Source organism: Vibrio genomosp. F10 str. ZF-129 (assembly GCF_000287055.2).
GTDB lineage: Bacteria > Pseudomonadota > Gammaproteobacteria > Enterobacterales > Vibrionaceae > Vibrio.
In genome coordinates this window covers 115,343-173,013 of the sequence record NZ_AJYQ02000089.1, presented here as the reverse complement: position 1 = coordinate 173,013, position 57,671 = coordinate 115,343, and the positions used below count along the sequence as shown (strand labels likewise).

Sequence of the window (57,671 nt, the reverse complement as noted above, 5' to 3'; positions counted from 1 at the left end):
ATGAGCAGAGGTGGTCCCCAAATAAAATGGTCGATAGTTTGTAATACAGATTGAAGATTGTTCATGATTTCCCCTTAAAAAAACAAAATATAAGGAGAAGAGGGAAAGGGTGTGACGATTGAATAAGCATCACACAGCATCTATTCTTTTGTTATGAATAGATGTTGGTCGATTGTGTCTTTCCACTCCTCTGTCCTTTTGCCTGAGAGTTTCACCTTGCATACACAAAGCTTGCTCCTTCGGCGACCGCTTTCTACAACAAAGTAGTACGGTTCTCTCCAGAGGTTCCTCCAACTACAGTCCACGCTTTTCTAATTTTCACTAGTACAAAGCACCTGAAAGATTTACTTCTTCGGTGGGTAACACTAACCAATTGTTAATAATTGGTTAAATACCGCTCTCCTGCAGTCTTCATCGGAACAATTACCTGATAATGGTAATTTGCGCTGGGAATTCTACGGAAAAGGAAAAGAGATGTCACGAGCAAAATAAATGAACTAAACACATATTCTTCAGTTAAATGTCATAAAGCCTATTCTTATCTTATTCAGCCAGACTAAATAGTATAAAATAGAAGAACATGCTAACTGTCTGCGTCGCTTAGGCTCAGTCACAAGGCAATGACGAAGGTACGCGATGTAAGAGGGAAATGGGATGACAAGGTTAATTGCGATTGTATTTATTTCTGCACTGGCGTTTGTTTTGATTCGGTATCGCACCAATGAAAAAATCCAAAAAGGCATCATCGTGACTCTGGTTGTGAGCTTTCTAGTTTACGCAGGATCAGTCATGATTGCCGAGCTAACACGATAACGGTTTCTAGGAGAGAAAGTTGAACAAGCAAAATGAGACTGAAGAATTTGATGGTGACGATGTTGTTGTGGTCGAAGAACGTGATAAGAGAACCTACACCTATATTGTTATTGCTTGTTTACTGGGGTTAGCAGCAGGTGGGCTAATTGGCTCTGCGACGACCGCGAAAAAATGGGAACAGACATACCATAAGTTAGAAGATCAATATCAAATACTGCTTCAAGATAAAAAGCAGCTGGTAGTTCAAGTGGAAAAAAAGGTTGCTATGGTCGATGAGCAATTGGCTGAGCAACTGAGCTTAGAGCTAACAAAGCAACAAGAACAGTATCAATCGGATGTTGAGAAACTCGAACAACTCGTCACCGAACTAGAAAAAGCGAACTTATCACTGAATGCACAGCTAGCGAATCAAGCGGTTCAGCTATCTGATGCCGACACGCAAAATAACCAGCTTAATCGACAAGCGGATATACAAGCAACGATGTTCGAACGATCTAGAGAGCTTTTCCAAAAAGAACTGCGTATTAAGCAAGAAGTGGAAGGTTTAGAGACAGAACGTGAAAAATTACTGCCCGTGATTGACTCGCTAAAAGCGCAATGTGACATCTATTTAGAAGGCACATCATGGGATGCGACATCGGATTCTTGTGATAAACAAGATGAAGCGAATTCTCGCCTTAGCCAGGTGGATCAAATGCTGCAAGTCCACAGAATGGATCTTGAACAAATTAAAGCGCTATCTGATGATCTAGGCTTATAGTGACCAATGATAGAGAATTTAGGACAGTCTCAATTGTGTGACTTTCCTCAGAGCCTCAATATTAGGGGCTCTTACTTTACAATAATGTGTATTGCCTCTAACTTTCTCATTTAATTATTGATTATCCTCATTGATACGAAAAATCTACCTATACTTTAGTTAGCACTTCAGCCATGACAGTTTTCAATATCAGTATGTATTGACGAGATAAATGGTTTCACTATATTAAGAGGCGGTAATTTGCGCAAATTGGCTCATGTTTTGTCACAGGTTTTTAATATTCATCGACTTGTTCAAGTTGTCTTTGTTCTTTCTGTACTGCTTATCACCTATACACTTGTCACGGAGCACCAAATAGCTCATTGGTTATACCTCCTTTATCCTGCCTTGATGCTTCTTGCGTACTTTTCAAAAAATGACAACATAAAAATCATTGCGGCCAATAGCTCGCTATTATTGATCTTTGTTGGTGGCTATATTGAACCGTTAGAATTAGATGCCATCGAAGAAAGCTTCATACTCTTGCCCATCTGCTACATTATTATCTTTCCTGGATCTCTCTGGCCAATTGCAACCGCGTTGTTATTAGTTTTGAGTTATTTTGTTCACCTTCCAAGCAGTGATTTCGATGAGTTTATTGAAGACGCTATTGAGGTGCTCCTGATTACGTCGTTTGCTACTGTGATGACCTATTACCAGATCAAACTTCGTGATCAAATGTTGCGTTACAAGCGTGACAGCATGATGGATCTGCTCACAGGGTTACCAAACAGGAATTCATTTTTTACGGCGTTAAAAAGCATAGAAGAAGATGAAGAATATGATTATGCGTTATTCCATATTGATTTAGATGGATTCAAATCGGTTAATGATAGTTTGGGCCATACACAGGGTGACAAACTGTTAACCGCATTTGCCAAAAGATTAGACTCGCTTCTGTTTGACTACACAAAACTCTACCGGTTAGGGGGCGATGAGTTTGCTATCGTCATTAAAGGTCAAGGCGACCTTGGTGATAATATCAGTAATGTTGAATATCAGATCAAACATGTGTATCAGCCAGTCTTTCCTATTGGCAACGTCCCATATAAATTGGGCTATAGCATCGGTGTAGCATTGCTTGACGATACCCAACGAGATACCGAGTTGTGGTGTAAGAATGCCGACATAGCGGTAAATAAAGCTAAGCTGAAAGGCAAAAATGTTATTCAGTGGTATGACGCCGAGCTGCTTGATGAAACAATCCGAGAGCATCAGATTGAAAGAGAGCTGAATCAGGCGTTAAATAGTGATCAGTTTTGTTTAGCGTACCAGCCTAAAGTGAGTTGCGGCGAGAATAAAATTGTCGGTGCTGAAGCTCTTATACGTTGGATACATCCAGAATTAGGAATGATCCCACCGAACACTTTTATCTCTATTGCTGAGAAAAGTACTCAAATTATTCCCATTGGTCGATGGGTGATAGAAACAGCATGTATACAAGCGAAAAAGTGGCTTAATGACGGACACAACCTGTGCATTTCAGTCAACGTCTCAACGGTTCAGTTTGTTCATGATGATATTTACAATGTGGTTTCGTCTGCGTTGGCATCAAACCAGTTGCCTCCTGAATTATTGGAAATAGAAATAACGGAAACAACGTTAATGACTCAGCCAGAACAAGTGATATCTACGTGTGAAAAGTTACGAAAACTTGGCGTTAAGGTCGCCATTGATGATTTTGGCGTGGCGTATTCTTCGTTGAACTATTTGAAAAAGCTACCAATCGACATCTTAAAAATCGATAAGTCATTTATCGACGAATGCGTCACTTTACACACCGACCATATGTTAGTAAAAACGATCATCCAAATGGGTCATAACTTAGGGAAAGTTGTGGTTGCTGAAGGAGTAGAAACACAAGATCAGCTAGATCTGCTGAAAAATGAGCACTGCAATAAATATCAGGGCTATCTCTTCTCAAAACCTTTGTATGCTAAGGATTTTGAAAAGCAGTTTTTATAGTTTCTGTGAGTTCAAATTTTCGTTGTGGCAATGTCTAATAAAAAGAAATGTCTAATAAAAAGAAATACCTAATAAAGCGCCAGGTCTAATAAAAAGCAAGCAGCCAATGAAAGAGTAAACATCAATAAGTTCTTATCGTTCATTTCTGATCGCAGACAGGCGTTGCTCGTCGCTAGTTGTCGTTCCTTTTTTTATCTTCCTCATTATCAGTCGGCTCTAATAGAATATCAGGGAGATACTTGCACAAGACATTGAGCAGTTGATCGGGCGTGACGGGTTTAGAAACGAAGTCATTCATTCCGGAATCGAAACATTTTTGTCGACCTTCACTAATGACATTGGCAGTGAGAGCAATGATGGCGATATTCTGACTCCAAGGGCATTGAGAGCGAATTTCTTTTGTTGCCTCGTAGCCATCCATTTCCGGCATGTGACAATCCATCAGAATCAGGTCATATTCTTGAGTCTTACACATATTGAGCGCTTCCAATCCATTGTTCGCAATATCGACATTCAAGCCTATGTTCATCAGCATGATTTTAACCACTTGCTGATTAATGAAAGTATCCTCCGCAAATAGCACACGTTTATTTGAGAGTACTTTTTTAGAGTAGTGCCCAGTAGTGAGTTGCTCTTCAGTGGGGAGTTCAGGGGTCGATGAGGAAGGAAAATCACAGATATTGGATGATGTTAACGTTTTACTGGATGTTTGCTGATCCGATATCTTGAGAGAAAGTTCAAAGAAAAAATGACTCCCTAACTCAGGTTCACTGATGACCTTGAGTTGACTCCCCATCAGCGCGACGATTTTTTTGCTGATGGCTAACCCTAATCCAGTTCCACCGAACTTACGTGTAGTACTTCCATCGGCTTGTTGAAATTGCTCAAAAATATCGTTTAGTCTGTTTTTAGCAATGCCTATTCCTGTGTCCTTAATGGAAAAACAAATCGTCGCGTATTCTATGTCACGCTCTATGAGTTGCACATTAATATGAACAGAGCCTTTAGGCGTAAACTTAGTCGCGTTGCTGAGTAGATTATTGAGCACCTGGGTAAGCCGCACTGGATCACCCACCAACACATCGGGAATCGCAATGTCTATATGGCATTCAAACATTAACCCAGCTTGTTTTGCTTTTAGGCTAAAGACATCTGCTTGTTGTTGGATTAGTGAGTGAACATCAAAAGGGACGTACTCAATATCAAAATGGCCCGCTTCGATTTTAGAAACATCCAGAATATCATTAATAATATTGAGCAAGTTCTGTGATGAAGTATCGAGAACATTCAGGTATTCGATTTGTTGGGGAGTGTCAGGAAGATCTTTCAATAGTGCCGCAATACCAATAATACCATTCATTGGGGTGCGTATTTCATGGCTCATATTGGCTAGAAATTCACTTTTCCTCTGATTCGCAATTTCAGCTTTTTCTCTTGCCTCAACCAGTTCCTGATAATTATGCGCGAGGTGATTAATACATGCATTGTAGTTGTTAGAAAGATCTTGAACTTCATCTTGGAATACCCGTGGTGGTAATGTCATCTTACTAGGCAGTGGGCCGTTGTTAAAATCGGCCATGGCTTGACTGATTGTTTTGAGCGGGCGTACCACCAGTTTTAAAGTAATCAGTAAAATCGCGGTGACAATGAGTAATGACTCAATGGCTTTCATTATGAGCAATAGTAAGAAATTACGGGCTAATTGTTCATAGGTAGGGGAAAGTGACGTTTGAACATAAAGATCTCCGAGGTGGTATTCTTTTGCTCCTTTCTGATGTGTCAAGCTCCACTTCGTTTCGATGAAGTCTCCTTCTACAGGCTTGCCTAGCTCAATAACGGGCTCTTTAGAGTTTTGGGAGTCTGTCTTGTTGCTCGCTGTACTCTGGGTGATATTAATATAATCAACATGAGGGTAACGCAAAAGCCCGGTCGCGACTATCGATAGCTGCTCTCTATCTTCAAACCACAGACTCGAACTCAGGCTAGGTAAGCTGGTTTCTTTGAGTAACTGGATATCTTCTGTCAGTAATTGAAGTTTATTTTTATAACTTAGGTAAGAATGGATAGAGGTGTTGATGAGTGCCAAAATAACGCTCACTAAAACGGTATATAAAACGAGCTGCTTATCAATGCCTAGACGTCGTTGCCTCAAAAACCACCTCTGTATCTCTATGAGATTTACTATTGTAGAAATCACTCTGATAACACGCAGCCTGACAACATTCAGTCTTTCAATAACCGCGTTTTAATACCAGCACTTTAGGGCATGAGAGCGTGAAAGTATCGCTGGCAGAAACTGGAGTGCTAATGTTAAAGATAGCTTGTATTGATGAATAGTAAACTCTTCTCAATCGCATCGAGGCTAAACTAAGAGGCTAGACAAAAAGGGGGGAGGGAGAGTAGAGATAAAAATCCGACCACTGATGGCCGGATTTTGCATGATTAGGCGGTTAAATAGTGCTTCATGAACTTGGTGATGTTAACCAGATCTTCAATAGCAATATACTCTTCCGTGGTATGCACTTTTGCCATACCCGTGGAAAGGTTAACGGTTGTCAGGCCTTTTTCATTGAAATTATTCGCGTCACTGCCGCCACCTGTCGGCTGTGTTTGTGGTTCCAAGCCTAGAGCCTCGAAAGAGTGTTTGACGGAAACAAGATGCGGGTGGTCTTCAGCAATGACGTAAGCTTCATAAGCGCGCTGAGACTCCAGTTCAATGTCAGCGCCATGCTTGTCTGCCGCTGCTTTAAACGTTGCTACCATGTGCTCCACCTGGTTGGCTAACTTATCTGCATTCAGTGAGCGTGCTTCCGCGACGATACGCAGTTCTGGCATGACGATATTAGTGGCTTGTCCACCTTCCACAATACCGATGTTTGCCGTGGTTTCTTCATCAATACGCAAAAGGTTCATATTGGTAATGGCTTCTGCTGCAACGCCAATGGCACTGATCCCTTCTTCTGGAGCTAAACCAGCGTGTGCAGGGCGACCTTTGATGGTGAATGTCATGGATTGTTGACCTGGCGCACGGTTGATGATGGTGCCTATAGGGCCGCCAGAATCTAGCACAACGGCCTTATCGGACTGAATGAACGACATATCAAAGTGTTTAGATCCTTGCAGCCCACCTTCTTCATGGACAGTAAAAGCAAGCTCAATCGTTTTATGAGCGATATTTTCAGATCGAATACAGCGAACCGCTTCCATAATGGCCGCAATACCTGATTTATCATCGCCGCCTAAAATAGTGTCGCCTTTAGAACGAATAATGCCTTCTTCAATAATGGGTTCGATATTGTTACCTGGCGCCACTGTATCCATGTGACAACTCAGTACCACGCTGTCATCTAACTCTCCGTCTAAACGAGCATAAATATTGAAGCCATTGGAAATTTCCTCGGCGACTGGCAATTTATGAACAGAAAAACCGAGCTCCCCCAGCTGTTCGGCCAATGTTTTCGATATGTCGAGTTCGTAGCGAGATTCGCTGTCGATTTTGATCAATTGGCAAAAGTGTTCAACCAGTCTTTCTTGGTTTATTTGAGTCATTGTACTACCTCGTTGGAAACAGGAAGGGATACCTTATCTTTGAAGCACGTCATATTACCCTGCGATAAATCAATGAATTGTTTTCTTGCCCAGTAACTGAGCAGTAAAAGGAAGGGTTTGGTTAGTGTCTTTTCATAATTACACGAAATGTAAACATTATGTTGCACTTTGTGAGGGCTGTAACTTGAGTTTTAACACTTGGTCGTAGATTGGTTATTGAATGAATTCATTTTTTATTATTGATTTATATTGTCTTTATTTGTTCCTAGTGCTGGCGTGATAAAGGTGGTTATCACTTTATGTAACATTTTGATTACATCTTTAGGTGAGGCCATTGGGGTTAAGTATTTTGGCCATAAAGTTCAAATGCAACGGGCTTTTGACTTAAGTTAGTGAACAAGCGCTCAGTTGCTAAACAAGCAGATAAGCTAATGCACAGGCATCTAAGTGAGTACCAATCATCTGGAGCAAAACAGCCAATAAAAGGAATGACCATGTTGGATAAAAGTAACCCGCTAGGAACCGATGGATTTGAGTTTGTTGAATACACAGCAGTCAGTAGCAAAGGGATCGATGATCTAAAGCAGTTATTCAGTTCATTAGGGTTTGCTGAAGTAGCCAAGCACCGTTCAAAACAGGCGTGGCTGTATCGTCAGGGAGATGTGAACTTCATCGTGAATGCCGAGCCTAATAGCCCAGCAGAAGCCTTTGCTAAACTTCATGGGCCATCAGTGTGTGGTATGGCGTTTCGAGTGAAGGACGCATCACAAGCCATGGCGCACGCTCTTAAAAATGGAGGAGAGGAATATAAAACTGAAATCGGCCCGATGGAACTCAGTATTCCAGCTATCTATGGTATTGGCAAAAGCCTGCTCTATTTTGTGGATCGCTATGGTAGCCAGAGTATCTATGACGTTGACTTCAACTTTTACCCAGATATGGAAGAAAGACTGGCTCAAAAAGATGTCGGCCTTTTTGAGATTGATCACCTGACCCATAACGTGATGCAAGGTCAAATGGATGTTTGGTCAAGCTTCTATGAAGGCATTGGAAACTTCAAAGAGATTCGATACTTCGACATTGAAGGAAAACTCACTGGTTTAACCAGCAGAGCCATGACCGCGCCCTGCGGGAAAATTCGAATTCCCATTAACCAATCATCCGACGATAAATCACAGATTGAAGAGTATCTCAAAGAATATAACGGTGAAGGTATTCAGCACATTGCCCTGAGCACAGAAGATATCTACGAAACGGTGCGGACTTTGCGTTCACGAGGAATGGATTTCATGCCCACCCTCGATACCTATTACGATAAAGTCAACCAACGTGTTTCAGGCCATAGTGAAGATCTAGAGCAACTTAAAGAGTTGAGAATACTGATAGACGGCGCACCGGAAAAAGACGGTATTTTATTGCAGATCTTTACTCAAACGGTCATAGGCCCAGTCTTTTTTGAAATCATTCAACGTAAAGGCAACGAAGGATTTGGTGAAGGTAATTTTAAGGCGTTGTTTGAATCGATTGAAGAAGACCAAATTCGTCGAGGCGTGCTTAACAAAGAAGATGTGAAATCATAGGGGTTACTATGAATAAATGGATTACGTTTCCTCATAAAGAAGGCATCAGCTCTAAGCAGGCACACGCTGATTTCCCCGAACAAGGCATCTATGAACGAGAAGCGGGCCGCAGTGGTTTTTTTGGCCCCGCGACGCACTTTCATCACCAACATGCCCCAACCGATTGGCAGGAGTGGCAAGGTGATCTTAAACCCAGAGCTTTCGATTTAACGCAGTTAACTTCAGCGGTTCAAGATAGCCCTTGGTCTGTGCCCAATGTCCTTCACAATGATCAGTGTAAAATTCGAGTGTGGCAACTAGAGCAATCAATGTCTGAGTTAGTCCGAAACGCAGATGGGGATGAGCTCTTGTTTGTCCACGGCGGCAAAGGGAAGTTCTATTGTGATTATGGCCACCTAGACATTGCTGAAGGGGATTATGTCATGATTCCTCGCTCGACAATGTGGCGAATTGAAGTCGAGGAGCCATTGTTTTTTTTGATGATTGAAAACAGTGATGGGGCGTATTCTTTTCCAGAAAAAGGGATTGTAGGAAACCACGCTTTGTTTGATCCTGCGGTTTTGCAAATCCCCTCAATCGATGAGGCATTTAAAGCACAATATTCCGAGGAAACCACGAAAGTTGTCGTAAAAAGGCACGATAGCCTGAGTGTGATCACGTATCCATTCAATCCGCTTGATGCTATTGGTTGGCATGGTGATCTTAGCGTAGTTAAGCTTAACTGGCGCGATATTCGGCCTTTGATGTCACACCGTTATCATCTTCCACCCTCGGCTCATACTACGTTTGTTGGTGAGGGTTTTGTTGTTTGTACCTTTGTGCCAAGGCCAATCGAAAGTGATCCGGGTGCATTGAAAGTGCCTTTTTATCATAACAATGATGATTACGATGAAGTGCTGTTCTATCACCAAGGGGATTTCTTTAGCCGCGATAATATAGAAGCGGGCATGATGACCTTCCATCCCGCTGGATTTACTCACGGACCGCACCCCAAAGCGTTTAAAGCAGGGTTAGAGCATAAGAAGACATTTACTGATGAAGTGGCGGTCATGATTGATACGCGCCATGCTTTACACTTTACATCAGCGGTGGATGGCGTTGAAAACAAGGACTACGTGTACAGCTGGCGCACAACTTAATAAACGCCGGTTAAGTACCTTCTAAGATAAGAAGAACCAACAAGAAACAACAAGAAACCATAGCAAGAAGATCGGTAAGAATATCAGGGTGCTTGAAATCCACACGACAGCAATAAGAAAAACCAGCAGGGATGAGGGAAAACATAATGAAGTTAGCCACACTAAGAAATGGAATGAGAGATGGGACATTAGTTGTCGTGAGTAAAGATCTTACTCAATGTGTTTCTGTTCCCGATATCGCGCCGACTTTGCAAAGTGCCTTAGATAATTGGCAAAATGTCGTGACGCCTTTAAAAGCGAGATACGACTTGCTAAACCAAGGGGAAGCGACAGACACAATAGCCTTTGATTCCAAACAATGTGAATCGCCATTGCCTCGTGCTTATCATTGGGCGGACGGATCGGCGTACGTCAACCACGTTGAATTGGTTCGCCAAGCAAGGGGGGCGGAGATCCCAGATAGCTTTTGGAGTGATCCATTGATGTATCAAGGGGGATCCGATGCGTTCTTAGGACCAAGGGACGATATTCCTGTAGAAAGTGAAGCGTGGGGGATTGATTTTGAAGCGGAAGTCGCAGTCATTACGACAGATGTTCCTATGGGTATGAATGCGAAGCAAGCGGCGAACTCAATTTGTTTATTAATGTTGGTCAATGACGTCTCTTTACGAGGGTTAATCCCAGCTGAATTAGGCAAAGGATTTGGTTTCTATCAGTCTAAGCCATCTTCCGCATTTTCTCCGGTTGCCGTCACACCTGATGAGTTGGACGCCGAGTGGGAAGGCGCGAAAGTCCATTTGCCTCTTGAATCTCACTACAATAACGCGCTTTTTGGTTGTCCGAATGCTGGTGTTGATATGACATTTGATTTTGGGCAGCTTATCGCTCATGCGGCAAAAACACGGCCTCTTTGCTCTGGAACGATCATAGGTTCTGGGACGGTCTCGAATAAACAAGGAACCGATCACGGCAGTGCAATTACTGAAGGTGGAGTGGGGTACTCCTGTATTGCTGAAGTTAGAATGATTGAAACGATCCGCGACGGTCAGCCCACTACTTCCTTTATGAAGTTTCAAGACACGATAAAAATAGAAATGAAAAACCGACAAGGCGCCAGCATATTTGGAGCAATCGAACAAAAAGTGGTGCCTTATAAGGCGCCCTGACTCTAACTATATAACGCACCTAATTATATAACGAACCTAACTGTCTAAACCCCCAAATTATTTGAGACAGTTTAATTCCGTAAAGCATTCCGGTTGATAATGAAATGAATGAAAAGGAAAGGCCGATGGCTCCCATGACTTTGTACGGATACTGGCGTTCATCAGCTGCGTATCGTGTTCGTATTGCTTTGAACCTAAAACAGTTAATGTATCAGCATCAATCGATCCATCTACTTAACCAAGGTGGAGAGCAACATCAGCCTGAGTTTCGGTCGCTAAACGCTAGTGAATTGGTCCCGGTACTCAAGGACGGAGAAGTGATTTTGTCACAATCACTCACCATTATTGACTACCTTGATAACTGTTATTCAGGCCCTAAGCTTGTGCCTAGTGCAGGAATCGAGCGTTATCAAGTGATGGCATTGGCTCAAGATATTGCTATGGATATTCATCCGATCAACAACTTACGAGTTTTGCAATATTTAGAGCGCGAGTTGGGCGCCGATGCAGAACAAAAAAAGCATTGGTATCGCCACTGGGTGAGCGTTGGCTTTTCTGCGTTTGAGCAAAAATTGAAGAAAAGTGCTAAAGAATATTGTGTTGGCAATACCATCAGCTTGGCGGACGTATGCTTGGTTCCTCAAGTCTATAACGCGCGTCGGTTTGATGTGGACATGGCGGAGTTTCCGAAAATCAGTGCCATCGATAAAGCATTGTCTGATCACCCTGCTTTCATCGCATCATTGCCTGAAAATCAACCAGATGCTCAAGGCTAAATGAGTTTTCCTTGCTATTTCTTTCACTTCTATTTCTATTTTCATCCTTCACTTTTTCTTCTGTACTGTTTCGGGTGTTTAGCTTGAATGCTCTATCATCCTTATCTCATAAGCTATTTGATTTTCTCCTGACAGTGGATTCTTCTGCTAAGATTTGGTTAGTTTCAGTCTAGAGATAAAAACTAGTGTTTAATTCTGTAATGTTCGCAAGCGTTGAAATAAAAATAGCGTTTATGGCAGGGGTATTAGTAGACTATTGACAGTGATAAAACTCTTTCTCAAGGAATGAACATGAAAATCGGCGTGATAGGTGCTGGCTCAGTGGGTGTTGGAATTTGTAATTATTTACTCACACTGGGAAGCGTGAGTGAACTCGTGGTACTTGATCAGAACCTAGAACGAGCAGAAGGCGAAGTGCTGGACTTTCGCCACACAGCAGCATTAACCTTTTCTAAAAATACCCATATTTTGGCCAGCGACGACTATTTGTCTCTTATTGGTGCAGATATCGTTGTTATTACCGCAGGGGCGCAAATTAAGCAGGGACAAACACGGATGGATTTGGCAGAAATTAATGCCAAAATTGGTGTTGATATCGCTTTAAAAGTCAGTCGAGTCGCGCCCAAAGCAACCCTAATTGTTGTCAGTAACCCATGTGACATTGTCACACATTGTATTGTTAAAAATACCGATTTCCCAGCCCATAAGGTCATCAGCAGTGGTTGTGTTATTGATACAGCGAGATTGATGTCTATCGTCGCAAATCGAGTTAACTTAGACCCAAAGAATGTATTTGGCTATGTACTTGGCGAGCACGGCAGCAATTGTTTTACGCCAAAAAGCTTGATTAGCATTGCGGGGCAACCTGCGGATTATTACTGTGACACCAATAATCTTGCTCGTATTGATGCCGATGAGTTACTCGACTCGGTAAAGCAAGCCGGTTATGAGATCTTTAAGCGAAAGCAAAACACCACTCACGGCATTGCTGCGAGTGTGTTTCGAATCATTCAAGCGATTAAAATTGATGAGCGTTCGGTACTACCCATTGCGACGTTAATTAACGGTGAATATGGGTTGAAAGATGTCGTCATGAGTCTGCCTACCATCGTGGGTAAAAATGGCGCGGAGTCTATTTTGATTCACCCTTTCACCAAATCAGAGCTTGAAGAGTTACACAGTATTGCTGCTAACATCTCGAACGATGTGGCTGCTGTGGCAAAAGCGACGGGTTTGAAGCATTAACGGCGGCGGGTTTGATTGTACCGTTTGCAAATACATGGCTTAACGGAAGAATAGAATAGGGGCCAGTTTGGTCCCTTTTATTTTTATACTGTAGAAAACACGTCACCCAGTTTGTTAGTACGTTTGTTCAAAGGGAAAAACGAGCTGTTCCGTACTAAATCCCGCTTTTTTGGCAATGCGTAAATACTTGTTCATTTTGTACTCAGGTAACTCGTTGGTTCTCGACAATAACCAGAATTCATTTGCGCCACTGGCTACCATTGCCGTTGAGTAGTCGTCTTCAAGATAGAAGACCACATAGCTACCATAAAATGGGCCAGAGAAAGAAATGTGCAGATGACCGGTGTTGTCGTCAGCCAGTTTAGCCTTGCCGATCGCTTCTTTCCATTGGTGATCTTCTTCGCTCCAGCCACTGTTGACCACTTTGATGCTTCCATCATCATCAATCGTATATTGCGTTCGGCTGTGGGTTAATCCCTGATCAAAGCGGTGATCTAATCTGGCAACTTCGTACCATGTCCCTAAATAAGCGGCAATATCGAATTCTTCTACTGGCAATAAATACCGAGTAATACTGCCGCATCCAACGAGTAAAGTGCTTGATATACCGATGATTAGAACAATTATTTGACGTTTCATAACCCGTTCCTCGCCTGCCTGATAGTGCGTATATCAATGTTTATGCATTATTAGCGCCAGTACGGTGAGCCAGTCCTTTAAGGGCGTAATTGGGATTTGAACACATTAAAGACATAGATACCGACTATGTGGAAGGATATTACAGATCTGTAATTAAGTTAGGCATTGTGCATCACTAACACTGACTCGGTAGGGTGTAGCGTGTTAGGGGACAAGCAGCTGAAAGATCAATAATACAAGAAGATGCAAATCAGTTGACGAGCTGTACGTTTACCGACCTGACTTTCTACCCCTTTAGGGTTGTTTAAGTTCGTAATTGATTTACATCATGTGTTAATTATTTTTCATATTTCAAAATGCAGCCAGTTAAGCAAATTGATTGCTAAGAAATATAATTGTTGGGAATATCTATGAGTAAGATGAAGCTAGTCATTATCGGTAACGGCATGGTCGGTCATCGCTATATCGAAGATTTGGTCGAAAAGACAGAGGTGTCAAAAATGGACATCACCGTCTTCTGTGAAGAACCCCGCGTTGCGTATGATCGTGTCCACCTTTCTTCTTACTTTTCACATCACACTGCAGACGAACTTTCTTTAGTTAAAGAAGGTTTCTACGAGAAACACGGCATTAACATGCTGATCGGTGAACGTGCTATTAACGTTAACCGTGAAAAGAAAACCGTTTACTCAAGCACTGGTCGAGAAATTCAATACGACAAACTTGTTCTTGCTACTGGTTCTTTCCCATTCGTACCGCCAATCAAAGGCAACGAAGGTAAAGACTGTTTTGTTTATCGCACAATCGAAGATCTAAAAGCTATCGAAGCGACGGCAAAGAATTCTAAATCTGGTGTTGTTGTTGGTGGTGGTCTACTTGGCCTTGAAGCAGCAGGCGCACTTAAAGCACTCGGTGTCACGACGCACGTTGTAGAGTTTGCTCCAAAGCTTATGGCAGAGCAGCTTGATCTTGCAGGTGGTAATCAGCTTCGTCAAAAGATCGAACGTATGGGTGTAAACGTCCATACAAGCAAGAACACGCTTGAAATTGCTCCTGAAGGTACTGAAGCTCGTAACGTAATGCGTTTTGCAGACGGCACTGAGCTAGAAACTGATTTCATCGTATTCTCTGCTGGTATTCGCCCACAAGACAAACTGGCTCGTCAAATGGGTCTAGGTATTGCGCCTCGCGGTGGTATCGAGATTAACGATCACTGTCAGACGACAGACCAAGATATCTACGCTATCGGTGAATGTGCGTCTTGGAACCAAACGTTCTATGGGCTAGTGGCTCCTGGTTACAAGATGGCGACAGTAGCGGTTGACCACGTTGTCGGTAACGAAAGCACATTTGAAGGTGCTGACATGTCTGCGAAGCTTAAGCTTCTGGGAGTGAAAGTAGGGTCAATCGGTGATGCAAATGGTCGTACTCCTGGTTGTAAAAGCTACGTTTACCAAAACGAAGAGCAAGAAGTTTATAAACGTCTCATCGTTTCTGAAGATAACAAGAAGCTGCTTGGTGCGGTAATGGTCGGTGACACATCCGACTATGGCGACCTTCTTCAACTGATGCTCAATGAAATTGACCTGCCAGAGCACCCAGATGCGTTGATTCTTCCTGCGCACGCTGGTGCTGAAAAGCCAACACTTGGCGCAGACTCACTTCCTGAATCTGCCGTTATCTGTTCTTGTTTTGATGTGACTAAGGGCAAGATCGCTCAAGCGGTTGCTGAAGGTCACCAGACCATTGGTGATATCAAAGCAGTAACGGGTGCAGGTACTGGCTGTGGTGGTTGTATTCCATTAGTAACTTCAGTACTAAACGCTGAGCTTGCTAAAGCGGGTGTTGAAGTGAAGAACGACGTATGTGAGCACTTTGCTTACTCTCGCCAAGAGCTTTTCCACCTAATTCGCATCGAAGAAATCAAAACATTCGATGAATTACTAGAGAAGTACGGTAAAGGTTACGGCTGTGAAGTGTGTAAACCTCTTGCTGGCTCTATCCTTGCGTCATGCTGGGGTGAGCACATCCTTAAACCTGAGCTCGTTAAGCTTCATGATACCAATGACAACTTTCTCGGTAACATTCAAAAAGACGGAACATACTCGGTCATTCCTAGGATGGCTGGTGGCGAAGTCACACCTAAAGCTTTGTCTGTTCTTGCTGAGGTCGCTGCTGAATACAACTTGTACACCAAGATAACAGGCGCACAACGTATTGGTCTGTTCGGTGCTCAAAAAGATGACTTACCAGTAATCTGGAAGAAGTTAATCGCAGCAGGCTACGAAACGGGCCAAGCGTATGCGAAAGCCCTGCGTATGGCGAAAACATGTGTCGGTTCAACTTGGTGTCGCTATGGCGTTCAAGACTCTGTCGGACTAGGTGTGATGATCGAGAACCGTTACAAAGGCATCCGCACTCCTCATAAGATGAAGTTTGGTGTGTCTGGCTGTACTCGTGAGTGTGCAGAAGCTCAAGGTAAAGACTTAGGTATTATCGCAACTGACGCAGGTTGGAACATGTATGTGTGTGGCAACGGTGGCATGAAGCCTCGTCACGCAGACTTACTGGCAAGCGACCTAGACCAAGAAACGCTGATCAAATACATCGACCGATTCATGATGTTCTACATCCGCACGGCTGCGCCACTACAACGTACTTCGGTATGGATGGACAACCTGGAGGGGGGAGTTGATTACTTACGCGATGTTATTGTCGACAATAAGCTCGGCATCAATGATCAATTGGAAGCAGATGTAGCATCTTTAGTCGGAAATTTCCGCTGTGAGTGGACCGGTACCATCAATGACAAGTCTCAGTTAAAACGTTTTTCTCACTTTATCAATTCGGATTTACGTGATGATAACGTTGTGTTTGTTGAAGCGCGTGAGCAGCACCGTCCTGCAACATTTACCGAGAAGTATCCAGAAGTAAAAGGCGACATCTTACATGTAGCACTGACTGAAACCATAGCGGAGAAATAATCATGGCGATCAACAAAGCAACATTTCAAAAAGTGTGTGAGATTACCGATATCATTCCTGGAACGGGTGTGTGTGCCTTATTTAACGGCGAGCAGGTCGCTATCTTTAGACCTACTGACGCTTTAAATGTCCTGGCAATCAGTAACCACGACCCTTTTGCCTGTGCCAATGTCTTGTCGCGCGGCCTAATTTGTCAGCATCAAGATGAGTTGTGGGTAGCAAGCCCATTGAAAAAACAGCGTTTCAACCTAACAACAGGCGTTTGCTTGGAAGACGAAAGCTTCAATGTGAAAGCGTACAAAGCCCGAGTAGACAATGGCGCAGTAGAGCTTTCATTATAAAGGTTTACTTTGTGGAGCTAGGTTTTCCAACATAGAAATTTGATAGTTCAAGGGCTTCAGGCTAGTGACTGAATGTACGGATCTGAAGCCTTTTCCTATCCAATTTTTACTTTAATTTAATATTTAGGGACATAAACATGAATGATCTAAAACCAGCTGAATTCGTTCAAACCATGATCGATGTTGGCGAGGCCAAGGTTAAAACGAGCACTCGTGATCTGATTTTACGCGGTGTCATGGCCGGCATTATACTTTCGCTGGCAGTGGTGGTAGCAATCACAACCATCACTCAGACAGGTATTGGTATTGTTGGGGCTCTCGTATTCCCAGTAGGATTTTGTATTCTTAGCTTAATGGGCTACGACCTTGTAACTGGTGTATTTGGTCTAGCACCGTTGGCTAAGTTTGAGAAACGCCCAGGTATTACATGGGGACGAGTGTTACGCTGTTGGGGGCTTGTTGGCTTTGGTAATTTGATGGGCTCTTTGCTCGTTGCCTTTCTCATTGCTTTATCATTTACGATGAACTTCAGCGTTGAACCTGGCGCAGTAGGGCAAACATTTATTAAAGCGGCTACTGCTCGAACCGTGGGCTTTGAAGACCTTGGCGTGAACGGTTGGATTACCTGTTTTGTACGCGGTATTCTTTGTAACCTAATGGTGTGTCTGGGTGTCATTGGCAACATGACAGCGCGTACTGTTGCTGGCAAAATTGCTGCAATGTGGCTACCCATCTTTATCTTTTTCGCCCTTGTTTTTGAACACGCGGTTGTCAACATGTTCTTGTTCCCATTGGGTATGATGCTAGGAGCGGATTTTGGTATTGCAACTTGGCTCAATTACAACCTAATCCCGACTATTCTTGGTAACCTTGTGGGTGGATTATTGTTTACCTGTATTCCTCTGTATCTAACGCATGCTAAGACAGCACCAGCGCTAAGTACATCGTCAGATAGCGCACAAGCAGACTTAACAACGGCCAAGACTGCATAAATCTTGGTTTGTATAGCTTTCTGTTTGTATAGCTTTCGGCTTACACGGCTTTCGGCTTGTATAGTTTTCAGAATGTTTAGCGTTGAGTTGGTATACGCTATGTGTTGAAAAAAAGTCAACGATATTAAGCCTCATGTTTCGGGTCATTAAGATCAGAGCGAGAGGCTATTTTATATCAATACGAGCTTGTATATTGTTTCTATATGCGATTTAGTTCTATCTATTTCATCTTTAGCAGTGAGAAATTGCTATGACACCTGATAGTCTTATTCACATAAGTTGTAGGGACTTAAGGAACAAAGTCTCATATTAATAAAAGCGATTCGACGAGACGGATCGAAGATCGGAGCACAGCATGTCAGAAGTATCTCAACCGAGCGAACCATTACTCGAGCCTACCCCAAAAAATACCCAGTCACATGATGTCGGTTTTGTTTCATTAGTAGGGGCAGGGCCTGGTGATCCAGACCTGTTAACAGTAAAAGGGCACCGCGCCATCGCTCAGGCTCAAGTGGTTGTGTATGACCGTTTGGTGTCACCTGAAATACTCGCTATCGCCAAAGACGACGCGGAAATGATCTATGTTGGTAAAAAAGTCGATTTTCATTATGTCCCTCAAGATCAAATTAATCAGATATTGGTTGATAAAGCGCGAGAAGGTAAGCACGTTGTTCGGCTAAAGGGCGGTGATTCATTTATTTTTGGTCGAGGTGGCGAGGAGCTTGAAAAGCTGGCTGACAATGATGTGCAATTCGAGGTCATTCCGGGTATTACGGCAGCAGCTGGCGCGACGGCCTATGCTGGCATTCCGCTAACCCACAGAGATCACGCTCAAAGCGTTCAATTTATTACGGGTCATATTCAAAAAGACGGTACAGAGATTCATTGGCCGTCACTTGCTCAAACCAATAATACCTTGGTGTTTTATATGGGCTTAAAACAGTGCCCTCATATTGCAAAGAATCTTATGGAACATGGATTACAGACAGATACACCTTGCGCGATCATTGAGAATGGTACACGTAAAGAGCAAAAAGTACTGACTGGAACACTGGGCGAGCTCGCTGACCTATCAAAGCACGCAAAGAGTCCAGCATTAATTGTCGTCGGTAGCGTGACTCAATTGCATGAAAAACTGCGTTGGTTTCAACAATAGCACTCGCACACGGTTTTGAGTCGCTAAGTGAGTACGCATGGCAGTGAGTGATTTTCTGATGTATCTGAGCGTCAAACTTCTTAGGCGGCCTTTAGGTTTCCACGCACGACGCCGCGGATGATGTGCTGGGGACTCGCTCCCCACCAAAATTAGTTCTTTAGAGAATGGTTATCGTGCCAGTTGTTTTAATGAACTAGGGACAATGAGTTTATGGACAGGGGCAACAAAGAACATGTAGACCTTGCCAAAAGCGTTATTGATGTGCACGACAGTCGTTGCATGGACAACGGCTTCATCACTATTTTTCCCATTACCATCGGGATCAATTAAGAAGGAAATACGGACATCTAGGTGCTTGTCACAGTCTTCTAATACGACCTCATAGTCGCTGTTAGAAACCAACTTGAAAATACCGATCATATCGCCAACTTTATAGTGGTCACTGGGAGTGCTATGGTCAAATTCGTCCATACTTCCGAGATGCTTTAATCCCAATTTAGAGACGATTTGATTGCGTAAAGACATCAGTTTAGCCACCCAGGTTGGGGTGTTTTTGGCAACGGTTAAATACACTTCTAACGCTGTTTGCCCTTCATATTTCACTTTGGTTGAATGAGTATCCCAAAAATAGGCTGTTTCCAAGGATTCACTAAGTATTGTGTTGCTAGGGTAATTCATGAAGACATCCTATTTAATGAGCGTTATCAGGCGCGAGCAGTGGGAGATGTTTGACTTTTTGATAAGTCAGCGCCAATTTTAGACAGTGTTTGATTTGAGTCTCAGGTAAAGAGTCCTCAATGTATAATTCTTTGATCGCGATTACCATGGCTCTATTGCCTTGAAATTGCAACACACCGTCATATAACTCGCGAAACGTATCAACCAACTTTGTTTGGCAATGGAAATACACATAACAATGGTGAGGCGTTTTCAACGTCCAGTCTAGGCGAATCGGACTACCTGATGTGACGCTATAGCTGAGTTCATTCCATTTCAATGTTTCTTCAACCGTACCTAAGTCTTCTTCTTTAGCGACTTGTAGAATGAGCTCTCTGAGACGGCAAATAACAGGGGCTATATTGGCTGGGTAACTGTCCCACTTATCTTTGATGTTTTTATCCATAATGCCTCGTTAATTGCGGTTACATGTTCATTACTGGTACTCGTCCATTGTTACCATATATGGGTAGGCATAGGCGCATCGACGTTTAGACGAGTATAAAACTGAAAAAGCCAGCAGTATATTGCTGGCTTTATGGAAACCGGTGGCTTATCTATGATTAAACAAGCTTCATTTCTTGGATAATATCTGACGCTATTTCAGGCTTGGTGCTGGTTGGTTTTTCGTGTAGATCCGCTTTCAGTTGCCCTTTACGATTACGCAGCCCAGTCTCGAGTTTTTTTAAGGTCGCAGAGATAGCAGGGTACATGACGTCGTTTGTGGATTTAGCTGAAATTCTTACACCCTCATAATTGGTGAAAATCTCGACTTCGTGCGTACCGTGCTCTTTAGTGATGATGATGTCACAGCTTATCAGGTGAGGAAAGTGAGCTGTTATCTTATCGAATTTACTTTCAATTTCTTTACGTGAGTCTTCATTAATGGATACATGATGTGTTTGAACATTTACTTTCATATATTTATACCTTTCCAATCACTATGTTCTTTAAACCTAGCAAATTCTGAGCAGATAAGCCAAGCGTATATTGATACATGTGTGATGGGCTTCTGTGTTCTCAACTAATCTAATAGATAGACCTTGAATATTGATTCAATGAAAGGGGGTATTAAAACTCAGTAAAACCAGTGCCTTATTCTATATTTTGATGTTGCCGGAAGTGATAAGAACGGTTCTCCCTTTTCTGATTGAACGATTAATAATCTTTCAACTTTGTCGAAATTACTCATATGATAATAATTGTCATTCGCATAGTTGTGAGTATAATGCGCAATCGTTAGATGATTGTTTCACTACAGCAAGCGCTGTATCCTTAGCCTTACCAATAATGTGCTTTTATACATGTATTAAGAAAGAGTCTAGGCTGGTTAGTTTTTTCCGCTAGATGTTTATAAGCTTTATATAATCAGTGGCTTATGATTTCTTCTAGCAGCTGGCCGTCCGTTCTCATTAGACAGCCAGTGAGTAAGATACTGATAGGGGGCGTAGTGAAAACGACAACGAAGAAACAACTCAGATGGAACAAAGTGAATTAGGTTATGAAATTTCTTAAAGTGTGTACATGTACAGTGACATTACTGTTGTCATCCTCAGCCTTTGCGACAGGTTTGTCTGATGCAAAAGCCATTCAAAACCAGACCCATCAACATTTGAGCGATAGCCAAACGGTCATTGATAAAAGTTACGCATCTTCGCAGGCTTTAAAAGCAGACATCGCAATCCTACAAAAAGAGTTCGAAAACCTAAGAGTATATCGAAATCACCTATCTAGCATGGTCGACAATCAGCAGAAAGAAGCGGCCAGCCTTGAAGCTCAAATTGAACAAATACAAGATACTCGACAAGGTGTCATCCCGCTAATGTATCAAATGTTAGACGGCCTCAATCAGATCGTTGAAGAGGATATCCCGCTTCGACAAAATGCGAGACTTGAGCGCGTGGCATCGCTGACATCAATGATGAGCGAGTCCAATGTCAGCGACGCTGAAAAATATCGCCGGATTCTAGAGGCCTATCAAATTGAGCTTGACTATGGCACAAAGCTTGGCGTTTATCGTGATCAAATATCGATTTCCGATACGCAGCGTATCGAAGCTGAACTGCTTTATTTGGGTCGAATATCGCTCATAGCCAGGAATCGTTCCGGATCTGAATATTGGTCATGGAATCGATCAACAAATCGCTGGCATGCACTTGATACGTCAAACAACGCCCGATTTGATGAAGCGTATCGAGTAGCGAACAATCAATCACCGCCGAGTCTTTTATCATTGCCATTCACTTTTGATACTACGGGTCTTAAAAATGTGGCGTTAAAACCGTCATCGGCAATATATTCATCTACAACATATTCATCTGGAACACATTCACCGGCCGACAAACCACAAGCAGATGAGGTGGCCCAATGAAAACGCTCGTTCTAACGATTTCACTCGCCCTAGGGTTGTCATTTGCTTTTATGCCAGCATCCGCCAAGGCTACACCACAATTGGTGGAGCAAGCGAAGGCTGATAACTTGAAGCAAAAGCGCGAAGAAGAAGCGCGTCAGCGTCAATTTATTCAAACAGAAGCGAAGTTAGTAGCGTCAAAAAAAGATCTGGAAGCCAAGATAGCGGACATACAAAAGCTAACCGATGAGCTTACGCTGACGTTTAGCCGCAACGAAGAGACACTTTCTCGTTTAGAAGAAAAACTCCGTTTAGAAGCAGGAAGCTTAGGTGAATTATTTGGTGTTGTACGTCAGGTAACAAAGCAAGTGGAACCGGAGATTAATCACTCAGTGACGGCTATTGATGCTAACCAGTATTCACTAGCGATTGATGCGATTATTGATGCACAAGCGTTACCATCAATGGCTGAGCTAAGAGGCTTGTGGCTAAGTATGGATGAACAAATTCGTGCGAGCGCTCAACTTACCAAGGTCACAGTGCCTGTATTGACAATTGAAGGGCAGGTGAATACAGAAGATGCGTACAGAATGGGATCCTTTGCGCTTGTCGGTGAACAAGGGTATTTGAACTGGAACAGTGCCCGCCAGCATGCTTCCTATTATTCCAACCAGCCCAAATCAATACCAAGCGTTTTGGCTCTTGAGAGCTTTGTTCAGAACGATGTGGGCACTAAGAATATTGAGAGTGGTGGTGGCATCTGGTCGATAGATCCTTCACGGGGTATTATTTTGGCCCAGAAGGAGCTAGAACCATCATTGCAAGATCGTATTGAAGCGGGTGGTGTGGTTGGTAAAATCATTCTAGGGCTTCTATCGATTGGCCTTGTGATAGCTCTCTATCGCGGAGTTGTCCTAGCGAGCACACAGTACAAAATACGTAAGCAGCTACGAAACCCAAATCAAATCAGTAATAACCCTTTAGGGCGGGTTCTTTCTGTGTATCAAAAAGACAGCAACCGAACAGTTGAAGCCCTAGAGTTGCGTTTACTGGAGGCCGTTGTCGATGAGCAAACTCACCTCGAAAAGGGCCTTTCCACCTTAAAGTTATTTGCTGCGTTGGCCCCGATGTTGGGTTTATTAGGTACGGTCACTGGGATGATTGAAACGTTCCAGGTCATTACACACTTTGGGAACAGTGATCCGAAAGTTATGGCGGGTGGGATCTCGATGGCACTCGTAACCACAGTTCTAGGACTTGTCGCGGCTATGCCCTTGCTACTTGCCCACAATATCTTGAGTACTCAAGCGGAAAATATCCGTAACATTCTGGAGAAACAAGGCATTGGACTTGTGGCTGGGCAGGCCGAACAAGATGGCGGTTGCGTGAACCTAGTGGCTAAGAGTGCAGCATGATGACAGGTCTGCTCGCGACGTTGGATCTTGATTCTATTTTGGACTTTATGAACCGAGGGGGGCAGGTCCTTTGGTGGCTTGCTGTTGTCGTTGTTCTAACCTGGCTATTTGTCGTTGAACGGTTTTATTTTTTGTTGTGGGTATTTCCCAAAGAAAAACAGAAATGGATACAAGCTTGGCAACAGCGAAATGATCACGCTTCCTGGTATGCATTGGCGATGCGTGACGGTTGGATCTCTCAAGCGAGAATATCGCTGTTTAAGTACATCAATTTTATTAAAGTACTGGTTGCGATATGCCCAATGCTAGGGTTGTTAGGCACGGTCACGGGAATGATTTCGGTGTTTGATGTCATGGCTAATCAAGGCAGTAGCGACCCCAAACTGATGGCGTCTGGTATTTCTCTTGCGACCTTACCGACGATGGCAGGAATGGTCGCCGCTCTCGCCGGGGTATTCATACATTCTCGTTTAACGAAAAGAAGTCACTATGCGTTGCTTAAATTGGAAAAGTCATTAAGGAGTTATCGATGAGGATCTATCAATGAGATTAGGCAGACGCCATGCAAAACAAGAGGATGCCCATATCGATATGACATCGATGCTAGATATTGTTTTCATCATGTTAATTTTCTTTATCGTAACCAGTTCATTTGTTCGAGAATCTGGTGTTGAGGTGAATCGTCCTCAAGCGTCTAGTGCGGTGAGCCAGAATAACGCGGGTGTGTTCATTGCGATTACATCAGCCAATGATATTTTCATCGACAAACGCCTTGTCGATATCGAGCGTGTACAGGCGACTTTAGAGCATCTTCTGATTGATAAGCACGACGCGTCATTGGTTATCCAAGCTGACGAGAGAGCCTACAACGGCACCGTTGTTAAAGTGATGGATGCGGCTAAAGGTGCTGGAATTCAAAGCATCGCACTGGCAGCTGAGAAACATTAATGGATTACGTTAATGGATAGATGTTGATGGAGAAACGTTAATGTTACGTCTTATCATGGCGACCCCGATTGCGTTGGTCGCGACTGTTGGGCTATTCAGTTTTATGGCGTGGATTGTTGCCCCAAAACATGCACCAGATACTCATCAAGTTTCCCCATTACGTTTTGATATGATCATGGTGGAGAGTGAATCAATCACAGAGCGAAGAAAGAGAACTGTACCGAAACCACCGGAGCCTATAGAGCCACCCCCTGCAACGGCTTTATCCAAACCCGTTACGCAGGCGGCCGCGGTATCTTCACTAGAAGCAACCAGCCTCTCGATTGAGATGCCCTCGATCGATTTGGCATCATCGGTTAAAGGCATTGAAATATCACTTCCTGCTCCCACGGCGGGGGAGTCAACGATGGATCAAAAGGCTATGCCGCTGCACCGGGTTGAACCAAACTATCCATCAAGAGCATTGCGAAGAGGCGTGGAAGGGCACGTCATCATGAACTTTTCGATAGATGAATTAGGGAAACCCTTTGATATTGTCGTGGTTGAGGGTAAGCCTCCAAGGCAATTTGAACGAGAAGCGGTTCAGGCGCTCAAGCGTTGGAAGTATCAACCGAAAATAGTGAACCAGGCGAGTGTTGTTCAGCATGGACAATCCGTCAAATTGGAATTTAGGCTTTCTCAATAATGCGTAAGATTAAGATAACCAGACGAATAACCCAAGTACTGGTGCGCTTTGTTATGCTGGTTGGGCTCGCAACCATCCAGCCAGCTTTTGCCAATCAATTAAGTCAGTACACAGCGCAGCGCGTGCAGCAGGCGCATGCCGATTCCCTAAATGGGAAGCTTGATGAAGCCATTTCACGTTTGGAATCTATCTCAACGTCACAAGAGTACGACCAAGCGTTCGTTGCGCGTATGTTGGGGGCTTTTTATTGGCAGAATGACCAGCCAGATAATGCGATTAATGCACTGAAATTTTCTGTAGACAGTGGCGTGCTCAGTAAAGCGCAACACGCAAGTGGCGTTCGAATGTTGGCTGACTTGTATTTGTCTGAGGGGCAATACAAGAAAGCAATCCATTACTACCATACTCTCGTGGAGACAGAGCAGACGAACCAACCAGAACGAGCGCTGATTTGGCTTCGTATAAGCCAATCTTATTACCAGTTAGAGCAGTGGGAAGACGTGCTGTCTTCTGTTGAAAGGTATCAGCGAAGCGGTGGAATTCTCGATGTTGCAGCTCTGTCTCTTCGCTTAGGTGCTCAATTGCAACGTGAGCGTTGGGATAACGCTTCAGAAACCTTAGAAAGGTTAGTAGAATTAGACCCTAACAATAGTCGCTGGTGGCAGCAGTGGGTAAGTGTCGAACTGCGAAAAGAGCGGGTCGATAATGCGTTAACGATTCTAACGCTGTCTAAGCTACAGGGTATTGAAACCAATTCACAACAGTTAACGCTACTTGCTCAACTTTACGCTAATCAAAACATGCCGGCTAAAGCGGCTGAAAGCCTTGCGCTTTTGGATGATGCTTTAACGAATGTGGATCACATTGTTAGACAAGCACAGTTTTTACAGCAAGCGAAACATTGGGAAGAATCCGTTCGGTATTGGCAATTAGCCGCAGAAATTGAAAAGCAGTACCATTGGCAAAAGAAGTACCATTGGAATGCCGCGCAATTGTTATTGAGCCAACGAGAATTTCAACGAGTACTCGATGAGATGAGTAATATTCCAAACGCTGATCTCAGTGTATCGATGCTGTCGGCAATGACTCAATCGGCATATCAATTATCGGAATTTGATCTAGCATTGACGTTTGCTATTCAAGCCGAGAAACAAGAGCCAACAGAAGAGCATAGTCAGTGGGTGAACTATCTTAACAATCGAATACACCAAAAGCCCAATTAGAAAAACAAAGGCCTTCCCCAAGAAGAGGAAGGCCTGCTTAAGTAGAGATCCAGTCACCAATGGAAATCAATAATAGAAATTGGTATGTCGATCATTTCATGGCGTGACAGCTAAACTCCGCTCTCCATAGCAGCTCTTTAGATTCCCTCATCGTACTCAGAACTTCCTCACCTGATAGTTGAGGATAAGCTTGCATTACTTTTACATCCCTGTTTTGTTCTAGCGATTGATACGCTCTAACATGGGTAAAAGTGGTATTTAAATTATTTGACAGCATGGATTTTGAAAGACAAATCCCAAAAACATCCTTTTTCATCACTCTTTCCTCTGAACTTATCCTAGCCGGATAACGTTTGTGCCATCGAAAGCAGAGTAAGAGTTATTGTAAGCTTTCGATGTCATGGTCACATTGTTCTTTTTGGGTTAATCGTACTTTTTCAGGTTAATCGCATCGAGTAAACCTCAATCAATTATACTCGCACTAATTGGTTTGTACAAAAAATAACCTAAATGTGGTTTGATTTAGATCAAAATTTTAAATGCATTTAGTTTTATATATATTGATACCCATGATTGAGTATTGTTTCTTTAGCTCAGAGGCTCACTTTCTCGCTTTGGTCAATCAATAGTTTTTCTAGCCGCTATCTTCACATATCTAGAGAGTATTCCATTACTATTGTTAAGTTAGTGTTATTTTTATCGATAATAGAAGGGAGTACCATCATGCAGTGGAGCAGAATTAGTTTTCGAAAAAGAATGCTAATTATCATGACATTATCGGGGTTGCTGGAGCTCCTTATTCTTGTTGCCGCGGGGTTTGTTTATATAAAGCATTCCCAAGAAGAGGAGATGGGGCTAAAAGCATTGGGTGTAGCCTCGTTTTTGGCTCAGTCTCCTTATGTCATTGAGGTTATCTCTGAACAAGGCATTGATAATCAATCTCGATTTCGTGACCTTACTACCATGATAGGTGCGGCGTTCATCGTCATTGGCGATAGAAATGGCATTCGATTGGTTCACCCGGTAGACGAGCGCATTGGTTTACCTATGAAAGGGGGAGACAACGATCGAGCTTTACAAAGTGGTGAGTCTTATATTTCATTTGCACAAGGCTCGCTAGGCTATTCTGTTCGGGGTAAATCTGCAGTTCTCGATGAGCAGGGAAATATCATTGGGGTCGTTTCTGTCGGCTATCTTATCGATAGGTTAGAAGATCGTATCGAGCCATTCTTAGCTTTCTTGTTACTTATGGCGCTTTTAGTTGTCATTGCTAATGCTATTATTTCAAGCTACATCTCTCGCCGCTTCCAACGAGCTATTCTTGGTTTTGAACCTGAAGAAATTGGACGTTTGTACGTTGAGCTCGACGTGACAATGAGTACCCTTAAAGAAGGGATTTTAGGCATAGATGCTAAAGGAAACCTAAGGTCAATCAATAAAAGTGCTTGTGACATTCTAGGTATCAATAAAGAGCGATCGCTGAATAAACCGTTAGCTTTAGTGTTGCCCGACAGTGACCTTGCGATTGTACTGGAAACGGGTGAAAGCGATCACGATATCGATATTTTCCTTAATAATCAGAGGTTAATTGCAAACCGTAGCCCAATTATTGTGGATGACGTTGTTGTGGGAGCCGTGTCGAGTTTTCGATTACGCGACGAAATTAATGAACTGAGTGAACAACTGTCTCAAACCAAAGCGTACGCTGAAATGCTGCGTTCACAGACTCATGAACACCGCAATAAACTGAATACGATCAGTGGGATGGTACAAATGGGTGAACTCGACTCGGTCCAAAAACTGATAGGGCAAGAAACCGCTCACTATCAAAGTTTGATTGAGTTTTTGCGAGAAACCATTCGAGATCCATTGATCGCCGGTATGTTGTTGGGAAAAACAGAGCGAGCAAGAGAGCTTGGTCTAGAGCTTGTCGTGGAAGAGGGATCAAGACTGGAAGCGCTTCCTGATCGAGTTAACGCCAGTGACGTCGTTACGATATTAGGTAACCTCATCGATAATGCTTTTGATGCCACTATGTCTGCTCTGGGAGAGTTTGAATTACAGGACCAAAATGACCGACGTAGCATTGAGGTCTCTGTGAGTGATTATGGTAGTGAAATCATATTGGAAGTAATAGACAAAGGCATAGGCTTCCCCAGCCATGTCACAAGAAATGAATTACTAAAAAAAGGTGTCTCTACGAAAGCGAGTCAAAATAGAGGGGTTGGCCTGCATTTAGTGAATCAACTGACACTAAAATATTTCGGTCAATTGGAAATGATGGAAAATACAGATTTTGGAACAAGAATGACGGTTTATCTGCCGAAGGATGAAAAGAGATGAATGAGCAAACCCGAGTTATGATCATTGAAGATGATATAGCGATTGCTGAACTTCATCATCGATATCTCTCACAAATGGATGGATTTGAAGTGGTCGGTATTGCGACCTCTCAAGCTGAAGCAGAACTTCAGTTAGGGTTATTGAAGCCTGATCTCGTGCTGCTTGATGTGTATTTACCTGATGGTACTGGCTTAGATATTTTGAACAGTGTTCGAGGCAGTAATCAAGGTTGTGACGTAATTTTAATCACGGCCGCTCGAGATGTGGATACGTTGCAACAAGCAATGCGTGGAGGCGTAGTCGATTACTTACTCAAGCCGGTTATGTTTCCTCGTCTCGAAGCCGCACTTAAAAAATATCATGTACAGAAAAGTGAACTCAGTAACGCCGATGATTTGAATCAAAACTTAGTCGATAAAATGCTGCAATCTTCGAACACGACGGAAAACAGTGCCCAACGACTGCCAAAAGGTATCGATAGTGTTACGTTAGACAAAATTAGAAATTTGTTTTTGCAACCCGCGAGTTTAACGGCGGATGAAGCCGGTGAAAGTATCGGAGCAAGCCGAACCACGGCTAGACGCTATCTTGAATACTTGATCAGCTCCGGAGAATTAGAAGCAGACCTAAACTATGGAACAGTGGGAAGGCCAGAACGTTGCTATAAAAAACTCATGCGATAATCAACTTTGTTCGACATAGATTTCTAACGATCAAACGATGTTAGAGTAGCAGTATTAGGAACGTTTAATTTTGAGCCGACGATGAGAGAATATGGCGAAAGGTTGGATGTCATGAGCAGGGTCAAAGTGGATGATTTCGACATCGTCTGTTCCATTTAATCGGTATCATTTACCGCTGAGTATTGCAATTTGCGTATTGAAAGAAGGCGAGCTTTATTATGCTTTCAACAAAGATGTCGATACAAACCTTATTGATGAGTTGCAACAAGCTATTGATAAGGTTAAAACTAGTATTAATGACAGTGGTATTAACCAATACGATGCTATTATTAATAAATACCAATAATTCTACTTTGAAGACAGATGTGACAGCATGAGCCAGAGCAGCAGTACAATTTTAACTGAGAGTGGTACCAATGAACTTGAAATTATTGAGTTTCATTTGGAAAAGCAGTTGCCTGATGGGAGCACTAAAACGTGCTACTACGGGATAAACGTTGCGAAAGTACGTGAAGTAATTCAAGTGCCCGATACCACAGACTACCCTAACGCCCAGCCTCATATGGTTGGTGTTTTTTCTTCCCGCGATATATTGACGCCCTTGGTTGATCTAGCCGGTTGGTTAGGTGTACCCACGAAAGCTGAATTAGAGAAAAAGTTTGTCATAGTGACTGACTTTAATCGCATGACCAATGGCTTCCTTATTGACAGTATCAGCCGTATTCATCGTATTTCATGGAATGATGTTGAGTCTCCGAGTCAGTTTTTAGAAGCTGGCGAGCAAGATTGCGTGGTGGCTGTGGTCAGAAAAGACGGTAATCTGATCATGATTTTGGATTTTGAAAAAATCATCGCGGACATTAACCCTGAGCTTAGTATGGAAAAATACGATGTGACGGTTGATCGCTCGGTCGATTTGAACCAGAAAATTGTCACCAAGCGTAACGCTAAGACTATCATGGTCGTTGATGACTCAGCGTTTATTCGTAGTCTTATTCAAGATACCCTTGGATCGTCTGGGTACAATATTATTGCGTGTAAAGATGGCGGAGAAGCCCACGAAAAATTGATGGAGATAGCGCAAGTTGCGGCGAGTGAAAATATCTCTGTCGATGAGCTTATCAATGCGGTGGTTACTGATGTAGAAATGCCAAGAATGGATGGTATGCATTTAGTTAAACGTTTGAGAGAAACACCGGCTTATTCGGCAACACCTATTGTCATGTTTTCCTCTCTAATGAGCGAAGACAACCGCTCTAAAGCCCTGGCATTAGGCGCAAATGATACGATAACCAAACCAGAGATTGGTAAAATGGTCTCTATGATGGATAAATACGTATTTTCGTAGCGGTATAACAGTGCACAAGGGTTGTCGCTCTAAAAGGGTTTAATTGTAGAAAACATAAACCAAGCACAATGAATCTGTGTTCTACCTATCGGTCTAAGTAAGTGTGATTGGTATTACCTGAAAGAGCCCTATACATTTTATGCATAGGGCTTTGTTATGTGGGGTTATGTTCCTATGCCCTTTAGTAAAGAGATCAGTTCAGCTTCGGTCTTGGGTTCTTTCGACAAGATGAGTTCAGGAGAACTTCCACCTTTCAATACGTAAGCTCTTGTGGTGCAGTGATCGTAGTGATACCAGTAACCATCGACACAGACATCCGTGTAGCAACGAGGATCTTGTTTCAATTCCATAATAAATTTAACCCTTACACTTGTGTAACAATTAATACGATAATTGATCACAATTAAGTGGGGAATGATACAGATCAAATAAGACATACATTCAGTGATTTTCATGAAAACAAGAAGTATTGCTGATCTCCCATTATTAGCAACATAAATGGCACTTTCAGCCAACTTCGTTTATTAATTAATAAGTTAACCGTATTTGAGAGTTTAAGTAGCAATGGAAAATATTTTCATAGTTGTCGTACTTTTGGTTGTGTTTTTTGTTTTTGTACAAAAGCGACTAGTAAAAAATGAGAGCATAAAAGACAGTGCCTATAAGCGTAAAGGGGCAATCCTTAGCGTGCAAGAAAGTGCGGTATACAATGCATTGGTCGCAGCCGTCGGTGAACATGGTATCGTTTTAGCTAAAGTGAATCTGTCTAATGTTTTAACGCCTGTCGCGACAGATAAAAAGAATTGGTTTGTCGCTAATAATCGTATCGCAAAGAGTTACTTCGATTTTGTTATCTGTGATCCTCGCTCTCTAGAGGTTCGAGTAGCGATTGAACTGGATAATGGCCGAGAACTCGATAAAGGGAAAGTGGACCGTCAGAAGCTACTTATGCATGTCTGTCAGTCTGCGAGTATTCCATTGATAGGCACCTCGATTAAACACAGCTATCAGGTCGGTCGATTAAGACGTTTGCTAGCCGCACACATAGATTTGATTGAACCAGACAAGGAAATCCGTTTTTGCAAAAAATGCGGAAGCCCAATGGTCGTGAAAGTGGCTAACCAAGGGGAGTTTAAAGGTCGCCGCTTTTTTACGTGTAGCCGCCAGCCGCAGTGTACTTATACTGAAAACTATAATGTGGTTTTTGAGGATTAAGGATTAATCAAGCTTGGCCGCGAGTGGTACGGAAGATAACGCACTGTGTTTTTGCTCGGAGCACACCATCACCTGATTACGGCCATTTTTCTTCGCACGATATAATTCGACATCCGCCTTCTTAAGGACATCTTCTAGCCTGACAACTGGGTTACACTCGCAAACACCGATGCTAACCGTTACCTTAATGGAAGGAAGCAAAGCAGTAAACGAATGCGACGCTACTTTTTCTCTAATTGCTTCAGCATAACGCTCCGCTTGAAACAAGTCAGTGTGGGGGAGTGTTAAGCAAAACTCTTCTCCGCCAATTCTAAACACCTGAGACTCCCCAATCGTATCCCTAAGCAGTTTAGCCACTTCAATGAGAACTTTATCGCCAGTAGAATGACCAAAACGATCATTAACTTGCTTAAAGAAGTCAATGTCTAGTATGAGTAAGCTTAGTGGGGCATTGGCGGCTCGTTGCAGGCTAGGAAACTGGTAGGTCAAAGCTAGGCGGTTATAAGTGTTCGTTAGTGAATCCTTTGATGCGAGCAAGGACAACTTTGTCTCTGCCTTTTTCCTATTTGATTCAAATATATGAGCGGTGACCCAAACGGCGAGATAACAAGCGGTAACATTAAGTACGAGCATGCTGTTGCTGGATGCCGACTCAAAACTGGATTTTGTTGTAATGATTGCAGTTTGAATCAGAAAAAACACCACGGTGCTTATGCAACCTTGCTTGGTTCCTAATAGAAGATAAAAGAAAACGGGAACAAAGCTGCCCCACACAAAAATCGCGTTTTCAAAGGGCAATATGGACGTGGCTAAGCTAATAATGAACGCTAGCATAGAGGTGAAAACAATAATTGAACGGTATGAGTGACGAAACTGCTTTGCTAAGAAAAAGAGGTAAAATGAGTAAAAAGAAAAAACCAAGTGGCAGCTAGCTAGAAGAATTTCATTATAAATGAAAAAGTTATAAGCACCAAAGATCAAAGATCCAAACGCCAGTACTAAGCTAAGCCAAGTGAGTACAACAGCGCGAAGCTTATGTGAGTTGCTTAACGCATCCACGTCCATGAAGGTTCCTAGCAGTTTTATCTTTATTCGATCGAATCTGAATGATAGTTACTTTAAAGGTATATGCAATTAGTATTGGAATGTATATCACATTTTTGTGACGTGTATTGAAATGCATTCATTCTGCTAAGCAGAAAGGGTGATTTGCAATTGGATTTATATCTATGTGCAAGAAAAATAACACGAAAAATGAACAAAACTGAGCAGAAACTGTGTACCTCACTGATCCTGATATTTCTTGTCCATTAGTAAATCCGCGATTGTTTTGCCAATGTGGAACAATTTAAGCTTCAGATTCATTGACGATAACAAAGGTCGACGGCATGAGAGTGACGAGATGTTAATCAACTTGCTGAGTAAGTAGGCAAACGAACGTGTTTGCGATAAAAAATACGATATCACAGTTGACGCATGCCAAATGAATAGTTAATATCTTCCTCGTTCTCAAGGCAAAGGTTAGTTCAAGTAACATCTTGATTAACATTGATTTGTGAAGCATGCCCGCTTAGCTCAGTTGGTTAGAGTACTTGCATGACATGCAAGGTGTCACTGGTTCGAGTCCAGTAGCGGGCACCACATTATACGAAAGAGCCCACCTAGTGTGGGCTTTTTTGTGTCTTAAATTCCTTGGTTTATCAGGCTCTTAGCCATTTATGGGTCCCAAGAGATCCCATGATGTGTTGTAAAATCCACCGTTTAAAGTCACCTCTGAAGTAGTCTTTTAAATATTGAGCTGTTTCGAGGTTACTTCAGAGGTTCGGATGTAGTGGCATAGTTGCTTAGGACATAGAGAACTTGAAATTCTGATTTATCGATGAATGTTCAATAATTATAAATAAGGGGCTGCACAATTTAGATTCGTATTGTTGTAATACATTGAATAGCCACCGTATTACTAAATGATAAATAGCCTTTTTGCACAGTTGTACAATGAAATACAGTAAATTTAAGTGATGATCTGCGTCTAGTAAGAGATGTAACTAACAGTTTGGGAAGTGGGTAGTTGACGTGATGACCGTTCAAAAAATAAGGTAATATTATTCGTATTGATGAATATTCTCATTTTTGAGTACAGATTCACGTTGGTAGGCTAGATGGAACTCACTCCTGTATTAAAAGAACTGCAAGCTTTTGTGTATGCAGAACACGACGCTGGCATAGAAAATCTTCTAGAAACTTGGAAGAAACCTTTAAAAGAAAAACTATTAAAAGGCGAAACTCAACGAATAGAGTCAGTAAGGTATTCCGGCTCTAATCATCTGGAAGTCGTATTAGGCGATAACGAATCACGCTTTAGAGAAGGCGACATGATTTGCTTGCACCTTGGTGAACCAAGTGATCATAAGGTCTTTGACCAAGTAACGATTGAGGCTGAAAGCGAGGGAGAGTGGCTGCTCAAAGTCAAAGTAGATCAAAGCTTACTTCCACAACTAAGTGAAGGTTGTTATGCCGACCCCGCAGGCATGGACTTGAAACCGTTTTATGATAAAGCTTTGGCTGATGTAGCAACATCGAAAGTCGGCAGAGACGTACTGCTTCCTATGCTTTCCGGACAATTAAATACAGAAGCGATTTATGATGAAGATTTTGATGAAGCTGCTGATTATGCCGAATCTCGTGGGTTAAATGAAAAGCAGAGTGATGCTGTCGGGATTGGTGTCGCATCTAAATACTTAGCGTGTATTCAAGGCCCTCCTGGAACGGGTAAAACAAAAGTTATTAGTATTATCGCTAAGCTTCTTGTCGAGGCAGGACAGAGAGTTTTCATGACTTCTCATACCCATATGGCGATTAATAATGCACTCAACAAAATTGTAGAGGAAGGGGTTCCTGTTGCAAAAATTTGTGCGAGTGGCGGTAAGAAATCACTGAGTGACAAGGTTAAGCATTTTGAATACGCATCAAAATGGGAAGATATACCGGATACCGGGTATGTGATTGGTGCAACACCTTTTGCTACCTGTAGTGAGCGGCTTGAAAGCTTTACATTTGACACTATTATTTTTGACGAAGCCAGCCAAATTACCGTTCCATTGGCGTTAATGGCAATGAGAAAAGGGTGTCGATTTGTATTCGTTGGGGATCATAAGCAGCTTCCTCCTGTGATACTTTCTCAATCCGTTTTTGAGGACAGTTCGGCTTTCTCTAAGATGATTCTTGGCAATGAAAAGGTTTCGGTAATGTTAAGCCAAACTTATCGCATGTCTCCAGCCCTAACTGAATGGCCTAGTAACTGTTATTACAAGGGCGAATTAGAATCGAAAAGATCACCAACGCTGTCATCGTTTTCTCTACCTAAAAAACCTCACAAGTATTCCGATATCCTTTCTAACGATCGACCTTCTGTATTTGTTAAAACTCCAGGGATCAATGCTCGAAGTGTAAATAGAAAAGAAGCGGCGTTAGTGGCCGATTTGATAACCGCGGCTGTTGAAGCGGGTTTATCTGCTGAAGAGATAGGTGTCGTTACACCGTTCCGGGGTCATGCTAGAGCTTTAAAGTCTTGTCTTCAGGATAAGTTGGGGATATTTGGAGCGAAATTAGTCGTAACGGATACCGTGGAAAGGATGCAAGGCCAAGAGCGGGAAATGATTATAGTTTCATTCTGCTCCTCAGATCCGCAATACATTAGCGCTATCGCTGAATTCTTTTTCCAAGCAGAACGTCTCAATGTCGCCATTACTAGACCCCAGACTAAGTTGGTTATTGTAGGCCCCGAAATACCAGAAGGCATGTTGCAACAGGTGGATGATCCTAAGGTGCGGAAAAACATTGAAGATTATAAATCGCTGGTTCGTCACTGCTATAAGGTGGAAGTAGATTAATGGCACATATAGATACGATTACAGGCTTAGATCGCAAGCATCGACGTCATTTCAAAAAGGTATTCAATAAACTCAATGACGAATTTTTTATTCGTGAGTCATTATTAGAGGCTTTACAAGTTGCTCCTTGTATTATTGAGGGGCCTTGCAATAGTTGGGTGTTTGTTGGAGTCCATTCAGAGAAACCAGATAGTATTAGTCTTTCTAAATTGTTGAAGTTTAATGAGTCGATGTTGACGTTAGGTTTGAAGCCTATTCAGTATCTAGCTGTCGTCGATAATATGATTGTGGAAGAAGAAATTACTTTCCAAATTGACGGTTCTCTCCAAGTTAATAGTTCTTTCTCTGATTATGTACAAATAATTGAGAATAAAACGTTTATTGAGCGTGGTGAAAAGCTAATCCACGCCGCACTAACCGAGTTCACAATCGACTCACATTCACGAATCAAGCGCACGTTTTTTCCAGAGTCGGTTATTCCCGCGCAGTGTAGTACTCGTCGAGGAAAAGCCTCCGTAGACAATACCGCAAAGCTGCTCCCATTTTTTTTAGATTACGATCAAGAATTGGCTACCAGGCTAGACATGGTAGAGTCTGTTGATTCTGAAGAAGAAGATCAGGAAGACATTTCTGTAAGGTTGATAAATGGGGTTGCGGGCAGTGGAAAAACCCTGATTTTGATTAATCGAGCAGCTCTATATTGCAAGAAATACCCTGAAAAAAAGGTGCTTCTTGCGATACATAATAAACCAGTGACAGAAGATATTAAATACAGGTTCGAAACTTGGCTTAAAGGTAAACCAGATAATCTTGAAATTGCCACCTTTCACTCGTTTGCATTAAAGCAGTACAGAAAAAGCTATCAGCGTGTTACGCCAGTATTTGGCGATGCGCATATGAAAGAAGAAAAGAAGACCGTTTTAAGTGATAAAAATGAAGCTTACACGCAACTATCGTTAACAGATGAGCAGATTTGGTCCGAATTAGAGTACATCAATGACTATTTGATTAAAGACAAAGAAGAGTACTTGGAATTCGATCGACAAGGTCGTGGGTTTGCACTACAAAAAAGTCAGCGAGAACATATTTGGCAGCTATATATTGATTTTTCTGCTCAGTTGTCGTCGGTTAAGAAATACCTACCGAGTTTATATATCAAGGAAGTGGCTCTATCAGACAAACCTCTTGAACAGTTTGATCACATACTGCTTGATGAGGCTCAATTCTTCGCGCCATCTTGGTTACAATTAATTAAACGCTCATTGACGCCGGGGGGACAATTATTTATTTGTGCTGATCCTAACCAAGGTTTCTTAAAAAGCCGTTTAAGTTGGAAGAGCGTAGGTTTGAATGTTCGAGGGCGCACTAAGCGCTTGAATCATTCTTACAGAACGACTTATGAAATAATGGTCGCTGCGAACGCTCTGCTCGATGATCTAGAAGGAAACCCCGAAGATTACGTGAAGCCTGACTATGAAAAAATGGCAAGAGGACACAAACCTCAAATTATATATTCTCGAAATGCTCAAGATGAGAAAAAGAGGTTCCTGAACGAACTCGCAGTACTGGTCCAGTCGGGAACAGTCGCTCTTCATCAGATCATGGTTTTATGCAGCCCAGAGTATAATCCATGGGCGCTAAAGCAAGACATTGAAAAACGAATTGGTTCAAATAAGGTCATTAACTACAACAACTCCAAAGAATTAGCGGATAACGTAGGCAGCAAAATTAGACTACTTAATATTAATAGTTGTACGGGTATGGAGTCTGGTACGGTGTTTGTTCTTGGTTGTGGTCAAATAATTAACCAGCCTAAGAATCTAGAGTTGAGCGATTCGGAAAGAGAGGAAGTATTGCAAGAATCAATGCGTAAACTTTATGTGGCAATGACTAGAGCTGGGCAAAAGTTAGTAGTTTTCAGCACTGAAGAGTTTCCAGTTAGCGTTGAAAAACATATTGAAATTACGGGGAAGGTCGCTCAAGTTTAGAACTAAGCCCTAAAATGTTAGAGTATTAAGAGTTGGGAAAAGTACCGCCTAGAGCAAATTGAACGTATCTAATTGGCTATCATTTAGCATGATCCACCTCTCACAAGGTCATTCAAATCTAATGCTTTCTCGCACTATGCAACCAAGCCATATATCATCAAGGTAAGTTTCAGTCTTGGTTGGATATATGTCTATAACAATCTCTTTTTACGACAACAATGCACAGCAGTGCTTCGAGCAATACACTGCGACGAATTTCGAGTCTGTGCATGGTTCGTGGAAAGCATTCTGGCCGTTGTCGAAAGACAGAGTCTTGGATGTTGGCGCTGGAATTGGCCGAGATGCTCTTTGGATGGAAGAGCAACATTGCGATGTTTTTGCTGTTGAGCCCGCAGAAGCGATGCGCAAGATAGGGCAAGAGCATACTGGGACCAATGTTACATGGATCGATGATTCACTCCCTTCGCTGAACAAAGTGATTAACTTGGGTTTTCGCTTTGATCTTATTCTAGTGAGCGCAGTGTGGATGCACGTCGCGCCTTCGCATCGTGAACGTGCTTTTCGAAAACTTTCGAATTTGTTGGCACCGAATGGTCGGCTAGTCATTTCACTAAGGCATGGTGATTTTAATGACACCCGCCAATCATATAAGGTTAGTGCAGAAGAACTAGAGCAACTGGCAAAAGACTCTGCGTTAATTGTTCGACATGTGTCATCGATGAATTCAGACGCATTGAATCGAGACGATGTAACGTGGCAAACGGTGGTGATGAGCTTGCCTGATGATGGCTCTGGCGATCTGACGAAAATTCGACATATTGTGGTTAATGACAATAAAGCGGCAACCTACAAACTCGCGCTACTTCGCACCCTGTTGCGGATTGCCGATGCTCACTCTGGTTCTGTGGTCGACAGAACCGATGGCAAAGTAGCTATTCCACTCGGTCTCGTGGCGTTGTACTGGATCCGCCAGTTTAAGCGCTTGATCGATATTGGTGATATCCAACAAAACAGCAATCCAAATAAGGGGTTAGGTTTCATAAAGCCAGATGGTTGGCACAAGCTAAAACATATTGGCGTTGACGATTTAGCAGTAGGTTCCATTTTCGTCGGTGATGAGGCTAAAGCGCTTCAAGAAACGTTTAAAGATACACTCGATACCATCATCCAAAATCCTGTGAAATTCACTTACATCGGTGATAAACAGAATTGTGTATTTTCTGTTACTCGTAAGACAAAGCGTAAGAAGAAAAACATCGTGTTAGACCGAGGTTTCTTTGAAAGCTATGGTTATTTTATTCTTGATGAGAGTTTATGGGAGTGCTTGCGTTTATTCCATTCGTGGATTGAACCTCTTGTGGTTAACCAGTGGGTGATGGAGATGCAAAAGTATAGTCGCAATCAAGCACGTAATATTTCTTTGCAGACTTACTATGATTATTTAGTTTGGGTAGAGAAAGATCACGATACTCGTGCTGTTCGCAAACGAGTAGACCAAATTACTCAGCAACAAGGCAGAGTCGAGAGTGTTTGGAGTGGTCAAAAGTTGCAGTCAACGTATCAAATCGATCACTGTTTGCCTTTTGTATATTGGCCCAATAACGATAGATGGAATTTGTTGCCTTCTACAGCGGCAGAAAACAACAAAAAGAGCAATCGTGTTCCTAGCCAACAGCGTTTGCAGGATTCGAAAACTCGAATTGTAGAGTGGTGGACAATGGCTTGGTTGGGAACGGCGAGTGAGGATCGTTTTTTCCAAGAAGCATGCTTATCTTTGCCTAATGTTTCGCCGCAATGCCGTGATTTCGAAGAAGTGTTTGAGGCGATGAATTTGCAAATTAGAGGCGTCAAAAGCCGCTTACTAATCAACGAATGGCTATAATCTTTCGAACAGGCCACACAGTATTTTCTGAGTCGTAATTTTAATCCTCTTGAGAGGCTCCTTTGGTTGGCAGTAGGCGCGGCGTACTTACTCGAACAGCCAGTAGTAGGAAAAATAGGATCAAACTTTTCCCTATTGCTCATTTTGTAGGAGTGGTCTAGTTTGACTAACGCCATTACTGGTGGACAAATGCAAAGGTGGGGGCAATGGAGTCACTGCCTAGACTACAAGCTAAGAAATAAGGATGGCTAGGCGAGTCACACGATTCGCCTAGTGAGTTAGTTTTTACTGGGCTTATGCTTTTAGTCCAGTAAGAAGGTTCTCCATATTATTACTTTGTTGACGCAGCTGTTCAATATTACCCGTAGTAGAGCTGATCAGTTTACAAACGTTATCGGCCTGGGTTCTAACTTCCTCAACGCTTGAAGCAATATTATCGGCGACTGCGCCTTGCTGCTCTGCGGCAGTGGCTATTTGAATACTGGAATTAGAGATCGACTGATTTCGGTCGGCAAGATCCCCAATTTCTTGATTGACTTCAGCCATCAGGCTCTGGCCTTCTTCCGCATTGTGCACGGTTACGTTCATCAACTTAGTCAATGACTGGCTGTTTTTTTGCAGAGCTTCTATCATCGACTGGATCTCAACAGTCGCTTGCTGAGTACGCCCAGCTAACGCTCGTACTTCATCAGCCACTACCGCAAACCCACGGCCTTGTTCACCAGCACGAGCGGCTTCAATGGCTGCATTCAGCGCAAGAAGATTGGTTTGTTCAGAAATACCGTTAATGGCCATGACCACTTCGTCGATTTTAGCTGCATTGGAATCTAACTCCTCAACGGCTTCTGAGGCTGAGCGAACTTCGTTAGCAAGGTTAGAAATAGAGCTAAGGGTATTTGAAACCTTTCCTTGTCCTTGCTGCGCGACGCTTTGAGCTTCTTCCGTCTGGTTACTGGAATCCTGAGCTAAGCTTGCCACCTCTCGAATAGAACACGCCATCTCTTCGGTAGCGCTCGCCAAAGAGTTTAAGTGTTCTTGCTGAACATTCGATAATTCTGAGCTTTGCTGAGTTGACTGGTTTAAATCTGAGCTGATTTGTTGCATCAATGCAATTGACTCTTGAATGGATGCCACCATTTTTTGCTCTCGATCAGCCAATTTGTCTATGGTGATCGCGATGGTACTGAACTCATCGCGTACCAGAAAAAAATTCATACGTTGAGTGAGATCACCATCTGCCAACGTCGATAGTGCTTTATTCATTGTGAACATAGCACCACCGATGAACGTCATGATGTAATAAACACCGATAGCCATAACGAGTATGGTCAGGGCAATAAGTCCAATTTGTAAGGTGCTCATTGAGTTCCAAATATTCACATCATGCGATGCAGCGAGAGAATAGGCGCCGTTTAGAACACGAATGGAGCCTTCACCTGAACCGAATGAAATACTTTCTGAGCTCGCGATGATTTGATCTATTTGCTGCTTAGACAGGTTTCCTTCTTCGATGAAGCTTTTCATCAAAACAAGCTCTTCCTGATAAAGGTTATCGAGCATTGTGTCTGAAGCATTGTCTAAAACAAGCGTTAGGATACCAAGAGCAAGTAACGGGAGAATCAAAAGTAGGTAGAATTTTTCTTGAATTTTTAAGTGGATGAGATATTTATCGATCCATCGAAAAGCAGTTTCTTTCATAATAGTAATATCCAAATAGAACAGACCCAATTCTCACTATTGATAATTGGAATAAATAGACATGATGAATATAACATTTTTGACATTATGGAGGCATAGATATGATTGGAAATTGCTATAGGTTCACAGTATCTGGCACGGTTCAGGGCGTTGGTTTTCGGTATTTTACGGCCATGAAAGCCAAAGAGTTGGACATAACTGGCTACGTGAGAAATATGGCGACTGGAGAGGTTGAGGTTGTCGCGATTGGCAGTGATAAAAAGCTGAATGAATTGAGCGCTTGGTTAAGGAAAGGGCCACGGTTGTCAAATGTTTCTGAAGTAAAAATGGAGGCAGCTATTGCTCCTCCTTTTCATGACTTTAGAATCAGCTAATCGACCGTTCTGTGAACCAAGCTTTAACTTTACAGGCACTTCGCCGGTTTTGGTAATCCAGCCAGTTTAGTGGCTTGTTTTGCTGGGCCTTTTTTGAACAGCTTAAAGAGATACTTACTGTTTCCTTTCTCTGGGCCGTGTGCTTTTTCCATCGCTTTGACCAACATGCGTACCGCCGGAGAGGTATTGAACTCTATGTAAAAATCTCGAACAAAATGGATAACTTCTAGGTGAGCATCCGTGATGTCAATGCCTTCTTCTTTGGCAAGGATAGAGATCATGCCTTCTTCCCAATCTGAATGATTAAGCAGGTACCCCTGGGCATCGGTTTGAATTTCTTTGTCGTTAAATATAAACATAAGACGTACTTACTTAGCAGTGAATTGTATACAGTGATTCGAAAACGCGGCTAGGGTACCTTAGCTTGCTTGATAAACTCAAGTAACTTGTTCGCTGCAACGAAAAATGGCTAACTACACGAAAAAACCCAAGAACGATGTCCTTGGGTTTCAATGTTTATCATTCTCAATTCACATAACTGTGAATATCAAAGCATGTTAGTCATTATTGTTCATAATGCCTAGGATGCTCAATAGGCTGATAAAGATGTTGTAGATCGACACATACAAAGTAACCGTTGCTGAGATATAGTTTGTCTCACCACCACGAATGATGCTTTGAGTTGTCATTAATATCGCCATTGTAGAGAACACGATGAATAGGCTGCTCAATGCAAGGCTTAAAATAGTTGACTGGATGAAGATGCTTGCAACTACGCCGACTATTAGTACGACGAACAACGACAGCATTAAACCACCCATCATTGATAGATCGCGTTTAGTCGTTAATGCGTATGCTGACGCAGCGATAAATGACAATGCTGTACCACCTAATGCAGTAACGATAACGTCACCCATTCCAGCGCCTAAGTACATGTTTAAGATTGGCCCTGTGGTATAACCAAGGAAACCAGTAAAAACGAATGTTAGACCTAGACCCAAACCATTGTTACGGTTTTTTTCAATCATGAATAGAAGGCCATAAAACGCGACTAGCATGATGATAAAGCCAGGGTGTGGAAGGTTCATTGCCATCGATGCGCCTGCAACAACCGCAGACCATAGCAAAGTCATGGAAAGAAGTGCGTAAGTGTTACGCAAAACTTTATTTGTTTGTAGGGCACTTTCTTGAGTTGAAGTGCGAGTAAACATAGGACTGTTCATAATCTTCCTCGTGAAGAGTTTATCTTGATAAGTCTATTTATGGGGTCGTTGGTGTAAAAAATCAACCCATGATGTAACTAACGTTAAATAAAATAATAATAGAAAATAGCGAGTTGTGTACTTCAAAAGATGTAACACAATATAACTAAAAAAAGAGGTGACTATTATCACCTCTTTCTCTGAGTGTGTGCAAACCCAATACATGGATTTGCACACACAGCATCTTTAATGCACGGAAATCAGCGCCTTTAATGATGTAAAATCTGAGCCAGGAAGTTCTGAGTTCGATCTGATTGCGGGTTCTCAAAGAAATCAACGGGGTTGTTTTCTTCAATAATTTCACCGGCATCCATGAATATCACTCGGTCTGCCACTTCTTTGGCAAAACCCATTTCATGGGTTACACAAAGCATGGTCATCCCTTCTTCTGCGAGCTCAACCATTACATCCAGTACCTCACGAACCATTTCTGGATCCAGTGCAGATGTCGGTTCATCAAACAGCATAACTTGTGGATTCATGCACAAAGAGCGGGCAATAGCCACACGTTGCTGTTGTCCACCAGACAACTGTCCAGGGTATTTATCGGCTTGTTCTGGTATTTTTACCCGCTCAAGAAACTTCATCGCAATGGCTTCAGCTTCGTCTTTAGGCATTTTTTTAACCCAAATTGGCGCTAATGTGCAATTTTCTAGCACGGTCAAATGTGGGAACAAGTTGAAGTGCTGAAAACACATGCCAACATCACGGCGCACGGCTTCAATGTTTTTTAAGTCTTCAGTCAATTCATTACCTGAAACAAAGATATGACCTTTTTGGTGCTCTTCTAAGCGGTTGATACAACGAATCATTGTTGATTTTCCTGAACCTGATGGCCCACAGATGACAATTTTTTCGCCTTTTTTAACTTCTAAATTAATGTTTTTAAGAACGTGGAACTCACCGTACCACTTGTTCATGTCTTTTAACTCGATCATAAGACCTTGTGAGTTGTTGTCTGATTGCTGCGTCATAATACGTCCTTGATCTTCTTAATTATCGTTTGTGACCGGTGTGAAGCTTGTTTTCTAGCCATATCGAATATCTCGACATGCCGAAACAGAACACCCAGAACACTAACGCGACAAATACATAACTTTCTGTTGAATACCCGAGCCACTCAGGGTCGGTATTCGCGGCTTGCCCTATACCCAATACATCAAACATACCAATGATGAGAACGAGACTGGTATCTTTAAATAAGCCAATGAAGGTGTTAACGATTGATGGAATCGTGATTTTCAGTGCTTGGGGAAGGATAATTAACCCTGTTTTTTTCCAGTAACTTAACCCCAATGCATCGGCTGCTTCGTATTGACCTTTAGGTATCGCTTGTAATCCACCACGTATAACTTCGGCCATATAGGCGGAACTGAACAAGACCACACCGACTAGCGCACGGATGAGTTTATCTGTTTCCATCCCTTCGGATAGAAAAAGCGGTAACATTACTGACGCCATGAACAAGACGGTAATCAGTGGTACACCACGCCATATCTCAATGTAAACCGTACACATACTGCGGATGATCGGCATTTCAGATCGGCGGCCTAATGCTAAAGCGACACCAATAGGCAGTGATACGACAATACCAACCAGTGCAATGATCAGTGTAACCAGCAATCCGCCCCATTTGTGTGTATCGACAACTTCCAATCCAAACACACCACCGTAAAGTAGGCCTGCGATCAGAAACGGGTAGACGTTGACAAAGAACAGCCAAATCCACGTTCGCTTGGGCGTTTTTTCATAAGCAAGTAGACCGACGAAGATAGCCAACGTGATGTAGAAAAGGCGAGGGCGCCATAGTTCTGCTTCAGGGTAGAAGCCATACATAAACTGGTCCCAACGGACACTAATGAATACCCAGCAAGCCCCTTCACTGGTACACGCATCACGCGTGGTTCCGATCCAGTCTGCGCTTAGGATTGCCCAGTCTGCAATGACCCACAGAAGTGAGAAAGAGAAATAGGCAAGAACAAGCGTAATAACACTGTTTATCGGCCCATTAAATAGGTTTTTTCTTAACCAACCGACCGGCCCAACAGTATTGCCTGGAGGCGGAAGGTCAGGTTGAAATTGATGTATGCTCATCTTATCTCTCCACCAACGCAACTTTGCGGTTGTATATATTCATCAAAGCCGACGTTAACAAGCTTAAGGTCAAGTAAACGCCCATTGTCATTGCGATAACTTCAATGGCCTGTCCTGTTTGGTTTAGCGTAGTACCCGCAAAAACGGAGACGAGATCTGGGTAACCAATAGCCATAGCTAGTGATGAGTTTTTAGTCAGGTTTAAGTACTGACTCGTTAGCGGTGGAATGATAATTCTTAAAGCCTGAGGGATAACAACTAGCTTAAGAGTTCTTGCTCGTGGAATTCCAAGTGACATGGCGGCTTCAGTTTGACCGTGGCTCACGGCGTTGATACCCGAGCGAACGATTTCTGCAATGAAAGAGGCCGTATAGATACTTAATGCGAGCATTAGAGCGGCAAGTTCAGGAATGATACTGATGCCACCTTTAAAGTTAAAGCCTTTTAGCTCAGGGTATTCTGCAGAAATTGGCATGCCCATCAAAACATACACAATCAACGGTATACCAATGATAAGTCCTGCGGCAATGCGCCCCATTGGTGTTTGTTGGCCAGTTAACTTTTGTCTGTTTTTCGCCCAAATATTAATCGCAAATGTCGCGATAATACCAATGATAAAGGCAGCGATAACAATGTTACTCCCTTGCTCAAAAATTGGAGCCGGGAAATACAACCCACGAACATTCAAAAAGATTGCTTCGCCTAAACTCATACTTTGTCGAGCAGAAGGTAGAGCTTGAAGAACGGCGAAATACCAAAAAAAGATCTGTAAAAGTAGCGGAATATTTCGAAAGATCTCGATATACACAGCAGCAAAGCGACTCACTAACCAGTTAGAAGAGAGTCTTGCTATACCCATGGTGAAGCCGATAACCGTTGCTAGTATGATACCAAGAACGGAAACAAGTGCGGTGTTAAGTAAACCAACAAAGAACGTTCTGCCATATGAGAACGTTTCATCATATTCAATAAGTGTTAAACCGATACCGAAGCCAGCTTCTTGCTCTAAAAACCCAAAACCTGTGGCAATTCCACGAGCATCAAGGTTAGTGAGAGCATTGTTGACAATGGTATAGATGAAAAAGAACAAAGCCAATACGGCAACTATCTGGAAGACGACAGATCGAAAAGTGGGATTGTAGAGCAGGCTAGCACTCTTTCCCTGTGGGGAAGGCGCGGTACTTTGATTGGGTTTCATACAACAATAACCTCAAAATCCATTTTTATTATAAAACTTACTGATTTTCATAATCGTTTTATACGTTAAACTTTAAATAGCAAAAGGGCGGCCTAAACCGCCCATTCTGTATAGTTATTAACGGATTGGTGGAGCGTACATAAAGCCGCCAGCGTTCCAAAGTGCATTAACACCTCGAGAAATCTGCAGTGGTGAGCCTGTACCAACAGTACGTTCAAAGCTCTCACCGTAGTTACCTACTTGCTTAATGACTTGGTAACCCCAATCATCTGGAATCCCAAGAGCTTTACCTTTAGGGCCATCTACACCAAGGATACGCTTGATGTTTGGATCGGTAGATTTAAGCATTTGCTCAGCATTTTGAGAGGTAATGCCGTACTCTTCTGCGTTAATCATTGCGTTTAGAGTCCACTTAGCAACGTTAAACCATTTGTCGTCATCTTGACGAACAACAGGGCCTAGAGGCTCTTTAGAGATGATTTCAGGAAGTACCATCGCAGAAGAAGGATCCTGAAGGTTTAAACGAAGAGCGTAAAGACCAGATTGGTCGGTTGTGAGAACATCACAACGGCCTGCGTCGAAGCCTTTTGATGTTTGAGCTGCTGTATCAAATACAACTGGCTTGTAAGCCATACCTTGGTTACGGAAGTAATCCGCTAGGTTTAGTTCAGTTGTCGTCCCTGATTGAACACATACTGATGCGCCATCAAGTTCTTTCGCGCTAGTAAGACCTAGGTCTTTCTTAACCATGAAACCTTGACCATCGTAGTAGTTAACACCGACAAAGTTCAAACCCAGCGCGGTATCGCGGTGAAGTGTCCATGTTGTGTTACGTGATAGAACATCGATTTCACCTGATTGAAGAGCAGTGAAGCGTTCTTTAGCCGTTAGTGGTACATACTTGACTTTAGTTTTGTCGCCCAGAACTGCGGCTGCAAGTCCTTGACAATATTCTACATCAATCCCTTCCCACTCACCTTTCGAGTTTGGGTTAGAAAACCCTGGTAGACCAGTACTGACACCACAAGTTAGAAAACCTTGTTTAGTAACTTTATCAAGAGTGCTGTCTGCAGCTGCAGCTGTTGTCGACATTAGGGCAGTCGATGCAGCTACTACAGAAGCAAGAAGTGTTAGTTTATTTGTCATTTGTATCCTTCCTGTATGATCCATGTTAAACCAGGTGACACCTGATACAACGTGCTAAAAATGTTGTTATTGATTTTTTAGTTGAAAAATAGCAATTTTCATTCTACTCGCATCAACTATTTTTAAGCGTAGGTAAGGTTTTGTATTTTCTCAAATATTTATAGTGAAAAGATATTTGACGAGAATCACAATACCGAACAGTTGTTAGAATGACGAAATGTTACTAGCTTGTAAATAGTGCAACAGCGCACCTTATAAAAGCAACAGAACGAACGCCGTTAAGTAAACTGTAAACAAAGTGTAAAAAAATGTATATTTCTCTGAGGTTGGAATTACAAACTGCATAACGCATTAAATTCGGTTAAAAATAAATACGTAGACGGTAAATAATGAAATTGTTGCCCCAACTCTGGTAGGATGTACCTAACAGAGAAATAACCAGTTCAGGGATTGAAATGCAGTATTTTCCACTTTTTATGGACTTAAATAACAAACCAGTTTTGGTTGTCGGTGGTGGTGAAGTCGCTTGTCGAAAAGTTGATTCACTCCTGAGAGCAGGGGCTCTCGTTACGATTACCTCGCCTAAAATAGACGACTATCTTCAGGCGCTTGTAACGGATAAAAAATGCCAATGGTTTCAGCATTTTTATTCATCTGATTGCATTCGGAAAGAGTATGTTCAAGTATGGGCGACAACGGATAACCCAGAGCTTAATCACCAAGTACATAAGGATGCAAAGCGCCAGGGGATTATGGTTAACGTGGTCGATGATCTTCCTTACTGTGATTTTATAACGCCTTCTATGGTAAACCGTGGGCGTATTCAGATCGCCATATCGAGCGGAGGCGCCTCACCTGTATTGATTCGTAATATCAGAGAAACCTTAGAAACGGTGTTACCCCACAACTTAGCGCTCGTAGCAGATTTTGCCGCTTCAAAACGAAATTCAATAAAAGAATACCTTCCGACCGTTGATCAAAGAAGAAAGTTTTGGGAACTGTTTCTCAACTCTTCTACCGTTAATGAGGCAAAGACTCGAGAGCAGCTAGAGCATCATTATAACGAGCAGTTAGAGTCAGGCACAAAGGGCAATGGGTTTTGTTTTTGGATATGTTACGGCGATGACGTTGAGATGCTGACACTAAAAGCGATGCGCTATATGCAGCAATCTGAGTTGGTCTTGCATCACCAGGACTGCCCGTTTGATTTTATCGATTTATCACGACGAGATGCAGAGCGAATTAGCTTTCAGTCTCCTATCGATTTAGCCGATGAGCTGCAAGCTGCGAGAGAGCAGGGTAAGCGAGTGTGTGTGTTTATTTCCGACAATAGTCATGAATATGCTCTACTGATGAAAAATGATCCATTTTTGCTTCCTGGTAGTGCTAAATCCTGTTAGCACGAAATCACGCTTACAGAGTGGAAGCCGGTTACTGAAAAAACGGTTTAAAAAACACATTTTAAAAAGCACGATGAAGACAAAAACTTCAGTCTTCATCGTGTTTTTTTCTATAACGCTGAGTGACTCTGTTAAGAGCGCTTCGAACAACGTTTAGTCGCGGAAGTTTTCAAATTGGAACGGTTGGCCGAGTTCGCCGTTCTTAACCAAGGCCATAACAGCTTGTAGATCGTCGCGTTTTTTACCGTTAACACGAACTTTGTCACCTTGAATTGAAACTTGCACTTTTATTTTTGAATCCTTCACAGCCTTAACGATTTTCTTTGCTACAGGGGTATCGATGCCTTGCTTGAAAGAGACATTCTGATGCCAGCTTTTACCCGTTTGCTCAGCGGTTAGAGATTCCATAGCACTAGGATCAATGCCACGCTTGGTGAGTTGCCCACGCAGGATGTCGCGCATTTGCTTTAGTTGAAAGTCGCTCTCTGTAGAGAGTTTGACGTTTTCATCCTTTAGCAATTCAAAACTGGCAGTAACGTTACGAAAGTCAAAGCGAGTCGTTAGCTCTCTAGATGCGTTATCTACGGCATTTTTTAATTCAACCGTATCGATTTCGGAAATAATATCAAAAGAAGGCATGTTTCTGTCCTTATGTGCATTTTTTAACGTTTTTTAACCGCACTGGCTAACATATCAAGCATGGTTTCAGTGTCTTTCCAGCTTAGGCAAGGATCTGTGATTGATTGACCATAGGTCAGGTTATTCAGATCCTTCATTGGCTGATTACCTTCAATGATGAAGCTTTCTGCCATGATGCCAGCGATACGATTTTTACCCGATTGGATTTGAGAACAAATATCTTTGGCTACATCCAGCTGCTTTCTGTGCTGTTTTTCACAGTTAGCATGGCTGAAATCAACCACCAAACGAGTCGGTAAAGAGAATTCATCTAAATGTTCGCACGCATTTTCTACGGACTGCGCATCAAAGTTAGGGCCTTGGTCGCCACCACGTAAAATGACATGTCCAAATGGATTCCCACTGGTGCGATACACCGTCATTCGGCCATTTTTGTCTGGTGAATAGAAATAGTGAGAGGCACTGGATGCGCGGATAGCATCAATGGCAATCTTTACATTACCGTTGGTGCCATTTTTAAATCCAACTGGGCAAGAGAGTGCAGAAGCCATTTCTCTGTGAATTTGAGACTCAGTGGTACGAGCGCCAATCGCGCCCCAGGAAATTAAGTCAGCAATGTACTGACCGGTTATCATGTCTAGAAACTCAGTCGCGGTTGCTAAGCCCAGCTTATTGATATCTAACAGCAGCTTACGCGCCTTGTTTAAACCAGCTTCCAACGCGTATGAACCATCAAGATTCGGATCGGTAATAAGACCTTTCCAGCCGACGACGGTTCTAGGCTTTTCAAAATAGGTGCGCATAACAATAAACAGTTCATTGCTGTATTGTTGCTGAATATTTGCTAGCTTTTCTGCGTAGTCTAGTGCTGCTTCAGTATCATGTACCGAGCAAGGCCCAACAATAACCAGTAAACGATCATCTTGACCCGTCAATATATTCTCTATCTGGCGACGAGAATGAGCGATTTTGCTAGCAACGTCTTCTGTAATGGGATGAGCGCTTCCAAGCTCTGCCGGTGTCGGCATTGGACCCAATGCTTGGGTTCTTAATTCATCTGTTTTTAATGGCATGTACTTGCCTGTCCCTTCAATTGCGAAGCGGTAAAGATAACGGAATTGGCTCTAGGAATAAACCGTTTCGCATTATTCTTTCTTATATATAAGGTTTCATCCGCTACAAGCATTTTTGATCGGCCAACTTGTGAACCATTCTCGATTATAAAATCGAAGTCATGTTTTCCTTGTATTACCGCTACGCAATAGGTATTTTCGATAAAAAATAGCGGTTAAAGGACATGGAGCAGTAATGAGTCTTCCAAATAACAACAGTTTAGTTTCTGGTCTCACACTAGGGGATGCATTTCCATCTTCACAATTACAGACTAATGGACAGCATATTTATGTATCCCTTACAGAACTAATTATGGACAAGGTGTTTTACCATCCCTCATTAGTCGATGGTAATAATGCATTATCGGATCTAGAGCAGACTTCTTTAGATGCAATATTGGCAGGGGAAAGTGTTCAGAACCATTTTGTTTCCAGCCTGTGTACGCAGATAGAAAGTGCAATTAAAGAAACCCATACTAATGTACGTATTTGCTTGAGTGGTGGAGACAGTGATGCTTTTCGTTCGCTAATTGCTGGCAAAATTGAAGAAAAGGAAGCTAACCCTGCTCTTGGAGCCCGCGGTGTTATTCGTTTTGCTTCCTCTTTTTATGCTTCTGCTTTTGCATTAGAGTGCCAAGTGATCAAATCATTACGCGAAAAGGGCATTGATGTAGAAATTATTGTGCCTTTTGTTCGAACGTTGGCTGACGCTGCAACCATCATAGACAAATTGGCAGAACAAGGCCTCCCAAGAGGCTTAAACGGCTTGAAGGTACTGTTTAGCGTCGATGTTCCTTCTTCTGTGTTACTTGCTGAGCGATTACTGCATTACTTCGATGGTGCCGCTGTTCATTTGGAGAATTTGGCACAGTTTACTCTTGGTATTGATAGAACATCAGAAAAGTTAGAAAACAGTTTTGATGTCGATAATGAAGCTGTTGTTCAACTTATTGATATGATGGTGAAAGGGGCTTCTACCTCAAAGAAACCACTGCTTTTTATTGCTCACGCTATTGAAGAAAACAAAAAGCTTCATCATTACTTATTAGAGAACAACGCGCTAGAAATTGTTGTTACCGGGTAACTCTCTATTTTGGTTCCCCACCTGTGCATCACTGAGATATGTGATTCACAGGGTTTGAAGTCGATTGAAAAGACGCCAAGTTCTTATGATCCTGGCGTCTTTTTTGTTGATTTTTTGTTAACTGTCTACTTATTAAGCCACCAGCATTGACAAATCAATGCAATCTAGGTGAACTGGTCAGATGACTAGTTGTAAGGAAATGACTGTGCTATCAAAAATTCAAAAGGCAAACATCTATTTATCGTTATTTGGCTTTTTCAAAGTTCCTTTTATTTGGTTATCACGGCCGAAGATTTTGAAATTGGATGACGATTGCGTTGAAGTTAAAATCCCGACAAAGAGACGAAGCAAAAACCACCTTAACAGCATGTATTTTGGTGTTTTATGTGTTGGTGCTGATGTTGCTGGTGGCTTCATGGCGATGAGTAAAGCGCAAGCTCGAGGGGAAAAGGTTTCACTTGCGTTTAAGTCGGTCAAAGGTGAGTTCTTAAAGCGCCCTGAGGCGGATGTGCATTTCTTTTGTGACGATGGCGAACTGATCGATAAAATGCTGGATGAAACGATTTCCAGTGGTGAACGAGTTAATCAAGAAGTGAAGATAACAGCCACTTGTCCAACCTTACATGGGGATGAACCAATGGCTATTTTTTATCTCACGCTGTCTCTAAAACGTCGCTAGTTGGGGGCTTTGTCGTCAAGTTCTATAGATTCAATGGCGACGATTTTGCTTCGGTTAAGAATGATTTTCCATCGATAATAACGTACTTCATCGTTATGATTGTCTTCTTTGACGATCAAGTTGAGTAAATGCCTTTTCTCTACCGATTCTTTTGTCACCTGACCATTATTGAGTTGGTAAAGCTTATTCGAACCTTTATCCATTAACCGCGTTAAGTTGCGCATACTGAGCTGCAGCGTTTCACGGGTCTCTTCATAACCACTCATAAAGCGCGACGTCGACATTTCGGTTTCGGAACGATAATGAAGAATCTGCTCTTCACGTTGAACAACCCGCTTCTTCCGTATCTGAGAGATTCGATCCGGTATTTTGTTCATGGCAGTATAATCGAGCCACTCATGTTTTTGTCCGACGGCTTTATTCGTGGTGGGATCGATATATTTTCGACGCCACTTGGCTTTACCTTTGCGAATGATACGCCAAAGCACGTCTCTTAAGTCGTCTTTAAAAATTTCTCTAAGTGCGTAGATAAAAGACATGGCCACAATAAATGAAGCCGTAATTTCACCCCAGTAATCACGAGCAACAATCGCAGTAATGGTAACAAAGACCATCACGAGACCAGTGGCGATGCCCTTAACTGCGCGCTTCATGTTTTTTCCGAGCGAGGTGACTTTCTCTTTTAGAACGATAGGGTGCTCGATAAGACGCCGTAGAAGGCGCATCTTGTTACTCATTCGAGTGGCATCTTCTCGAACTTTCTTCGAGTTATAGTTGTTGAGCTTTCGATGTGCGGTTTCTTTTTCCACAATCGTGATAAGACGTTCTTTCACTGTTTTATAGTCACCATCGCGCGGCATATGAGCGACGAGTGACATGAATTTTTGCCCTGTGTACCAAGAAAGGTAATTATCGATATTGGCGTAGTACCGTTTTAAACTCTCTTCAAACGGAATGGCTCTTCGAAGCCGCTTAAGGATATCTAAAGCAAGCTCAATGACTTCGTCAACATCATCGGCATTAACGGTTTCAACGTTGTGCTTGTTGAGCTCACTTACGGCTTTATCCAGCGCTATTACATACTGATACGCAAACAAACTTAGACTGACTCGATATTGGGTTGTGGACAATCGCCCCCGTTTTGCAAGTCGGCTATGCACCAAAGGAAGCAGTGTTTTATCACTAAAGTAGGTTCTTTTCTGATTAATCGAGCTGTAATAGTAGGCAGACTCGCTAAGTACTTCTGGCGATAAGCCGAGTTCACCGGGCACAAATAGGTAGATATCGAGATCTGATTTCTTAGTCAATGCCATGGCGTGAGAGATTTTTAGAGTAATAGCGTCATGTTTATCGACGGTGACCAAATAGAGCTCCTGCAATTTATCGAAAAATTAATGAATAGAACTAGCGAAAGGATAACAGAGTTTAGTTATAATCTCCGTAAATTTAAAAAGAGACAGATAAAATGATTAATGTTGGTCAAGTGAACCGATTAGAAGTAGTAAGGAAGGCCGACTTTGGCGTATTTTTAGACGCTGATGATTTTGGTACGACTCTATTACCGAAAAAATACCTCCCTGAAGGGGTAGAAGTTGGCCAGTACCTCGATGTGTTTTTGTATTTCGACTCTGAAAATCAATTGGCTGCGACCACAGAAACACCGATCGCACAAGTTGGCGAATGGGGTCTTATGGACGTTGTTGGCGTGAACAGTACGGGTGCTTTTGTCAATTGGGGTGTGACAGCAAAAGATTTGCTCGTTCCATACAGTGAACAGCGCGGGACATTACGCGAAGGGTCTAAGATCTTGGTGTATGTTTATTCAGATAAAGCATCGGGTCGAATTGTTGGTACAACGAAGTTCAATAAATTGCTGGATAAGACACCGGCAAGTTACACCGTTAATGAGCAAGTGAACTTACTGATCGCAGAACGCAGTGATCTTGGTTATAAAGCGATCATCAACGGTGAGCATTGGGGAATGATTTTTCCATCGGATGTGTTCGGCAAACTGTTTGTTGGTAAGCAATTGAAAGGCTACATTAAATCAGTAAGAGATGATGGAAAGATAAATGTGTCGCTGCAAAAAATTGGCGTGGCGAAGATGGATGAGCTGAGCCAGAAGGTGTTGGACTTACTTAAGAAAAAGGAAGGCTTTTTGCCGCTCAATGACAAGTCATCTCCTGACGCGATTTTTACCACATTCAGAACCAGTAAAGGTACGTTTAAGAAAACGATTGGTGGTTTGTATAAACAAGGTAAAATCACGATCGATAGCGATGGTATTCGACTCGTAAAATAGCAGCGAGATCCAACGCAAAAAAGGGCCCAAAACGTCCTGTTCTGGGCCTAGGGGAAAGACTCTAATACAGAGCCTACGCTAATCACTTTTACTCAATAATGGCTGCGACTCAATAACCGCCTATTCTCAATAGTCATAGCGACTTGATTTATAGGGTCAGCATGTTTTATCACTTAAGGAAATTATAGTACAAGATAGTAATAAAATGCGTGTGCATTAGAATTTCATACTATCTTACTAGGTTCTCAAAGGTTTTTTTGGTACTAAAAGAGATTCTTATCTCGAACGAGCTCACGGGGAAGTCCATTTTTGACTCGATTTCCTACCCATTTTCCTAATCCAATCACATCGTTCCCCAGTTTTACGATAACTTCGCCTTTCCCTGCTGGGGTATCTGGGCGAATGTCTCGACCCATAAACCACTCTCGAGCTTCCTCAGTCGAAAGAACGACACTGTTGGCCTCTGTACCTAATGCGAGCGTTGTTGCGACTTGGTGTTGCCAGCGGTAGCCCTTTTTGTGAGATTCTGCGATTTTGATACCCATTCTAGAAAAGCGGAGTTCACCAATCATGGGTTCTAAGGCATTTGGAAATAACCACACATCTTTGTCTCTAAGCCATACTGAGCTATCACTAGGCAGTGTAATGCTTAGGGATGCCTCAAGCTCTTTTTGAATCTCTATTTGTACTTTTTCAGTCGCTTTTTCAAACGGAAATTTCCCCATGCGTTTTTTGACTTGTGGTGCAACTGAACGGCCGGTTTTTCGGATGCGAGCGACGAAAAATCCTTCACAGTCGTAAACCTGTGGGAATATATGCAAAAAGCCTTCTTCAGTGGTCGCAAGATCGGCATTAGGGAACAATGCATTTAAGTGTTCAAACTCGACCAGATCACCAAAGGTATCTTTTAAATGATGGCAAACCTGTTGGTTTTCGTAAGTACTCAATGTACATGTTGAATAGACAAGAACGCCATTCGGCTTTAAGGCGTGGAAAGCACTTTCAATGAGTTCTTTTTGCGTGTCGGCAATACTTTTTACCGACGCTAAACTCCAGTTTTTCATCGCGTCTGCATCTTTGCGAATGGTTCCTTCACCTGAGCAGGGGGCATCAATGAGAACCGCATCAAATCGCTCGGGAAGCCAACCACCAAACACCTTGCCGTCAAAATTACTTAGGGCGGTATTCTTTATTCCGCATCGCTCAATGTTGGCGTGCAGAACTTTGACTCGGCTAGCCGAATATTCATTGGCCACCAAAATGCCACTATTATTCATTAACGCTGCAATTTGGGTCGTTTTTGAACCAGGGGCTGCGGCCATGTCGAGAACGGATTGATATTCAATATTTGCGTTGTCGAACAGAGCGGTAACGGGCATCATTGAGCTGGCTTCTTGGATGTAAAAAAGACCAGCCATATGCTCAGCTGAGTTACCCAGAGGGACTGCAGACTCATCGGCTGTGATCCAAAAACCTTCTTCACACCAAGGCACTGGCTCTAAGCCCCAACCTTTGATGGCGGCTCGCTCCTTAAATTCTGAAACGGTTACCTTCAGTGTATTTACCCGAATACTTTTACGTAAGGGGCGTTTGCATGCGTCAATAAAGTCCTGCATGTTAAGTGATGAAGGAAGAATGGACTCAATTTCGCGTAGAAACTCATCAGGTAGTTGAATATTAGAATGCACAGAGATTGCTCGGATAAAAATGTTGCCGGAATTATAACTAAATTACGCCTTTTAAGAATAGAAAAAGCAGCGATGTCGCTGCTTTTTTAAAGAGTGAATGAGTTACGGCCATTGCTGAGAGCTGAGAGCTTAGAGCTGGGAGCTAAAGACCTTAAACCTTAGACCTTATGGCTTAGGGATGGGTGTTCTCCAACGAGTCCATTTGTCTTCTGGGCTAGGGTATAAGAAGAAAGACTGCTCTTCTGATGCGATAGGTTCTAGTTGCTTACCTTCAGGCGTTGCAAACGTGATGCCTCCATTCAATATGCTATCTAGGGTGCCGGATTTAATATTGGCACCGGTGAGACCGATAGATACATCCAAACCTGACGTATTCCAGAACACACTGTTCGACCGAACAAGGTAAGCGTATTGGCTATCGATACGTATTGTGGAAATGATACGGTCAGCAAACTCGCCAAGTTGGACGTCAACCACTTGCCCAACCGGCATGTCGCGATAGAGCACTGGCGTTCCAACTGAGACGGAACCACGCTTTTCACTTTGAAGAATAAAAATAACCCCGGGCTGATCTTTTGGCGTTGGTTGGAGCTCGAAATGGTTGGTTTTGTCCCCTTGCCCCGGCTGAACTAGGATAGTTGGCGTTAGAATGCTTTCAATATTTTCAACACCAGACAAGGTGACTTTAGGCTTAGCTACCCAAAAATAACTGCCATTTCGGGCGATATACTGTGAGTACTCAGGTAATATTCTCGCCTTTAACGCGATCTGTTTGTTATTAAAATCTGGAGTCACTTGAGTGACTTCACCGACTTTAATCCCATTATATTTTAGGGTTGTCCCTTGGGTGACGATATTGGAATCGTCAGTCTTTAACGTGATCACATGCCCAAACTTTCGTGCTTGGTTAAAGTCTGAGTAGAGTTTCCAGTGCTCATTCACCTTATTTTCTATACCTGGTAAGTTATCAAAAGCGATACCACCTTGAATCAATGTTTTTAAAGGGGCAGCCTTAACGTTTATACCACTAAGGGAAGCATCGATTTCAACACCGGAACGATTCCAAAACACGGTTTGCTGAGTCAACAAGTGCTCGTACTGTTTTTCAATGGTGGCTTGAATTTTAATGCCGGTTTCTATGAGCGTGAAATCGGCGATTTTACC

Annotated in this window: 53 protein-coding genes, 1 tRNA gene and 1 riboswitch (2 of these 55 running past the window's edge); of the genes, 32 read left to right on the top strand and 22 right to left on the bottom strand. The window is 42.6% G+C overall.

Annotated elements, in window-relative coordinates:
- On the bottom strand, positions 1-65 hold the beginning of the coding sequence (locus A1QO_RS09610; RefSeq protein ID WP_017041239.1) for an alanine/glycine:cation symporter family protein. The gene continues 1,306 nt to the left of window position 1, outside the view; 65 of the gene's 1,371 nt are visible here — the first part of the coding sequence; its start codon is at positions 63-65; its stop codon lies off the left edge, out of view.
- Between the two features lie 115 nt (positions 66-180).
- A riboswitch (glycine riboswitch) is annotated at positions 181-292 on the bottom strand.
- Positions 293-654: 362 nt separating this feature from the next.
- Between A1QO_RS09610 and A1QO_RS20440 the strand changes: the two genes are divergently transcribed.
- The 3 genes from A1QO_RS20440 (at position 655) to A1QO_RS09600 (ending at position 3,577) form a co-directional block, all read left to right on the top strand.
- Positions 655-813, top strand: a complete 159-nt coding sequence (locus A1QO_RS20440) for a hypothetical protein (RefSeq protein ID WP_017034069.1) — start codon at positions 655-657, stop codon at positions 811-813.
- A gap of 19 nt (positions 814-832) precedes the next feature.
- Positions 833-1,573, top strand: a complete 741-nt coding sequence (locus A1QO_RS09605; RefSeq protein WP_017041238.1) for a hypothetical protein — start codon at positions 833-835, stop codon at positions 1,571-1,573.
- A 240-nt stretch (positions 1,574-1,813) separates the two neighbouring features.
- Positions 1,814-3,577, top strand: a complete 1,764-nt coding sequence (locus A1QO_RS09600) for a putative bifunctional diguanylate cyclase/phosphodiesterase (protein ID WP_017041237.1) — start codon at positions 1,814-1,816, stop codon at positions 3,575-3,577.
- Between the two features lie 172 nt (positions 3,578-3,749).
- Here A1QO_RS09600 and A1QO_RS09595 read toward each other — a convergent pair whose 3' ends face one another.
- The gene (locus tag A1QO_RS09595) at positions 3,750-5,729 is read right to left on the bottom strand and encodes an ATP-binding protein (RefSeq protein WP_017041236.1); all 1,980 of its coding nucleotides are present in this window, start codon (positions 5,727-5,729) and stop codon (positions 3,750-3,752) included.
- A 290-nt stretch (positions 5,730-6,019) separates the two neighbouring features.
- Entirely contained in the window at positions 6,020-7,126 is a 1,107-nt protein-coding gene (locus A1QO_RS09590) for a M20/M25/M40 family metallo-hydrolase (protein WP_017041235.1), read from the bottom strand.
- 494 nt (positions 7,127-7,620) lie between these two features.
- Between A1QO_RS09590 and hppD the strand changes: the two genes are divergently transcribed.
- The 5 genes from hppD to A1QO_RS09565 all read left to right on the top strand — a co-directional run bounded on the left by hppD (position 7,621) and on the right by A1QO_RS09565 (position 13,032).
- Entirely contained in the window at positions 7,621-8,706 is a 1,086-nt protein-coding gene (gene hppD / locus A1QO_RS09585; protein ID WP_017039144.1) for a 4-hydroxyphenylpyruvate dioxygenase, read from the top strand.
- A gap of 8 nt (positions 8,707-8,714) precedes the next feature.
- Positions 8,715-9,845 carry a homogentisate 1,2-dioxygenase gene (locus A1QO_RS09580; protein ID WP_017034075.1) on the top strand — a complete coding sequence of 377 codons (1,131 nt, stop codon included), beginning with the start codon at positions 8,715-8,717 and terminating at the stop codon, positions 9,843-9,845.
- 146 nt (positions 9,846-9,991) lie between these two features.
- Positions 9,992-11,011, top strand: a complete 1,020-nt coding sequence (locus tag A1QO_RS09575) for a fumarylacetoacetate hydrolase family protein (protein WP_017041234.1) — start codon at positions 9,992-9,994, stop codon at positions 11,009-11,011.
- A 125-nt stretch (positions 11,012-11,136) separates the two neighbouring features.
- Complete coding sequence (gene maiA, locus A1QO_RS09570) at positions 11,137-11,787, top strand: maleylacetoacetate isomerase (RefSeq protein ID WP_017039430.1); 651 nt, start codon at positions 11,137-11,139, stop codon at positions 11,785-11,787.
- Between the two features lie 291 nt (positions 11,788-12,078).
- Complete coding sequence (locus tag A1QO_RS09565; RefSeq protein ID WP_017034078.1) at positions 12,079-13,032, top strand: lactate/malate family dehydrogenase; 954 nt, start codon at positions 12,079-12,081, stop codon at positions 13,030-13,032.
- 114 nt (positions 13,033-13,146) lie between these two features.
- On the opposite strand, the gene A1QO_RS09560 is transcribed toward A1QO_RS09565, so the two are convergent.
- Positions 13,147-13,671 (bottom strand): lipocalin family protein, encoded by a 525-nt coding sequence (locus A1QO_RS09560; protein ID WP_017039140.1) that lies wholly within the window; start codon positions 13,669-13,671, stop codon positions 13,147-13,149.
- Between the two features lie 410 nt (positions 13,672-14,081).
- Between A1QO_RS09560 and nirB the strand changes: the two genes are divergently transcribed.
- The 4 genes from nirB (at position 14,082) to cobA (ending at position 19,144) form a co-directional block, all read left to right on the top strand.
- The gene (nirB, locus tag A1QO_RS09555; RefSeq protein WP_017041233.1) at positions 14,082-16,655 is read left to right on the top strand and encodes a nitrite reductase large subunit NirB; all 2,574 of its coding nucleotides are present in this window, start codon (positions 14,082-14,084) and stop codon (positions 16,653-16,655) included.
- A 2-nt stretch (positions 16,656-16,657) separates the two neighbouring features.
- Positions 16,658-16,996: a nitrite reductase small subunit NirD gene (nirD, locus tag A1QO_RS09550; RefSeq protein ID WP_017034081.1), complete on the top strand. Its 339-nt coding sequence runs from the start codon at positions 16,658-16,660 to the stop codon at positions 16,994-16,996.
- Between the two features lie 137 nt (positions 16,997-17,133).
- A complete protein-coding gene (locus A1QO_RS09545; RefSeq protein WP_017034082.1) occupies positions 17,134-17,988 on the top strand; it encodes a formate/nitrite transporter family protein in 855 nt (284 codons plus the stop codon).
- Between the two features lie 355 nt (positions 17,989-18,343).
- Positions 18,344-19,144, top strand: a complete 801-nt coding sequence (gene cobA / locus A1QO_RS09540; protein WP_017041232.1) for a uroporphyrinogen-III C-methyltransferase — start codon at positions 18,344-18,346, stop codon at positions 19,142-19,144.
- Positions 19,145-19,312: 168 nt separating this feature from the next.
- On the opposite strand, the gene A1QO_RS09535 is transcribed toward cobA, so the two are convergent.
- From A1QO_RS09535 to hpf, 3 genes are all read right to left on the bottom strand, one after another.
- The gene (locus A1QO_RS09535) at positions 19,313-19,822 is read right to left on the bottom strand and encodes a DUF2867 domain-containing protein (RefSeq protein WP_017034204.1); all 510 of its coding nucleotides are present in this window, start codon (positions 19,820-19,822) and stop codon (positions 19,313-19,315) included.
- Positions 19,823-19,835: 13 nt separating this feature from the next.
- Positions 19,836-20,267 carry a DUF1801 domain-containing protein gene (locus A1QO_RS09530; RefSeq protein ID WP_017041231.1) on the bottom strand — a complete coding sequence of 144 codons (432 nt, stop codon included), beginning with the start codon at positions 20,265-20,267 and terminating at the stop codon, positions 19,836-19,838.
- A 157-nt stretch (positions 20,268-20,424) separates the two neighbouring features.
- A complete protein-coding gene (gene hpf, locus A1QO_RS09525) occupies positions 20,425-20,781 on the bottom strand; it encodes a ribosome hibernation-promoting factor, HPF/YfiA family (RefSeq protein WP_017034206.1) in 357 nt (118 codons plus the stop codon).
- 581 nt (positions 20,782-21,362) lie between these two features.
- Here hpf and A1QO_RS09520 point away from each other — a divergent pair.
- The 6 genes from A1QO_RS09520 to A1QO_RS09495 are packed head-to-tail and all read left to right on the top strand — an operon-like array spanning position 21,363 to position 26,482.
- Positions 21,363-22,232 (top strand): DUF3450 domain-containing protein, encoded by an 870-nt coding sequence (locus A1QO_RS09520; protein ID WP_017041230.1) that lies wholly within the window; start codon positions 21,363-21,365, stop codon positions 22,230-22,232.
- Positions 22,229-23,626: a MotA/TolQ/ExbB proton channel family protein gene (locus A1QO_RS09515; RefSeq protein WP_017041229.1), complete on the top strand. Its 1,398-nt coding sequence runs from the start codon at positions 22,229-22,231 to the stop codon at positions 23,624-23,626. The genes A1QO_RS09520 and A1QO_RS09515 overlap by 4 nt, the downstream gene beginning before the upstream one ends.
- Entirely contained in the window at positions 23,623-24,159 is a 537-nt protein-coding gene (locus A1QO_RS09510; RefSeq protein ID WP_017034209.1) for a MotA/TolQ/ExbB proton channel family protein, read from the top strand. Before A1QO_RS09515 ends, A1QO_RS09510 begins: the two co-directional genes overlap by 4 nt.
- A gap of 10 nt (positions 24,160-24,169) precedes the next feature.
- A complete protein-coding gene (locus A1QO_RS09505; protein ID WP_017039134.1) occupies positions 24,170-24,574 on the top strand; it encodes an ExbD/TolR family protein in 405 nt (134 codons plus the stop codon).
- A gap of 40 nt (positions 24,575-24,614) precedes the next feature.
- Complete coding sequence (locus tag A1QO_RS09500; RefSeq protein WP_017034211.1) at positions 24,615-25,259, top strand: energy transducer TonB; 645 nt, start codon at positions 24,615-24,617, stop codon at positions 25,257-25,259.
- A complete protein-coding gene (locus A1QO_RS09495; protein ID WP_017041228.1) occupies positions 25,259-26,482 on the top strand; it encodes a tetratricopeptide repeat protein in 1,224 nt (407 codons plus the stop codon). Before A1QO_RS09500 ends, A1QO_RS09495 begins: the two co-directional genes overlap by 1 nt.
- 91 nt (positions 26,483-26,573) lie before the next feature.
- Here A1QO_RS09495 and A1QO_RS09490 read toward each other — a convergent pair whose 3' ends face one another.
- Positions 26,574-26,798: a hypothetical protein gene (locus A1QO_RS09490; RefSeq protein ID WP_017034213.1), complete on the bottom strand. Its 225-nt coding sequence runs from the start codon at positions 26,796-26,798 to the stop codon at positions 26,574-26,576.
- 407 nt (positions 26,799-27,205) lie between these two features.
- On the opposite strand from A1QO_RS09490, the gene A1QO_RS09485 reads away from it, so the two are divergent.
- The 4 genes from A1QO_RS09485 (at position 27,206) to A1QO_RS09470 (ending at position 30,856) form a co-directional block, all read left to right on the top strand.
- Positions 27,206-28,825 (top strand): ATP-binding protein, encoded by a 1,620-nt coding sequence (locus tag A1QO_RS09485; protein WP_017039132.1) that lies wholly within the window; start codon positions 27,206-27,208, stop codon positions 28,823-28,825.
- Positions 28,822-29,508, top strand: a complete 687-nt coding sequence (locus A1QO_RS09480; RefSeq protein ID WP_017034215.1) for a response regulator — start codon at positions 28,822-28,824, stop codon at positions 29,506-29,508. Before A1QO_RS09485 ends, A1QO_RS09480 begins: the two co-directional genes overlap by 4 nt.
- A gap of 130 nt (positions 29,509-29,638) precedes the next feature.
- On the top strand, positions 29,639-29,854 hold the full coding sequence (locus A1QO_RS09475; RefSeq protein WP_017034216.1) for a hypothetical protein: 216 nt from the start codon (positions 29,639-29,641) through the stop codon (positions 29,852-29,854).
- A 27-nt stretch (positions 29,855-29,881) separates the two neighbouring features.
- A complete protein-coding gene (locus A1QO_RS09470; protein WP_017034217.1) occupies positions 29,882-30,856 on the top strand; it encodes a chemotaxis protein in 975 nt (324 codons plus the stop codon).
- Positions 30,857-31,020: 164 nt separating this feature from the next.
- On the opposite strand, the gene A1QO_RS09465 is transcribed toward A1QO_RS09470, so the two are convergent.
- Positions 31,021-31,206, bottom strand: a complete 186-nt coding sequence (locus A1QO_RS09465; protein WP_017034218.1) for a hypothetical protein — start codon at positions 31,204-31,206, stop codon at positions 31,021-31,023.
- Between the two features lie 214 nt (positions 31,207-31,420).
- Here A1QO_RS09465 and A1QO_RS09460 point away from each other — a divergent pair, with 214 nt between their 5' ends.
- Positions 31,421-32,071 carry a DUF2726 domain-containing protein gene (locus A1QO_RS09460; RefSeq protein WP_017034219.1) on the top strand — a complete coding sequence of 217 codons (651 nt, stop codon included), beginning with the start codon at positions 31,421-31,423 and terminating at the stop codon, positions 32,069-32,071.
- A 3-nt stretch (positions 32,072-32,074) separates the two neighbouring features.
- On the opposite strand, the gene A1QO_RS09455 is transcribed toward A1QO_RS09460, so the two are convergent.
- Positions 32,075-33,136, bottom strand: a complete 1,062-nt coding sequence (locus tag A1QO_RS09455; protein ID WP_017034220.1) for a GGDEF domain-containing protein — start codon at positions 33,134-33,136, stop codon at positions 32,075-32,077.
- A gap of 499 nt (positions 33,137-33,635) precedes the next feature.
- Between A1QO_RS09455 and A1QO_RS09450 the strand changes: the two genes are divergently transcribed.
- The 4 genes from A1QO_RS09450 (at position 33,636) to A1QO_RS09435 (ending at position 39,831) form a co-directional block, all read left to right on the top strand.
- Positions 33,636-33,712, top strand: a tRNA-Val gene (locus A1QO_RS09450).
- 518 nt (positions 33,713-34,230) lie between these two features.
- On the top strand, positions 34,231-35,961 hold the full coding sequence (locus A1QO_RS09445) for a DEAD/DEAH box helicase (protein WP_017041227.1): 1,731 nt from the start codon (positions 34,231-34,233) through the stop codon (positions 35,959-35,961).
- Positions 35,961-37,949 (top strand): UvrD-helicase domain-containing protein, encoded by a 1,989-nt coding sequence (locus tag A1QO_RS09440; RefSeq protein ID WP_017034222.1) that lies wholly within the window; start codon positions 35,961-35,963, stop codon positions 37,947-37,949. Before A1QO_RS09445 ends, A1QO_RS09440 begins: the two co-directional genes overlap by 1 nt.
- A 187-nt stretch (positions 37,950-38,136) precedes the next feature.
- Positions 38,137-39,831, top strand: coding sequence for a class I SAM-dependent methyltransferase (locus tag A1QO_RS09435; protein WP_017041226.1), 1,695 nt, complete (start codon positions 38,137-38,139; stop codon positions 39,829-39,831).
- Positions 39,832-40,125: 294 nt separating this feature from the next.
- Here the strand turns inward: A1QO_RS09435 and A1QO_RS09430 are convergent, their stop codons facing one another.
- Positions 40,126-41,529 (bottom strand): methyl-accepting chemotaxis protein, encoded by a 1,404-nt coding sequence (locus A1QO_RS09430; RefSeq protein ID WP_017041225.1) that lies wholly within the window; start codon positions 41,527-41,529, stop codon positions 40,126-40,128.
- A gap of 101 nt (positions 41,530-41,630) precedes the next feature.
- On the opposite strand from A1QO_RS09430, the gene yccX reads away from it, so the two are divergent.
- Positions 41,631-41,903 (top strand): acylphosphatase, encoded by a 273-nt coding sequence (yccX, locus tag A1QO_RS09425; protein WP_017041224.1) that lies wholly within the window; start codon positions 41,631-41,633, stop codon positions 41,901-41,903.
- A 29-nt stretch (positions 41,904-41,932) separates the two neighbouring features.
- Here yccX and A1QO_RS09420 read toward each other — a convergent pair whose 3' ends face one another.
- The 6 genes from A1QO_RS09420 to A1QO_RS09395 all read right to left on the bottom strand — a co-directional run bounded on the left by A1QO_RS09420 (position 41,933) and on the right by A1QO_RS09395 (position 47,603).
- Positions 41,933-42,262 (bottom strand): TusE/DsrC/DsvC family sulfur relay protein, encoded by a 330-nt coding sequence (locus A1QO_RS09420; protein ID WP_017041223.1) that lies wholly within the window; start codon positions 42,260-42,262, stop codon positions 41,933-41,935.
- Positions 42,263-42,460: 198 nt separating this feature from the next.
- On the bottom strand, positions 42,461-43,126 hold the full coding sequence (locus tag A1QO_RS09415) for a Bax inhibitor-1/YccA family protein (RefSeq protein WP_026026721.1): 666 nt from the start codon (positions 43,124-43,126) through the stop codon (positions 42,461-42,463).
- A gap of 248 nt (positions 43,127-43,374) precedes the next feature.
- Positions 43,375-44,139: an amino acid ABC transporter ATP-binding protein gene (locus A1QO_RS09410; protein ID WP_017034229.1), complete on the bottom strand. Its 765-nt coding sequence runs from the start codon at positions 44,137-44,139 to the stop codon at positions 43,375-43,377.
- Positions 44,140-44,161: 22 nt separating this feature from the next.
- Positions 44,162-45,259 (bottom strand): amino acid ABC transporter permease, encoded by a 1,098-nt coding sequence (locus A1QO_RS09405; RefSeq protein WP_017034230.1) that lies wholly within the window; start codon positions 45,257-45,259, stop codon positions 44,162-44,164.
- A gap of 1 nt (position 45,260) precedes the next feature.
- Positions 45,261-46,457 carry an amino acid ABC transporter permease gene (locus A1QO_RS09400; RefSeq protein WP_017034231.1) on the bottom strand — a complete coding sequence of 399 codons (1,197 nt, stop codon included), beginning with the start codon at positions 46,455-46,457 and terminating at the stop codon, positions 45,261-45,263.
- A gap of 117 nt (positions 46,458-46,574) precedes the next feature.
- Positions 46,575-47,603 carry an amino acid ABC transporter substrate-binding protein gene (locus A1QO_RS09395; protein WP_017034232.1) on the bottom strand — a complete coding sequence of 343 codons (1,029 nt, stop codon included), beginning with the start codon at positions 47,601-47,603 and terminating at the stop codon, positions 46,575-46,577.
- Positions 47,604-48,058: 455 nt separating this feature from the next.
- Here A1QO_RS09395 and A1QO_RS09390 point away from each other — a divergent pair, with 455 nt between their 5' ends.
- Positions 48,059-49,003: a precorrin-2 dehydrogenase/sirohydrochlorin ferrochelatase family protein gene (locus tag A1QO_RS09390; RefSeq protein ID WP_017041222.1), complete on the top strand. Its 945-nt coding sequence runs from the start codon at positions 48,059-48,061 to the stop codon at positions 49,001-49,003.
- A 153-nt stretch (positions 49,004-49,156) separates the two neighbouring features.
- Here A1QO_RS09390 and A1QO_RS09385 read toward each other — a convergent pair whose 3' ends face one another.
- Both A1QO_RS09385 and A1QO_RS09380 read right to left on the bottom strand, forming a co-directional pair.
- On the bottom strand, positions 49,157-49,642 hold the full coding sequence (locus tag A1QO_RS09385; protein ID WP_017034234.1) for a YajQ family cyclic di-GMP-binding protein: 486 nt from the start codon (positions 49,640-49,642) through the stop codon (positions 49,157-49,159).
- 23 nt (positions 49,643-49,665) lie between these two features.
- Positions 49,666-50,715, bottom strand: a complete 1,050-nt coding sequence (locus A1QO_RS09380) for a 3-deoxy-7-phosphoheptulonate synthase (RefSeq protein ID WP_017041221.1) — start codon at positions 50,713-50,715, stop codon at positions 49,666-49,668.
- A gap of 235 nt (positions 50,716-50,950) precedes the next feature.
- On the opposite strand from A1QO_RS09380, the gene A1QO_RS09375 reads away from it, so the two are divergent.
- Both A1QO_RS09375 and A1QO_RS09370 read left to right on the top strand, forming a co-directional pair.
- A complete protein-coding gene (locus A1QO_RS09375) occupies positions 50,951-51,838 on the top strand; it encodes a putative PEP-binding protein (RefSeq protein WP_017041220.1) in 888 nt (295 codons plus the stop codon).
- A gap of 205 nt (positions 51,839-52,043) precedes the next feature.
- Positions 52,044-52,517, top strand: a complete 474-nt coding sequence (locus A1QO_RS09370; protein ID WP_017034237.1) for a DUF4442 domain-containing protein — start codon at positions 52,044-52,046, stop codon at positions 52,515-52,517.
- Here A1QO_RS09370 and A1QO_RS09365 read toward each other — a convergent pair.
- Positions 52,514-53,881 carry a hypothetical protein gene (locus tag A1QO_RS09365; protein ID WP_017034238.1) on the bottom strand — a complete coding sequence of 456 codons (1,368 nt, stop codon included), beginning with the start codon at positions 53,879-53,881 and terminating at the stop codon, positions 52,514-52,516. The genes A1QO_RS09370 and A1QO_RS09365 overlap by 4 nt on opposite strands.
- 101 nt (positions 53,882-53,982) lie before the next feature.
- Here A1QO_RS09365 and A1QO_RS09360 point away from each other — a divergent pair, with 101 nt between their 5' ends.
- On the top strand, positions 53,983-54,819 hold the full coding sequence (locus A1QO_RS09360; RefSeq protein ID WP_017041219.1) for a CvfB family protein: 837 nt from the start codon (positions 53,983-53,985) through the stop codon (positions 54,817-54,819).
- A 263-nt stretch (positions 54,820-55,082) separates the two neighbouring features.
- Here the strand turns inward: A1QO_RS09360 and rsmF are convergent, their stop codons facing one another.
- Positions 55,083-56,507: a 16S rRNA (cytosine(1407)-C(5))-methyltransferase RsmF gene (rsmF, locus tag A1QO_RS09355; RefSeq protein WP_017039703.1), complete on the bottom strand. Its 1,425-nt coding sequence runs from the start codon at positions 56,505-56,507 to the stop codon at positions 55,083-55,085.
- Positions 56,508-56,672: 165 nt separating this feature from the next.
- Positions 56,673-57,671, bottom strand: the 3' portion of a protein-coding gene (locus A1QO_RS09350) for a PqiB family protein (RefSeq protein WP_017041218.1). Its footprint extends 1,632 nt past the window's final position; the window shows 999 of its 2,631 coding nt (coding positions 1,633-2,631); its start codon lies beyond the right edge, outside the window — the gene reads right to left on this strand; its stop codon occupies positions 56,673-56,675.

Bases quoted from the DNA above. Each gene is read 5' to 3' on its own strand.
- A1QO_RS20440 (WP_017034069.1), top strand. From the start codon at position 655: ATGACAAGGTTAATTGCGATTGTATTTATTTCTGCACTGGCGTTTGTT.
- A1QO_RS09590 (WP_017041235.1), bottom strand. From the start codon at position 7,126: ATGACTCAAATAAACCAAGAAAGACTGGTTGAACACTTTTGCCAATTG.
- hppD (WP_017039144.1), top strand. From the start codon at position 7,621: ATGTTGGATAAAAGTAACCCGCTAGGAACCGATGGATTTGAGTTTGTT.
- A1QO_RS09580 (WP_017034075.1), top strand. From the start codon at position 8,715: ATGAATAAATGGATTACGTTTCCTCATAAAGAAGGCATCAGCTCTAAG.
- A1QO_RS09575 (WP_017041234.1), top strand. From the start codon at position 9,992: ATGAAGTTAGCCACACTAAGAAATGGAATGAGAGATGGGACATTAGTT.
- maiA (WP_017039430.1), top strand. From the start codon at position 11,137: ATGGCTCCCATGACTTTGTACGGATACTGGCGTTCATCAGCTGCGTAT.
- A1QO_RS09565 (WP_017034078.1), top strand. From the start codon at position 12,079: ATGAAAATCGGCGTGATAGGTGCTGGCTCAGTGGGTGTTGGAATTTGT.
- A1QO_RS09560 (WP_017039140.1), bottom strand. From the start codon at position 13,671: ATGAAACGTCAAATAATTGTTCTAATCATCGGTATATCAAGCACTTTA.
- nirB (WP_017041233.1), top strand. From the start codon at position 14,082: ATGAGTAAGATGAAGCTAGTCATTATCGGTAACGGCATGGTCGGTCAT.
- nirD (WP_017034081.1), top strand. From the start codon at position 16,658: ATGGCGATCAACAAAGCAACATTTCAAAAAGTGTGTGAGATTACCGAT.
- A1QO_RS09545 (WP_017034082.1), top strand. From the start codon at position 17,134: ATGAATGATCTAAAACCAGCTGAATTCGTTCAAACCATGATCGATGTT.
- cobA (WP_017041232.1), top strand. From the start codon at position 18,344: ATGTCAGAAGTATCTCAACCGAGCGAACCATTACTCGAGCCTACCCCA.
- A1QO_RS09535 (WP_017034204.1), bottom strand. From the start codon at position 19,822: ATGAATTACCCTAGCAACACAATACTTAGTGAATCCTTGGAAACAGCC.
- A1QO_RS09530 (WP_017041231.1), bottom strand. From the start codon at position 20,267: ATGGATAAAAACATCAAAGATAAGTGGGACAGTTACCCAGCCAATATA.
- hpf (WP_017034206.1), bottom strand. From the start codon at position 20,781: ATGAAAGTAAATGTTCAAACACATCATGTATCCATTAATGAAGACTCA.
- A1QO_RS09520 (WP_017041230.1), top strand. From the start codon at position 21,363: ATGAAATTTCTTAAAGTGTGTACATGTACAGTGACATTACTGTTGTCA.
- A1QO_RS09515 (WP_017041229.1), top strand. From the start codon at position 22,229: ATGAAAACGCTCGTTCTAACGATTTCACTCGCCCTAGGGTTGTCATTT.
- A1QO_RS09510 (WP_017034209.1), top strand. From the start codon at position 23,623: ATGATGACAGGTCTGCTCGCGACGTTGGATCTTGATTCTATTTTGGAC.
- A1QO_RS09505 (WP_017039134.1), top strand. From the start codon at position 24,170: ATGAGATTAGGCAGACGCCATGCAAAACAAGAGGATGCCCATATCGAT.
- A1QO_RS09500 (WP_017034211.1), top strand. From the start codon at position 24,615: ATGTTACGTCTTATCATGGCGACCCCGATTGCGTTGGTCGCGACTGTT.
- A1QO_RS09495 (WP_017041228.1), top strand. From the start codon at position 25,259: ATGCGTAAGATTAAGATAACCAGACGAATAACCCAAGTACTGGTGCGC.
- A1QO_RS09490 (WP_017034213.1), bottom strand. From the start codon at position 26,798: ATGAAAAAGGATGTTTTTGGGATTTGTCTTTCAAAATCCATGCTGTCA.
- A1QO_RS09485 (WP_017039132.1), top strand. From the start codon at position 27,206: ATGCAGTGGAGCAGAATTAGTTTTCGAAAAAGAATGCTAATTATCATG.
- A1QO_RS09480 (WP_017034215.1), top strand. From the start codon at position 28,822: ATGAATGAGCAAACCCGAGTTATGATCATTGAAGATGATATAGCGATT.
- A1QO_RS09475 (WP_017034216.1), top strand. From the start codon at position 29,639: ATGATTTCGACATCGTCTGTTCCATTTAATCGGTATCATTTACCGCTG.
- A1QO_RS09470 (WP_017034217.1), top strand. From the start codon at position 29,882: ATGAGCCAGAGCAGCAGTACAATTTTAACTGAGAGTGGTACCAATGAA.
- A1QO_RS09465 (WP_017034218.1), bottom strand. From the start codon at position 31,206: ATGGAATTGAAACAAGATCCTCGTTGCTACACGGATGTCTGTGTCGAT.
- A1QO_RS09460 (WP_017034219.1), top strand. From the start codon at position 31,421: ATGGAAAATATTTTCATAGTTGTCGTACTTTTGGTTGTGTTTTTTGTT.
- A1QO_RS09455 (WP_017034220.1), bottom strand. From the start codon at position 33,136: ATGGACGTGGATGCGTTAAGCAACTCACATAAGCTTCGCGCTGTTGTA.
- A1QO_RS09445 (WP_017041227.1), top strand. From the start codon at position 34,231: ATGGAACTCACTCCTGTATTAAAAGAACTGCAAGCTTTTGTGTATGCA.
- A1QO_RS09440 (WP_017034222.1), top strand. From the start codon at position 35,961: ATGGCACATATAGATACGATTACAGGCTTAGATCGCAAGCATCGACGT.
- A1QO_RS09435 (WP_017041226.1), top strand. From the start codon at position 38,137: ATGTCTATAACAATCTCTTTTTACGACAACAATGCACAGCAGTGCTTC.
- A1QO_RS09430 (WP_017041225.1), bottom strand. From the start codon at position 41,529: ATGAAAGAAACTGCTTTTCGATGGATCGATAAATATCTCATCCACTTA.
- yccX (WP_017041224.1), top strand. From the start codon at position 41,631: ATGATTGGAAATTGCTATAGGTTCACAGTATCTGGCACGGTTCAGGGC.
- A1QO_RS09420 (WP_017041223.1), bottom strand. From the start codon at position 42,262: ATGTTTATATTTAACGACAAAGAAATTCAAACCGATGCCCAGGGGTAC.
- A1QO_RS09415 (WP_026026721.1), bottom strand. From the start codon at position 43,126: ATGAACAGTCCTATGTTTACTCGCACTTCAACTCAAGAAAGTGCCCTA.
- A1QO_RS09410 (WP_017034229.1), bottom strand. From the start codon at position 44,139: ATGACGCAGCAATCAGACAACAACTCACAAGGTCTTATGATCGAGTTA.
- A1QO_RS09405 (WP_017034230.1), bottom strand. From the start codon at position 45,259: ATGAGCATACATCAATTTCAACCTGACCTTCCGCCTCCAGGCAATACT.
- A1QO_RS09400 (WP_017034231.1), bottom strand. From the start codon at position 46,457: ATGAAACCCAATCAAAGTACCGCGCCTTCCCCACAGGGAAAGAGTGCT.
- A1QO_RS09395 (WP_017034232.1), bottom strand. From the start codon at position 47,603: ATGACAAATAAACTAACACTTCTTGCTTCTGTAGTAGCTGCATCGACT.
- A1QO_RS09390 (WP_017041222.1), top strand. From the start codon at position 48,059: ATGCAGTATTTTCCACTTTTTATGGACTTAAATAACAAACCAGTTTTG.
- A1QO_RS09385 (WP_017034234.1), bottom strand. From the start codon at position 49,642: ATGCCTTCTTTTGATATTATTTCCGAAATCGATACGGTTGAATTAAAA.
- A1QO_RS09380 (WP_017041221.1), bottom strand. From the start codon at position 50,715: ATGCCATTAAAAACAGATGAATTAAGAACCCAAGCATTGGGTCCAATG.
- A1QO_RS09375 (WP_017041220.1), top strand. From the start codon at position 50,951: ATGAGTCTTCCAAATAACAACAGTTTAGTTTCTGGTCTCACACTAGGG.
- A1QO_RS09360 (WP_017041219.1), top strand. From the start codon at position 53,983: ATGATTAATGTTGGTCAAGTGAACCGATTAGAAGTAGTAAGGAAGGCC.